The organism is Bradyrhizobium brasilense, assembly GCF_029714345.1.
Taxonomy (GTDB): Bacteria; Pseudomonadota; Alphaproteobacteria; order Rhizobiales; family Xanthobacteraceae; genus Bradyrhizobium; species Bradyrhizobium australafricanum.
Window position 1 is genome coordinate 1565780 of record NZ_CP121669.1, and the last position, 53998, is coordinate 1619777.

Sequence of the window (53998 nt, forward strand, 5' to 3'; positions counted from 1 at the left end):
CGCACGTCGCCCGACAGCATCCGCAGCAGGGTCGATTTGCCGGCGCCGTTGGGACCGACGATCGCGACCATCTCGCCGGCACCGATCTGCAGCGACACCGCATCGACCAGCGTCGCGCCGCCGACCGTCATCGATACAGACTGCGCTTCGAGCAGGGCCGTCACAGCGACACCAGTCCGCGCTGCCGCAGCAGCATGGCGAGGAAGAACGGCGCGCCGATCGCCGCCGTCAGGATGCCGATCGGCATTTCCGCGGGCGCCACGATGGTGCGCGCCACGGTGTCGGCGCCGACCAGGAGGATGGCGCCGAGCAGTGCGGACGCCGGCAGCAGCAGCCGGTGTGCGGGCCCGATCACCAGCCGCAACAGATGCGGCACCACGATGCCGACGAAGCCGACCACGCCGCAGACCGAGACCGCGACCCCGGTCATCGCCGACACCAGCACGATCGAAATCCGCTTCAGCCGTTCGACGTCGACGCCGCTGTGGAACGCCTCGGCCTCGCCGAGCACCAGCACGTCGAGCCCGCGCGCGATCGAGAGGCAGGCGACCAGCGCGACCGCCAGCACCGGCGCCAGCGCCGTGAGCTTGCTCCAGGTCGCACCGCTGAGCGAGCCGAGCAGCCAGAAGGTGATGTCGCGCAGCTGGCGATCGTCGGCGACGAACACCAGGAGGCCGATGCTGGCATTGGCGATCGCGGCGATCGCAAGCCCGGCCAGCAGGAAGATCGCGATCGACGTACGGCCGCCGCGACTGGCGATGCCGTAAAGCACGATGGTCGTGATCAGCGAGCCGGCAAAGGCCGCGATCGGCAGCAGCTGATGTTGCAGGAAGCGCAGGCTTTCGCCGAGATGGCTGTCGGTGAACACGATCGCGGCCGCCGCGGCAAACGCGCCGCCGGAGGAGACGCCGACCAGCGCGGGGTCGGCGAGGGGATTGCGGAACAGGCCCTGCATGATCGAGCCTGATACGGCAAGGAGTCCGCCGACCATCGCCGCCACTGCGATCCGCGGGATGCGGATCGACCACACCACGAGCTGGTCGCGTGCGAGCAGCGGGTTGGCGACACGATCAGCCCAAAGCCCAAGCGCTGCCGGAAGCCGCGCCATTGGAATGCCGGCGGCCCCGACCGTCAGGGCGACCAAGGCGGTGCCCGCGAGCGCCGCGAGCAGGCAGAGCAGGGTGAGTGTCGCGGCCGGCCGCAGCGACATGCCGGCGCGCCGTCGTTTCGCACGCAAGCGGCGTTCGGCCAGCACGCTCATTGCCGGCAATTCGCGTTCAGCGCTGCCGGCTTGAAGTTGTCGGCCTCCGGCGCCAGCGCCGGATAAAGCTTGACCGAGAGGTCGCGTGCCGCGGCCGCGGTGCGCGGTCCGAAGCCGAGCAGATAAAGGCCTTCCATCGAGATGAAGGCCTTGTTGGCCGCGACCGGCGTCAGCGCGAAGGCCGGATGCGCGAACACGGCATCCGACGTCAGCGAGTCCTTGCCGCGATCGATCGACAGCACGACATCCGGTTTCGCCGCCACGATGGCCTCGTCATTGACCGGCTTGTAGCCGTCGTAACCGTCGATGGCGTTGACGCCGCCTGCAAGCCGGATGATCTCGTCGGCCGCGGTCTTGTGGCCCGCCGCCATCGCCCGGCCATTCAACAGCGACATCACGAACATCACGCGCACCGGCTTGGTCACCCGAGCACGCAGCGCGCGCAGTTGCGCGAGATCGCTCTCCACCGCCGTGGTCAGGCAGGCGGCGCGCGGATCGGCGCCCATGGCGTGTCCGACCAACCTGATCTTCTCGACCAGCCCGGCCTCCGAGAACGTCTCCGGCACCAGCACCAGCGGCACCTTGGCCGCCTCGAGCACGTCCATAGTCTCCTTCGGCCCGGAGCCCTGCACTGCGAGCACCAGCGACGGGTGCAGGCCAAGCACGCCCTCCGGCGACAGCTGGCGCATGTAGCCGACGTCGGGCTTCTCGCGCAGCGCAGCCGGCGGGTAGAGGCTGGTCGCATCGACGCCGGCGATGCGGTCCTCGAAGCCGAGGGCGTAGAGGATCTCGGTGATCGCGCCGCCGATCGAGACGATGCGCGACGGATTGTCGATCATGACGTCGCGGTCGCGTGCGTCATGCACGGTGATGCCCTCGGCCGTCACGGCTTCGATCGGCAGCAGGCAGGAGAAGGCGAGCAAAGCGAGCGTGCGACAAATTGTCATCGGGGCCGTCACTTGGTCAGGATCAGCTTGTTCTGCGAGGTCAGCCGCAACCGGTAATGTTCTTCGCCGTGCATGATGATGATCTCGCGCTCCGCAGCGAACAGGTCGCGACTGTCGAGACGATTTCCGCGCATGATCAGCGTTTTGGCCGCGCCGGATGCAGGCTCGGTGTGGTTTCCGGCTGCGCCGATATTGTCTCCGGAAGCTGCGGACATATTGTGGTGCTGCGCCTGCGAAAATTTTCAAATGGTGTTTGCTTGTATAAGCGGGCGAAGGCGCATTCCAACGGCCGCACTTTACAATCGATATAAACAGCGCCGCCGCATTCTTGACCGTTTTGTTGCCGGCTCGTAACCAATCCTCACGCGATGCAAGCGGTGGCTTGATCGCGATGTAGCCAGCAAGCCGCTCGTCAGAGAGCGCACGCCAGCCAAACCAGAAAAGCGATGATCAGGCTGGGGCTAGAATGGCTGACGGGGCTAGGGTTTCGCGCGCCTTGATTTTGAGCGCGTCGGTGTTCTCATTTGCGGCAGCACTGCCGGAACGCGGCTTCGCGCAGACCGCCGATCCGTCGGCTCCACGTCCGGCGACCGAGCGGCCGAAGCAGGCCAAGCGGAAGCCGAAGCCGGCGGCCGAAGCTCAGGCGGCGCCGGCGGCGATGAACGCGCGGGCGCAGATCGGCGCGGTGCCGGTGCAATCGCTCGACACCATCACGGCGGTGGCGTCCAAGACCGAGGAGCGTGCGATCGATGCGCTGGCGCCGGTCAGCTCCGTCACGTTGGAGAAGATCCAGGGCCTGCAGCCGAACCGGCTCTCCGATATTTTCTACAATGTGCCCGGCGTCTCGGTCCAGGAGCGCGGCGACGATCCGGCGACTGTCATCAATATCCGCGGCTTGCAGGATTTCGGCCGGGTCGCTGTTGTCGTCGACGGCGCGCGGCAGAACTATCAGCGCACCGGCCACAACGCCAACGGCTCGTTCTTCCTCGATCCCGAATTGATCGGCGGCGTCGACGTCGTGCGCGGCCCGACCGCGAACATCTATGGCTCCGGCGCGATCGGCGGCGTGGTCTCATTCCGCACCAAGGACATCGACGACGTGGTGCGTCCCGGCGAGCGCTGGGGTGTCGACATGTCGGGCTCCTACGGCACCAACACGGACCGCGGCATGGGCTCCGTGTTCGGCGGCGTACGCGTCGATTCGAATGTCGATGTGTTCGGCGGCGCGGTCTATCGCACCCAGGGCAATTACAAGGACGGCGCGGGCGCCGAGATCGGCAACACCGGCAACGATATCGCGGCCGGCCTGATGAAGGTGACGTTCCGCCCGGCCGAAGGCCACGAATTCAAGATCGGCGGCATCTTCCAGGACTATCAGTACAATATCGGTCAGCCGAACCGCGGCCCGACCACGACGGCGGCGCCGCTCGCCGCCATCGCAGGCTCCTCGGTCTACGCCTCCGACGCGAAGAACTACACGGGCACCTTGAGCTGGCGATATTCCAAGCCAGACGACATGCTGTTCGACTGGAACATCTCGGTCTACGGCAACCGCACCGACAACGATCAGGTCAAGACCTACAACAACCGCATCACCACCGGCGGCGGGGTCTGCACGCTCGCCAATCCCGGCAACAACATTTCCGGCTGCGTCGGCGACAAGCGCGGCTATTTGCTGGATACGGTTGGTGTCGACGTCAACAACACCTCGCGCTTCAATTTCGGCGACTGGCGCAACGCCGTGACATACGGCTTCGACGCCTTCCGCGACGATGTCGAGACGTTCGATTCGCGCGGCAATTCCAACATCACGACGCCGGGCGGCCAGCGCACGGTGTCCGGCGGCTTCGTGCAGCTGAAGCAGAACTATTCGACCTGGCTCGAGCTGATCAGCGCTGTTCGCTACGACCATTACGAGCTCAATTCGATCAACACCACGACCAGCGGCGACCGGCTGTCGCCGAAGATCACGCTCGGCGTCACGCCGGTTGCCGGCTTCACGCCCTATGTCAGCTATGCCGAAGGCTATCGCGCGCCGTCCATCACCGAGACGCTGATCGCGGGCGGCCACGCCACCGGAGGCGGGCCGGCGCTGTTCAACTGCCCTGACGGCACCAGCGGCCTGTTCTGCTTCCTGCCCAATGCAGCGCTGCGGCCGGAGGTCGGCAAGAACAAGGAAGCCGGCATCAACCTGAAATATGACGGCATCTTCACCGCGAACGACTCGTTCCGCGGCAAGATCAACGTGTTCCGCAACGACGTCGACGGCTATATCGACCTCGTCGCCTCGACGCCGACCCTGACGCCGTTCGGACGGTTCAGCCAGTTCTATCAGTACCAGAACATCGCCCACGCCCGCATCGAGGGATTCGAGCTCGAGACGATGTACGATGCGGGCGACTGGTTCGTCGGCGTCGCCGGCCATCTGATGCGCGGCCGGAACACCCAGACCAATGTCGGGCTCGCCACTATCACGCCGCGCAAGGTGACGACGACGGGCGGCGTGCGGCTGCTCGACCGTTCGCTGATCATTGCCGCGCAATGGTCCTCGTTCGGCGCCAACAACGACCTGCCGGCGGGCTATCTGCCCTCGACCGGCTACGAACTCGTCAACCTCTATCTGACCTGGAACGCCACCAAGGACATCACCTTCACGGCGTCGGTCGACAACCTCTTGAACCAGTACTACCGGCCTTATGCGATCCCGGGCTCCTCGACCGACGGCACGACGCAGAACGACGTGCTGTTCTCGAGCCCCGGTCCGGGCACCGTCTACAAGGCCGGGCTCAGGATTCACCTAGGTGGAGCGTAACGCGAGACGCCGATCATTCCATCCAGGTTGCTCCGGCCGCGCTGGTGCCCCCAGCGCGGCCTTGGCGCATTCCTTGGCGCGTTCATGTTATTAACGAGATCAACCGGCAGGATCCGGGCATCCGCCGTCAAACAGGAGAGAGTTTTCATGTTCATCGCAATGAACCGGTTCCAGGTGATCAAGGGCAAGGAGCAGGCGTTCGAGACGGTCTGGAAGACGCGCGAATCCTATCTCGGCGATCTGCCTGGATTCATCGAATTTCATCTGGTGAAGGGCCCCGAGGCCGAGGACCACACGCTCTATGCGACCCATACCGTCTGGGCCAGCAAGGCGGCGTTCGAGGACTGGACCAAATCCGATGCGTTCCGCCGCGCCCATTCGCGCGCCGGCAACGAGACCGGCGGCAGCCTCTATCTCGGCCATCCCAAATTCGAGGGTTTTGAGGTGCTGATCACCGAGCGCGCGAAAAGCCCGGCGTGACGGAGGCGGCCGTGCAGAACGCGGAGCTCGCGGGATTGAAGGCCCATATGGCCGACAATCCCGGCGCTGTGATCGAGGACGTCGCGCGTGAGCGCAAGGTGACGCCGCGCGCGGTGCTCGAGGCGCTCCCCGAGAGCATGGTGCGGATCGGCGCCGGTGAATTTGCCGCCGCGATGCAGGACATCGCGGAGTGGGGCGAGGTGACGCTGATCGTGCACACCGATGACGCGATCTTCGAGTTCACCGGCGCCATTCCGAACGGCGAGGTCGGCCGCGGCTATTTCAACCTGATGCAGCCGAAGGGCCTGCACGGCCACCTGAGGCACGAGCGCTGCGCGGCGATCGCCTTCGTCGAGCGGCCCTTCATGGGCAAGGTGTCGGCCTTCATCGCCTTCATCAATCTCGATGGCGGCATCATGTTCAAGGTGTTCGTCGGCCGCGACGAGACGCGCGCGCTGCGCGGCGACCAGCTGGCGCGCTTTCACGCGCTGGCGGACCGCGTCGCGCCGCAGGCGGGCTGACACCAACGAAGGACGGGAGGCGATCATGTCGCAGCGTTGGCTTGGGCGAAGCATTGGGATGGCGGCGTCGGCCGGGCTCGGCATGCTGCCGGGCGCGAGCCTTGCCGCATCCGACGCCGCACTGCTGCCGCGCAACCTCTCGCCCTGGGGCATGTTCGAAAGCGCCGACATCGTCGTGAAGGCGGTGATGGTTGGGCTCGCCTTCGCCTCGCTCGTCACCTGGACGGTCTGGCTCGCCAAGACCGTCGAGATCTGCTGCAAGACAGCGCTCGCCCGGCAGCGGATCGGCCTCCTTGAGCGTGACACCCAGCTTGCTGAAGTCGAGCAGGCGAGCCGCGACGGCAACGATGCGGTAGCGCAGATCGTGCAATCGGCCTCGCGCGAGGCTGCGCTGTCCGGCGGGATGTTCGACGACGGCTTCAAGGAGCGCATCGCGCTGCGGCTCGAACGGGTCGAGGCGGCGACGTCGCGGCAGATCGCGCGCGGCACCGGTGTGCTGGCGACGATCGGCGCCACCGCGCCGTTCGTCGGCCTGTTCGGCACGGTGTGGGGCATCATGAATGCCTTCATCGGCATCTCCGAGGCCCACACCACCAATCTCGCGGTGGTCGCGCCCGGCATCGCCGAGGCGCTGCTTGCGACCGCGCTCGGCCTGGTCGCCGCGATTCCGGCGGTCGTGATCTACAATCACCTGACCCGTTCGATCGCGTCCTACCGCGCGTTGCTCGGCGACGCCTCCGTCATGGTGATGCTGCTGGTCAGCCGCGAGGGCGATCGCAGCCTGTTCCGGCTGGCACGCGCTGCGGAGTAGCAGATGGGCGTCAAGCTCGGATCCAGCGGCGCGTTCAGGCGTCGCGGCGATGACGATCTGGTCGAGGCGCACGAGATCAACGTCACGCCGTTCATCGACGTGATGCTGGTGCTGCTCATCATCTTCATGGTGGCGGCGCCGCTCGCGACCGTCGATCTCGGCGTCGATCTGCCGGCCTCGACCGCCGAGCCGCAGCCGCGCCCGGACAAGCCGGTATTCGTCACCGTGAAGCCCGATCTCTCCGTCGCGGTCGGCGAGGACGTGATCGCGCGCGAGACGCTGACGTCGACGCTCGATGGCGCCACGCAAGGCAGGAAGGACGAGCGCATCTTCCTGCGCGCCGACAAGGCGGTCAGCTATGGCGATCTGATGGAGGTGATGAACCTGCTGCGCAACGCCGGCTATCTCAAGATCGCGCTGGTCGGCCTCGACGGGCGTAGCTGATCCATGAATGCGTACGCGCTTCATGATGCGGGCGACGAGATCTGGCTGAAGCGCTGGGGCCTGTCGGTGGCTGCGATCCTGGCGGCGCATGCGGCAGTGCTCGCGGTTGGCATGAGCTGGGTCTCGGCGCCGCCGCCGGGCGTTGCGGTGCCGGCGGTGCTCGTTGACTTGACGCCGATCACCTCGGCGCCGGAGATTTCGGAGACCGAGCTGCCGCCGGGGCCGGCGGTGCAGGAGGCCGACGCGTCGCCGCCGGAGCCTGCCGCCGCGCAGACCGTGCCGCAGGAGATCGCGCCGACGCCGATGCAGGAGAAGCCCGACGTCGTCGCACCGCCGGAACAGAAGCAGCAGATCACGCCGCCGCAACCCGAGCCCGCGAAAGTCGTTCCAGAGAGGAAGGTCGAACCGGTCAAGCCGAAGGTGGTTCGTCGGGACGCAATGAAGCCGTCCGAGGCAACGCCGGCGCCGCGCACCAGCGCGCCGAGCCGCGCCGAACGGCAGGCGCCGGCTGCGTCCGCGATCAGCGCCGGCGCAGCCGCGTCAGCGATCGCGGCCTATAACGCCCGCGTCCGCGCGCATCTGCTGCGCTTCCATTCCTATCCCGCGGGCGGTAACGGCCAGCGCGGTGTGGTCCGCCTGGTGTTCACGCTCGGCCGCGGCGGGCAGGTGCTGTCGAGCCATCTCGGCGGCTCCTCCGGCAATCCGACCTTCGACGCGCGGGCGCTGGCGATGGTGCGCCAGGCCCAGCCGTTTCCGGCGTTTCCGTCCGAGATCACGCAGGGCTCGATGGGTTTTTCCGTGCCGGTCGCGTTCGCGCCGCGGTAGTGCGCGACCTCATTGAGAGAGGCCGCACATCTATTTCCGTCATCCTGAGGTGCGAGCCTTGCGGCGCACTTGCGCCGCTGGGCGAGCCTCGAAGGATGCACGGCCCGGCTGCTGGCCGTCGATCCTTCGAGACGCGCTTCGCGCTCCTCAGGATGACGGGGATAGATTGAGTTCGCTTCAATACGCCGGAAGCTCAGTTACTCCTTCACCGCGCCGGTCAGCGACGACACGTAGTAGTCGACGAACAGCGAGTAGAACAGCGCGACCGGCAGCGAGCCGAGCAGCGAGCCGGCCATCAGCGCGCCCCATTGGTAGACGTCGCCGGTCACGAGCTCGGTCAGGATCGCGACCGGCACCGTCTTGTTGGCGCCGCTCTGAATGAAGGCGAGTGCGTAGATGAACTCGTTCCACGACAGCGTGAAGGAGAAGATGCCGGCCGAGATCAGGCCGGGCACCGCGAGCGGCAACGTGATCCGCCACAGGATCTGCAACCGCGTCGCGCCGTCGACCAGCGCGCATTCCTCGAGCTCGTAGGGGATCGACTTGAAATAGCCGATCAACAGCCAGGTGCAGAACGGCACCAGGAAGGTCGGATAGACCAGGATCAGCGCCAGCGGTGAATCGAACAAGCCGAACTGCACGATCACGGTGGCGAGCGGAATGAACAGGATCGACGGCGGCACAAGATAGGCGAGGTAGATGCCGAGGCCGACATAGGGACTGCCGCGGAAGCGCAGCCGCTCGATCGCGTAGGCGGCGAGCGTCGAGGCGAACAGCGACAGGAAGGTCGAGCCGATCGCGACCAGCATGGTGGTCTTCAGCCAGCGCGGATACGCCGTGTCGAACAACAGATGCTTGATATGCGCGAGCGTCGGCGAGGTGATCCAGAACGGATTGTGCTCCTTGTAGTTCAGCAGCTCGGCGTTCGGTTTGAACGAGGTGACCGCCATCCAGTAGAACGGAAACAGCAGGATCAGGATGAAGCAGGCCAGCGGCAGATAGATCATCACCACGCGCCGGGCGCGGGAGTCCCACGCCATCGTATCGGGCGTGGCGCTGGCGACGTTGGAGGATTGGGCTGCAACGTCAGTCATTGGCTTCTCCCTGCTGCCATTTGCGGCGCGCGAGGCCGAAGTAGCTGAACAATGTTGCGAACACCAGGAACGGGATCATCGAGACGGCGATCGCGGCACCCTCGCCGAGCTCGCCGCCGGCGATGCCGCGCTGGAACGCCAGTGTCGCGAGCAGATGGGTCGAGTTGACCGGGCCGCCGCGGGTGATGGCGTAGACCAGCTGGAAGTCGGTGAAGGTGAAGATGATCGAGAACGTCATCACGATCGCCAGGATCGGCATCATCATCGGGAAGGTGATGTAGCGGAAGCGCTGCCAGGAGGTGGCGCCGTCGAGCATCGCCGCCTCGTAGAGCGAGGGCGAAATGGTCTGCAGCCCCGCCAGCAGCGAGATCGCGACGAACGGGATGCCGCGCCAGATATTGGCGGCGATCAGCGAGAACCGCGCCGGCCAGGGCGAACCGAGGAAGTCGACATTGCTGTCGCGCCAGTGCAGCACGTCGACCAGGAGATAGGAGATGATCGAGAACTGCGGATCGTAGATCCACCAGAACGCCAGCGCGGAGAGCACCGTCGGCACGATCCACGGCAGCAGCACGATGGCGCGGATCAGGCTCTTGAACGGGAAATGGTTGTTGAGCAGCAGCGCCAGCCAGAAACCGAGCGCGAACTTTCCGAAGGTCGCGACCGCGGTGTAGAAGATCGAATAGAACACCGCGTTCCACCACAAGGAATCCTTGAGCAGATACTGGAAGTTCTCAAGTCCGATGTAGATGCCGCGCTGGCCGATCGTGGTGTCGGTGAAGGCAAGCCAGATGCCGAGGCCCAGCGGATAGGTGAGGAACACCAGCAGCAGGCCGATCGCAGGCGCAAGGCACATCACGATCAGGAACGGCTTGTAGTCGAACAGGCGCGCGAGCCAGCCCGGCTGGTGCAGCGCCGCGCCGCGTGAGGGGAGAGTGGTGACAGACATCAGGTTCTTGTCTCGGTCCGACTTCCAGGGTCATTCCGGGCTGGTGCGTTAGCACCAGACCCGGAATCTCGAGATTCCGGGTTCGATGCTACGCATCGCCCCGGAATGACAGCGGCTTGAGGTCGATCTTACCGGCCTTGCCGCCGGAAGTACCGCTTGGCGCGCTGTTCGGCCTCCGCTGCGGCGGCCTCGGGCGTTGCGGCGTCGGTCGCGACCGAGGCGCACATCTGCACCAGCACATAGTCGGCGTTCACGGCACCGGTCGCGGTCGAGATCGGCCCCTTGTAGCCGTTGTAGTAGGGGCTCCGCATCGTGTCCTTGAAGATCGCGACCTTGGGATCGCTCGACCACACCGCCGCGTCGGCATAGGCCGCCAGCGGCTGCGACCAGTAGCCGGAGTTGGCGTTGAGCCACGGCTCGTACTGCTCGTGCTCGAGCATGAACTGCAGGAACGCCTTCGCCGCGTTCGGATACTTGCTGTGCTTGAACACCATTGCGTTCAAGGTCAGGCCGGACATCGGAGAGGTGGGGGCCAGGCCCTTGATCAGGAACTGATGCGCGGTGTCGTCGGCGATCGCCTTGGTCGCGGGATCGTTTTTCAGCGAGAAATACAGCGAGACGCCGTTTGCGGTCAGGCCGATTTCCTGCGACGAGTAGGCGCGGTTGTTGGAAACGTCGTTCCAGGACGGCGTGCCGGCAATGAAGGTCGGATAGAGCTCCTTCAGATATTTCAGCGCCGCGATCGTCTCCTTGCTGTTGATGATGATGTTGCCTTCCTCATCGAGCAGCGCGGCGTTGTGCGACCACAACAGCCAGTTGGCGAAGCCGTTGCCGTCGCCGACCGCGTTGCCGAGTGCGAAGCCCGCGGGCTTGCCGGCCGCCTTCAGCTTCTTGCAGAGTTCGAGGAAGCCGGCGTGGTCCTCCGGCACCTTGTCGAAGCCGGCGGCGTTGACCAGCGACTTGCGGTAGACCAGCGGGCCGCCCGAGGCGCCGAACGGCAGGCCGACCCAGCTCTTCGACTTCGAGCGCATGCCATATCGGCGCGCCAGCGTGAGCCATCCGCCATAGCGCTTGTCGAGATAGTCGGCGACATCGGTCAGCTCGATCAGCTTGTCGATATAGATGTGCGGCGCGTCGCCGAAGCCGATGATGATGTCGGGGCCGGCGCCGGAGTTCGAGGTCACGGCGGTCTGCTGGTTGATGTCCTCCCAGCCGACGAAGTCGACTTTGATCTCGACACCGGTCTTGTCGGTGAATTTCTTGGCATTGGCGCGGAACACGTCCTCGTCGGCCTGGACGAAGCGCACCGGCCGCAGCATGCGCAAGGTGGCGTCCTTTTCGATCGGCAGCGACGGCGCCGCCACGTCGGCTGCCTTCACCTTCGACGCCTCCTGCGCCGAAGCGCCGGTGACCGCCAGCGCCGCTGCGGAAGCCCCCAGCACCAGCGCGTCGCGACGCGTGATCTCGTACTTCATGTCGTTCGCACTCCCGTTCTTATTGTTTCGTTGTTGTTTTTCCTTCCCGGCGTTTGGCCGCCGGTGAAGGTGTTTTGGTCTCGGCGCCAGCCGCGCAAAGGGCCCGCAACAGACGGGCCCCGCACGAAAAGCGCATTCCCGCCCTAGCTGTTCGGACCGCGATCCATGCTGACGGGCTGCCAGCGGCGCAACGCGGTGTTTTGCAGCACCGACGGGTTGACGCAGCTTACCGGCCACATGCCTTGCAGCACTAGTGACAATTCGTAGCCCACCCGGCGCTTGCGCGCCTCGTCAAAACGTGCCGATGCCGAGGCGACATGGGCGGTCAAGGTAACATTGTCCATCCCGAGCATCGGATTGTTGTGCGACGGAGGCTCCTTTTCCAGCACGTCGAGCGCGGCGTGGGCGATCCAGCCCTCCTGCAGCGCCTTGATCAGCGATTCCTCGTCGACCGTGGCGCCGCGGCCGGTGTTGATGAAGATCGCCGACTTTTTCATCTGGCGAAAATGCTTCTCGGTCAGCATGTGGTGCACTTCGGGCCGCGCCGGGGCGTGCATCGAGACGAAATCCGACTGCGACAGCACCTCCGACAGCGTCGAGGGGATCACGCCGTGGTCGTACATCAGGGTTTCCTGGATGAAGGGATCGTAGGCCACCATCCTGAGGCCGAACGGCGCTGCGCGCTTGGCCACCGCACGCGCGACCCGGCCGAACGAGATGAAGCCGAGCGTCTGGCCCATCAGCCGCGGAATCTTTAAAAGCGCCGGACGGCCCTCGGCCCAGCGGCCGGTGCGCACCATCTTGTCCTGCTCGATCAGGCGGCGGAAGCCGGCGAGCAGCAGCATCATGGCGTGGTCGGCGACCTCCTCGATGAAGGTGTCGGGGATGTTGGTGACGGGGATGCCGCGGGCGGTCGCGGCCTTGACGTCGACCGAGTCGACGCCGACGCTGCCGAGCGTGATCACCTTGCAGTTCTCGAGCGCGTCGATCGCCGCCTTGGTGATCGGCATGCCCTTGGCGTAGATCGCATCCGCGGTGCGTGCCGCCGCGATGAATTCGGCCTCGTTGGCCGGCGCCTCGACGATCTCGGCGCCGATCGGATCGAGCGCCTCGCGCTCATAATCGTAGCCGCCGCCGGCGACCGTGAAGCTCGCGCCCTTCGGCGTGACCACCCTGAATTTCGACATTGTCTGCTCCCGATGTGAGTCTGCTGTTCTTGCTTCTTGCTGGTTTGCTTCTTGATCTTGATTCTTCTTGCTTCTTGGAGCGCGGCTGGGTCGCCGCCTTCCCATGCTTGTACGCGAGCTGTGCTGTTCTCTCCACAATTGCCGGTTGGTCCGCGGCCTGATTCTCCGGGCTTCTACGGGGAACCTCCGTAACCATCAGGTAAAGGGTCTCACATTACGGTGCGCGGAATCAATCCGCCAATCGCGTCGCGTTCCCCGCCTCTTCTGGAGACCCCCGTGAAGCTGTCAAATCTGAAGATCACCCCCAAGCTCGGCATTCTGGTGGGGGTGACCCTCCTTGGCCTGTGCACGGCCGGCATCCTCGCCGGTCACCTGATGCAGCGGGAGATGTTGAATGCGCGCATCGACCAGGCCAAGGCAATCGTCGAGATGGCGAAGAACATGGCGGCGGGCCTGAAGAAGGATGTCGATGCCGGCAAGCTGACCAAGGAAGCGGCACTGGCCGAGTTCGGCAAGCGTGCCAACACCCTGACCTACGACAACGGCGCCGGCTATCTGTTCGGCACCGACTACAGCGGCATCACGGTGCTGGCGCCCGATCCGAAGCAGGTCGGAACCAATCGCATGGACGTCGTGACCAATGGTCGCAAGCTCTCGCAGGAACTGATGGACGGCGTGAAGGCCAAGGGCGAGATCCTGCTGTTCTATGATTATGTGAAGCCCGGCCAGGAGACGCCGATCCGCAAGCTCGGCTACGCCGTCGCGGTCCCCGGCTTCGATATGTATCTCGGCACCGGCGCCTATCTCGACGATATCGATGCCAAGATGCGGCCGATTGCCTGGCTGCTCGGCCTCGCGATCCTCGGCATCGGCATCGTTTCCGGCTCGGTCGCCTGGCTGATCGGCCGCAGCATCTCCCGTCCGCTCAACCTGCTCGGCGCCCGCATGCGCGACATCGCCGACGGCAAGCTCGATGGTGACATCCCCGGCGTCGGCCGTAGTGACGAGGTCGGCGGAATGGCGGCTACGGTTCAGGTCTTCAAGGACAATGCGGTTCGCATCCGCGGTCTGGAACAGGCCGAGGCAGAGACCAAAGCACGCGCCGATGCCGAGCGCCGTGGTGCGATGGAGAATATTGCCAACGATTTCGAGCGCAGCGTGAACGGCATCGTCCGCACGGTGGCATCCGCTGCCGCCGGCATGCAAACCACGGCGCAGTCGATGACCGCGACCGCAAGCGACGCCAGCGCGCGGGCTGCGACCGTCGGCGCTGCGTCCGACAGCGCTTCCAACAATGTCGGCACCGTCGCCGCTGCCGCCGAGGAGCTCTCCAGCTCGGTTGCGGAAATCTCCCGCCAAGTGGCGCGCTCCAGCGAGGTCGCGAGCCAGGCGGTAGCCGATGCCGAGCGCACCAACGCCACCGTGCAGGCGCTCTCCACCGGCGCCGAGAAGATCGGCGAGGTGGTCAAGCTGATCCACTCGATCGCGGCCCAAACCAACCTGCTCGCGCTCAACGCCACCATCGAGGCGGCACGCGCCGGCGAATCCGGCCGCGGTTTCGCAGTGGTCGCCTCCGAGGTGAAGGCGCTGGCCAACCAGACTGCGAAGGCGACCGAGGAGATCTCGGCGCAGGTCGCGGCAATGCAGGCTTCCACCGGCGAGGCCGTGACCTCGATCGGCGGCATCACCGCGACCATCGCGCAGATGAGCGAGATCACCGCCTCGATCTCGACCGCGATCGACCAGCAGGGCGATGCGACGCGCGAGATCGCGCGCAACATCCAGCAGGTCGCGGCCGGCTCGAGCGAGATTTCCGCCCATATCGGCGGCGTCACGTCAGCGGCCGCCGCCACCGGCACCGCGGCCGGCGATGTGCTGTCGAATGCCCGCGAGCTCGACACGCAATCGGGCATGCTGCGCAACGCGGTCGACGAGTTCCTGCAGAAGGTTCGCGCGGCGTAAGCGAGCCGCGTAGGGTGGGGTAGCGATGCTACGCCACCCTACGATTCCGCATCCCCCGTCATCCTGAGGAGCGCGCTCTTGCGCGCGTCTCGAAGGATGCACGGCCACCAGTGGGGCCGTCGATCCTTCGAGACGGCCGCGCTGCGGTCTCCTCAGGATGACGGAGTTGGCAGACTTCGTCGCGTCGCTTCGCTCGCAATGACCGGGGCCTACTGCTTCTCGATCCCGGCGTCGGCGATCAGCTTTTCCCACAGCACGAGCTGCTCCTTGAGGAATGCCTCGAACTCCTCGGGCGTACCGGAGAATGCCTCCATGCCGCGCTCGGCGAGCTGGCTCTTGATATCCGGCCGCTCGATGATCTTGCGGATCTCCGCATTCAGCCTGACGACGACGTCCCTCGGCATGTTGGCGGGGCCGAGATAGCCCTGCCAGGAGGTGATATCGAAGCCCTTCACGGTGTCGTCCATCGTCGGCAGGTCCGGCAGCAGCGCCGACTTCCGCTTGGTGGTGACGGCGAGCGGCTTCAGCACCTTGGCGTTGACGTGCGGCAGCCCGGTTGGCACGTCGATGAACATCATCGAGATGCGGCCGGCGATGACGTCGGTCAGTGCCGGCGGTGAGCTCTTGTAGGGCACATGCAGCAGGTCGATGCCGGCGAGGCGCGCGAAGGTCGCGCCGGAGACGCTCGCCGACGACGAGCCGCTGGCGTAGCTGTACTTGCCCGGCTCCTTCTTGGCGAGCGCGATCAGCTCGGCGACCGAGTTCGCCGGGATGTCCGGATGGATCACCAGCATGAAGGGCAGGTCGCCGGTGCGCGCGATCGGCGTGAAATCCTTGATCGGATCGTAGTTCATGGTCTTGAGCAGATACGGATTGGCCGAGTGCGTCGTGTTCGTGGTGACGAACAGCGTGTAGCCGTCGGGGACGGAGCGGGCGACATAGTTCGCCGCGATCGAGCCGTTGGCGCCGGCCCGGTTGTCGATCACCATGCCGACGCCGAGCGCAACGCCGAGCTCCTTGGAGATCAGCCGCGTCGTGGTGTCGGTGCCGCTGCCGGCGGCAAACGGTAGCACCAGTGTGATGTTGCGGGTGGGATAGGTCTGGGCAAGTGCCGCCCCGGATATCGCCGCAAGCGCGGCGGCGGCTGCGGCCGCCAGGCAGCAGTATCGTCTCAATCCCATGACCATGTCGTCGTCCCCCCGCGCAGGCCCTGAACAGGCCCATTGCGGCCGAAGCTAGCCCGGCCGCCATGGCTGCGGAAGCCGTGCCGGGAGCAGCCTTTCGCCGCATGGCCACTCCCGGGCCGTCGCAGGGGCGCGCTGCCAAAAATATCGAAAACAACCCCATGCAAAGGAGCCGGTGGCGGCCCGCCCGACCAGACAACTTGACACGGCGGGCAAATCAGTGGCATTATTCCGATAGTCAGAAATCTGGCGTGGGGGCCGCTACGATCCCGCCGGGAAGACCTGCGCGACGTGAAACGCCTTGGTGGTGATGAGCCACCGGCCGTCGATCCGATGAAACACCAGATGATCGATGAAGCCGGTTTGGCCGGCCCTGACGCGCACCTTGGCGACGGCCAGGTCGGACGCGGTCTGGTCGATGCCGATGATGGCCTCCTCGCGCGGCGAGTTCATCGACGCCGGCGAGGGACGGCTGCGGATGAAGTCGCGGAATTCCGCGGCCGACCGCACCGTATGCTTGCCGTCCCGGATGCCGTGGACGATGCAGGCATCGGCGAAGACGTCGCGGAACCGGCTATCGTCGACGTCATACATCAGGTTGAAATATCCATCGATCGCGGATGCGATGGCCTGGATGTCGCTCATAGCAAAATCTCCTTTGCGGTTGATGTGGCGGTGGCCGCACCCGGATCGAACCGGTGATCTGCGCCGACAGTGGCCGATATGGTGGCGGAGTGCTACGACTGGGCGGTCATCTCTTGGATGACTGAGAGGCATCGGCATGGACGAAGTTGACGGTCGGCTGGTTGGCGGCCTGGTGGTCCTCGCGGCGCTGGCGGATGCGCGCAGTTTTGGCCGGGCCGCCGAACGGCTCGGCATGACGCAATCCGGGGTCAGCAAGGCGATCGCCAAGCTCGAGGCGCGCCTCGATGCCAGGCTGGTTCACCGCACCAGCCGCGCCGTCGAGCTCACCGAGGAAGGACGCGCGCTATACGAGCGGGTTGCCGCGCATCTCGCGGGGATCGGCGAGGCGGCGGCGGAGACCTCGAAATCGCGCGATGCGGTCCGTGGCAGGCTGCGGGTCAATGTCGACCCGTTGTTCTCCCGCATGGTGCTGTCGCCGAAGCTGAGCGAGTTCCTGCTGCAGAATCCAGGCATGGAGCTGCGTATCGAGACCCGCGACCGGATCGCGGATCTGGTTAGCGACGGTTTTGATCTGGCGGTGCGTTTCGGCGAGCCGACGCCGTCGGCGCTGATTGCGCGCCGCGTACTCGATACGCGCGTGCTCACCGTGGCCTCGCCGATCTATCTCGAACGACACGGCCGGCCGCTTGATCCGCGGGAGCTGGCAAGCCGCGACCATCAGTGCATCCATGCAATCGACGCGGCGACCGGGCGTCCCTTCGATTGGGAGTTTCGGCGCGGCGGCGAGGTCGTGCCGGTCGCGGTTAACGGGCGGCTCACCGTGACCGATTCGGGAACCAAGCTCGGCGCTTGCCTGGCCGGCTTCGGCATCGCGCAGGTGATCGATCTCGGCCTCGACGATCACCTGAGGAGCGGCGCGCTGATCGAGCTGTTTCCGGACTGGCCCGACGAGCGTTTTCCGCTCTACGTCTATTACGCCTCGCGTAACCACGTGCCGGCCAAGGTGAGGCGGTTTATCGACTTCATCACGGAAACCCTGGCGGCAAAGTCGCATTTGCCACGCAAATCCGCCGGCTTGCGCAAGGTTGGCTAGTCTAGTGCTTCGCCGACGTCTTGGCCGATCCTTGCCGCGAGGCGATGATGACGCCGGCGAGCACCAGCGCGTAGCCGATCAGATGGAACGGCGCGAGCGTCTCGCCGAGCAGCAGGATTGCCATCGCCGAGCCGAACACCGGCACCAGATGGAAGAACGGCGCGGCGCGGTTCGGGCCGATCAGCGCGACGCCGCGGTTGAAGAACAGATAGGCGAGCGTGGACGGGAAGATCAGCACATAGGCGAGCGTTGCGCCGGTCAGCAAGTCGAACTTCAGCGTCACGCCGTTGGCGAACTCCCAGGCCGCCACCGGCAGCAGCATCAGCGCACCGCCGCAGGTGGTGAACGAGATCAGCGAGAGCTGATGGATCTTCGGTCGCCGCGGGATCAGCGCCGAATAGAGCCCGAACGACACCAGCGAGGCGCCGAACATGATGTCGCCGCGGTTGAAGCTGATGCTGGCGAGCGCGGAGAAGTCGCCGCGCAGGATGATGGTCAGCACACCGGCCAGCGAGATCGCGATGCCGGCCAGCTGCGCCGGCGTCAGCCGCACGCCGAACAGGATCAGCGACCACAGCGCCACGAACAGCGGCCCCGCCGACTGGATCAAGAGCGCGTTGAGCGCCTCGGTGTACTGCATCGCCCAGTAGGAGATCGCGTTGTTGAAGGCGAAGCCGACCGCGGACAGCAGCAGCATCAGCGGCAGGGCGCTGCGCAGCTTCGGCCAGTCCTGCTTCAGATGCGGCCAGGCGAACGGCAACAGGATCAGGAAGACGCCGAACCAGCGGATCGTGGTCAGCGTGACCGGCGGCACATGGCTGCCGACATGGCGCGCCAGCACGATGTTGGCGGCCCAGAACAGCGACGTCAGGCTGAGCAGCAGATAGGGCTGGTTATTGAGCCAGTTGAGCGGTGAGCGGCGTGGCGTTGTGGCAGGTGCGGGCAAAGCGGTCATTATCGGGCGGATGTTGTGCCCGAATCCGGCACGGCGACAAGACGAAAGAGCGGATTGGAGCCATGCGTGGTCACACCGGTTGTTGTTCGCAGCGCTACGGCAGCTCAATTCCGTCATCCTGAGGTGCGAGCCTTGCGGCGCAATTGCGCCGCTGGGCGAGCCTCGAAGGATGTACGGCCCGGCTGTGGCCGATTCATCCTTCGAGGCTCGCTCCGCTCGCACCTCAGGATGACGGGGAAAGGTCTTGCGCGTGTCCCGGACGCCTAGCCTATTTCTGCGGCCCCGACAGCGAGATGTCGCGCTCGGCGCGGAACACGTTGCTGTAGAGATTGGCGATCCATTGCCGTCCGCTCGAGGTGATGTTGAGGTGGCGGATCGCCTTCTGCACATGCGGGGCGACGCTGTCCCAGTAGAACCGCGGATAGCGGTCGACGAGATCGGCCGGCGAATCGTAGCCGAGCTGGCGGTTCAGTCCGGCCTCCTCGAATTCGATGTACAGCGCATTGGCCTTGCGGATGTAGTGGGGATCGCCGAGCTGGCCGATCAAATCGGCGGCCCGCAGCAGGGTGGCCTCTTCGCCGAAATCCTCATCGTCATCAGGGGCGCTCAGCGGAAAGCGGGTGCCTTCGATGGCACGCACAATGCGCTCCTTGTCGAGCAGGGTGACGCCCTTGAGCCGCTCCATCACGAAGATCTTGGAGCGGTCGACGTGGTAGGACATCAGCGCCGCATCCGACGAGCCGCGCGGCAGGATGATCTTGCGGCCGTCGGCATCGACCAGATAGCCGTCCTGGCCGTCGGCCTCGAACAGCCCGCGCACATAGCCGATGTCATGGGTGAGGCAGGCGATGATGACATGGGCATAATCCTCGGCGCTCATGTGCGAGTGCAGCGCGCGGCCGCGCAGGATGTCGTGGCCGGCCAGCGTCACCAGCATGGTGTGCTCGACATTGTGATAGAGCGCGTCGCTGTTGCCGATGCATTCGAGCGCGATCCGGGCGATCGAGGGCACCATTTCCACCAGCTGGGTCTGCGAAGAGCCGAACCGGCGCTGCATGTACTCGCCGAGGAACTTGCCGAGCGCGTCGGCCGCTAGTTCTGGAAGGGTCATCACGGCCTTGACCTCCGAGAGCTGGCCTGAGTTTACGGCCCGGCGGTATTTCAGGCTAGTCCTGCGATGTGACATAATCGTTGCGGCCAACCGATGTGCCTTGGGCGGGAGCGGGTGATGGGTGTCGATCTCTTGAACGTCAAAGGCCTGAACGAGCTGGACCGCGAGGCGCCGGTCGTGATGGTCAATCTGATGCGGTTTCGCCCGCGGTCGCTCGACGGCGACGGCTCGGGCTGGGATGCCTATTTGCGCTACAGCGCGCTCACCGTCCCGATGATCAAGGCGCGCGGCGGCACGCTGCTGTGGACCGGCAGCGCCGAGACTGTCGCCCTCGGCGAGCCGGCCGGCCAGCGCTGGGATTATCTCGCGCTGGTCTACTACCCGAGCGTCGCCGCCTTCATCGACATGATGACCTCGGCCGACTACGAAGACCGCTGCGACCCGCATCGCCGCAACGGCTGCGAGGAGCACGTCATCATCGCTACGCGCGAGGCCTACAGCAAGTTCAAGGTGGGGTAGCCGAGCCGCTTGCCCAAGAGGTGGTCCGTCACCCTGAGGTGGCCGCTTCTTCAGCGGCCCTCGAAGGGCGACGGCCCGACTGCGGCCGATTCATCCTTCGAGGCTCGCCCAGCGGTGCAATTGCGCCGCAAGGTTCGCGCCTCAGGATGACGGGGTGAGAATTGTAGCGAGCGGCCTCCCCCCGCCGTCGTCCTGGCGAAAGCCAGGACCCATAACCACCGCATTCGATTGAGCGTGCGATCGTGGCCCCAGCCTCGCACAACAACAAGCGGTTGGGGTAATGGGTCCTGGCATTCGCCAGGACGACGCTGAATACATGCACATTCTCTCAGGATGACGGGTCTGAAAGCGGCGCGAGCGGCTTCAATGCCGCGTGGCAGGCGCCCTGCACGACACGGCAGACCTCATCCCCCGACCGCCCCGCGCTCAGTGACGCGAAGGTCGGATAGCTCGTCAGCGCGAAGATCAGGTCGACCGCGTCCTTGCGCGCCTGCGGCGATGCATGCTTGCCCGCGATGCGGTCGACCAATGCGGTGACGCCGCGGCGGCGGCGCTCGTTGCGCTCGCGCACGGCCTCGGCGAATTCGGGATCGGTCGCCATCGCGTCGTGCAGCCGGCCGACCGCGGAATCCCGGCTCCAGAATCCGCAGAAGATCTCCACCATCCGGTCGAGCGCGGCGCGCGGATCGGCCATTGTCATGGCGTCGGCGAGCCGGTGCAGCCCGCCATGGCGCGCGATCTCGTCGAACACGGCCTCGAGCAGCCCGCGCCGCGAGCCGAACTGGTTGTAGACGGTCAGCCGGGTCACGCCGGCCGCCTTGGCCACCGTATCCAGCGAGAAGCGCGCGATTCTTTCGTCGCGCAATGTGCGCGAGGCGGCCTCGATCACGCGCTCGCGGGTTTCAGCGGCGGCGGCGCTGCGCGCCGGGCTCACATAGCTGCGCGGCGGCATCGGTTTGCCTTGCTTTCGTCAGATTGACTATACATTATGTATATCTAATTTCCAATGCCCCATCCGGAGCGACATCATGCAGACCGCCCTCATCATAGCGCTGTCCCTTCACGTCCTGTCATCGGTGTTTTGGGCCGGCTCGAGCTTCACCCTGGCGCGCACCGGCGGCCTCGGCGGCGAAAAGCTGCTGTTTCCGCAAATCGGCGCCGCGACGGTCGCGATCGTGACCGGCGCCACGCTCTGGCGCCTGGTCCATGAAGGCTCGTTCGCCCTGTCGGAGCAGATCCTGGCCGGTGGTGCGATCGCAGCACTGGCTGCAATCGCCGTGCAGATCATCGTCGGCGGCGGCGCGGTCCGGCAGCTGCGCAGCAGCGTGGACGATACGTCAGCCGCACGCTCGCGGCTGGCGGTTGCCCAGCGCATCGCCGCCGGGCTGCTCGCGATCACCGCGCTGTGCATGGGCGCGGCGCGCTATGCGTGAGCCTGGAGCCTTTCCCGTTCCGATAGAATCGCAACGGGGCTCCAGACTCTTGTTGTGACGCGTTTTCTTCACGCGAACCGGTATCCACTTCGCTCGAAAACGCTCTAGAACTTCCGCACCAGGTCCGGAGTGATCTCCTTCAGGCTGCGGATGCCGAGCAGCGCGAGATCGCGGTCGATCTCGGCATGCAGCAGCGAGATCGCGCGCGCCACGCCGGCCTCGCCGGCGACCACGGCGGCATAGAGGAACGGACGGCCGACCCAGACGAAATCAGCACCGAGCGCCAGCGCCTTGATCACGTCGGTGCCGCGGCGGATCCCGCCGTCGACCATCACAGTCATGTTGCCCTTCTGCGCCGCGATCTCCGGCAGCGTGCGCAAGCCGGAGACGGTGTAGTCGAGCTGGCGGCCGCCATGGTTGGAGACCATGACGCCGTCGCAGCCATGCTCGCGCGCCAGCTGGGCGTCTTCCGGCGCGATCAGTCCCTTCACCACGAGCTTGCCGCGCCAGCGCTTGCGGATCAGCTCGACATGCTTCCAGGCCAGCTGGTCGCGGCTGCCGATGTTGCGCATCAGGTTCTTGGACAGCACCGGCGGGCCCTGCTTGGCGTCCATGTTCTCGAAATGCGGCATGCCGTGATTGAACACGGTGCGCGCCCAGGTGTTGAGCAGCCAGTCGGGATGGGTGATGGTGTCCCAGAACACCCGCGGCGTGATCTCGAGCGGCACCTGGAAGCCGTTGCGGATATTGTTCTCGCGGTTGGGCGGCACCGGCACGTCGGCGGTGACGACGAAGGTGTCGTAGCCGGCCGCTGCGACGCGGTCGACCAGCGGCTCGATCCGCTCGGGAAGGCCGGCGAGATAGGCCTGGTACCAGGCCGAAGGATTGGCGGCGCGAACGTCCTCCAGCGTGATCAGCGAGGAGGCCGACAGGATCATCGGGATGTTGGCGGCAGAAGCGGCGCGCGTCAGCACGATGTCGCCGCGATAGGCGCACAGCGCGGACGAGCCCATCGGCGGAATGCCGAACGGCGAGGCGTAGCTCTTGCCGAACAGCGTCGTGGTCTGGTCGCGGCCGGAGACGTCCTGCAGCACCCGCGGCACGAAGCCGTATTCCTCGAACGCCCGGCGATTGTCGGTGCGGGCCATATCGGTCTCGGCGCCGCCGGAGATGTAGCCGTAGAGGAATCTCGGCAGCAGCCGGCGCGCCTGCGGCTCGAAATCGTCGAGCGTGAGATAGCGCCGCAGATGCCGGGGTACGGCGGGTGCAGCGCGGTTGACGGTTACGGGAGGTGGAGAGGGGGCTGCGGTCCGGTCGTGCACGTTGAGCGTTTCCGTTGTTCTTGGTTCTTGGTCGGAAGGCCAGACTAGAGCATGATCCGGAAAAGTGGATACCGGTTTTCCGAAAAGATCATGCTCAAACAAAGAGATGAGATCATGATGCGATTCCATGGAAACGCATCATGATTTAGCGCCTGCCGGCGGGCCCGACAAATTTCTCGTTGAACTTGTTGACGGACTGGCTGACGTCGCTGAGCGTCTTGCGGGTCTCGGCGATCATGGCGCTGGATTTCTTGTCGAAGCTCTGGATCAGCTCGCGCAGCGAGATCACGGTCGGCAGCAGCTCGCCGCCATATTTGTCGCTGCCGAAGCTTTTCAGGAACTTGTCGGCCGAGTTCATCTTGGCGTCGACCGCGCCGATGCCGTCGTCGGCGGCGTCGATGAAGCCGGCGATCAGCTCGCCATTGCCGGACAGCGAATTGGTGAAGTTCTCGAGCCCGAGCAGCGAGTCCTTGATGTCGGCCTCGTTCTCGCTGATGACGCGGTCGACATTGCGCAGCGCGACCCGCAGCTTCTCCTGGATCCCCATCGTGCCTTCGGCGTCGGCCGTCAGCTCGGGAATGCCGTCGGCGCCGAGCGCAGGCGGCGGCGCGTCGTCGGCGCCGCCGGTGAAGGAGATCGAGGCGATCCCGGTCAGGCCCTGGAATTCGAGGCCGGCCTGGGTGTCCTTCTTGATCGGGGCGTTGCCTTCGATCCGCGTCATCGCCACCACGCGGTGCCGGTCGAGCCTGATCGAGACCACCTCGCCGATCCGCACGCCGGCGAAGTTGACGCTGCCGCCGCGGCGCAGGCCGGAGGCCGAGCCCTCGAAGATGACGCGGAACGGTACCATCCGCTTGATGCCGGCATAGCGCTGATAGCCCAGCCAGCCGCCGAGCGAGCCGGCGACCAGGGCCAGCGTCAGGGTGCCGATCAAGAGATTGCTGGCGCGCGCCATGCGTAAAACCCGTCTGCGAAGCAGACCCTAGTGTGCTGAATGCGAAGTTCGTGCGATTTCGCGGCAACCACTTTCACGAACTTCGCATTCATAAAGCACACTAGAATCATAAGTTTGCTAGTGTCCTCATCGAATCCGAAGTTCGATCCGAAGGTGCGGCAAATGATGCGAACTTCGGATTCGGAACACTAGCTGATAGCGGATTTGCCGCCGATAGTCACCGCGGGCTTTCCTTACCTCGCCCCGCTTGCGGGGTCGAGACGAGCGAAGCTCGCTCTTAGAGGTCGGATCGCATGCAGCGCAGCGGAATGCGGTCCGGGTGAGGGGGGTCTCCGCGCATTCGTCTCTCGCCGTCCTCGCGGAGCGAGCCCCTCACCCCAACCCTCTCCCCGTAAGAACGGGGAGAGGGAGAGGAGAATTACGCGCTCTGCTTCCGCGACGCCGCGAAGACGCCGGCCAGCACCAGCGCGAAGCCGATGAAGTGAAAGGCCTGCGGATGCTCGCCGATGAACACGATCGACATGATGGTGCCGAACACCGGAACCATGTGGAAGAACGGTGCGGCGCGGTTGGCGCCGATCAGCTGCACACCGCGGTTGAAGCACAGATAGGCCAGTGTCGAGGGGAACACCGCGACATAGAACAGCGACAGCAGATTGTTGATCGTGAGCTGCATCACCGGGCGCGCGCCGAGTTCCCAGATGTAGAGCGGGATCAGGACCAGCGCGCCGCAGCCGAAGGTGAAGGCGGCGACCGACAGGCCGTGGATTTTGGGCCGCTTCAGGGTCAGCACCGAATACAGCGCGAAGATCACCAATGCGACGATGAAGATCAGATCGCCCTTGTTGAACTCGATCTTCGACAGCGTCGTGAGATCGCCGTGCAGCAGGATCACCAGCACGCCGGCGAGCGACAGCAGCACGCCGAACAATTGCGCCAGCGTCAGCCGTGCGCCGAGCAGGATCAGCGACCACAGCGCGACCACCAGCGGTGCCGCGGATTGCAGCAGCAGCGTGTTGAGCGCCTGGGTGTGCTCGAGCGCCCAGTATTGCAGCGTGTTGAAGGCGCTGATGCCGGTGATCGACATCAGCACCATGATGCCGAGATTGTTGCGGATCACGGGCCAGTCGCGGACGAGGTGCTTCCAGGCAAACGGCAGGATGATCAGGAATGCCGCCGACCAGCGCAGGAACGACAGCGTCACCGGCGGAATGTGGCCGGCGGCGAGGCGGCCGACGATCGCATTGCCGGCCCAGCACGTCGCGGTGATGCAGAGCAGCAGATAGGGCTGGTTGGCGATCCAGGAGCCGGCCGCAGGCGTTGATGTGGTGGAATCGGAGGCAGACATGAAGAGGGCCCGGGTTCACGACGCCGCGGCCTGCCCGGCTGGCACCGCCGGGCCGGTATGGATCTCCCCGGCTCGGATCACAGACACGGATTTCGTCATTCCATCAATGGGGATAGACGCATCGCGACCATGCGCGAAGACCCCTTCACCAAGGCAGCATGGCGGCGCCTGGCCGGGCCAGCCCCGCGCCGGTCGCGCAGGGGATCGAACGCCTGGTCCTAGTGTGCTGAATGCGAAGTTCGTGCGATTTCGCGGCAGCCACTTTCACGAACTTCGCATTCATAAAGCACACTAGAATCATAAGTTTGCTAGTGTCCTTATCGAATCCGAAGTTCGCTCCGAAGGTGCGGCAAATGATGCGAACTTCGGATTCGGGACACTAGCCGGTCTCCGGCGGCGTGGTCTGGCGCTTGACGATCTGCTCGGCGAGCTCGATCAGGATCCGCTTGGTGTCGGGGTCCTGCACGTCGCGAAACACCCGCAGCATGCGCAGTTCGAGCAGGGACTGCAGCGATTCCGCCGTCTGCCCGGCTTGCGTCGGCGCTGCCGTGACCGGCCGGCGATTGAGGATGTCGGCGGCGATTCCGAGCATCTCGGCAACGGTCGCCAGGCGACCGGTATCGATTTTCACCGTGCCGTCGACGCCGTTCTTTTGCAGGGAGGCGCCGGCGCACAGGATCGCGGCGAGATCCGCCTGCGACAGCCCGATGGCGCGCCAGCGCGCCTGCACCAATTGGTCGATCTGGTCGTCCTGTGATGTGCTCATGATGCGTTCAGACCATCTCCAGCTAGGTCCGTGGACAGCATTTGCGCTACGAAAGTTGGTAGCAAATGAACCGGCGGTTCGTCGCGATGGGACTTCTACGGATCATGCGGCTGGACAACGGGTCCTGCCGTACCGGGCAACGTGCAGGATGATCCGCGCCTCTACGCCAGCCAGGCAGTCGCGCCGGACGGGCACCGGAGTGCGCACCCTGGTCTGGGATGCTCGCATCAGCGTCATCCGGCCACAGCCCTTATTATCAAGACCGTGCGCGAATGCAATCAGGGGGCGACCGGGGAGATGAACCCAACCCGGATGAGTGACCGCGCCACAGATCGCGGTGCTTGGTCCTGGCAGGGCGATGCGGTCGGCATGGCGGTAACTCCGGGAGCGCCGCCATGGCTGCGCGGCGCCGCTCACAAATCGATGATCCCGAGCGCGATGCTCTTGGCCACCCCATGGGTCTTGTTGGATGCCTCGAGCTTGCGCAGCGCCTGCTTGATGAAGCCTTCCACCGTCTCCGGCGAAATGCCGAGAATCTGCGCGGTGTCGGCCACGGTCTTGCCGCGCGCCGCCCAGGCGATCACTTCCTTCTCCCGCCCGGTGAGCTTGATGGTTTCGGCGGCGTCCGCGGGCTTGAGGATGGTCGGCGCGTTGCGCTGGTCGCGGTTGACGATGTCCATCGCCCGCTGCACCCAGTAAATCATCAACAGATGCAGTTCATGGCGATGGCAGACGAACAGCTTGTCGAAGTCGCGCGGCTCGTCTTCCCAGAAGAACACCGTCGAGCTCGAATGCACCGCGCCGAGCCGGTCGCGATAGTGGAAGGGAACGACGAAGCCGTCCTTGAATCCGAACTCCCGGGCGGCATCCATCGTCTTGACCTCGGGCGGTCGCTTGCGTCCGCTTCGCTCCGGCAGCTTCAGGCTGCTCCAGCTGAACGGCGTGTTGGTGCGTCGTGACCGCGTCAGCGCCGGATCGGCATGAACGAACTCGTTCTGCACATACGCCCGCTTCCAGGCGTCGGGAAATGTGCCGATATGATAGGGCAGATCAAGGTCGGGCCGGCCGGCATCGACAAAGGCAAAGCCCGAGAAGCCGTAATTCTGGACAACGCGATGCAATGACGAGCTGAGCTCGTCGATGGTATCCGACGCCTCGATGGTCGAAATCGCGTCTACCAGGCCCATTGACGAAAACCCCCGGTTTTAGGGGGTACCACAGTTAACCCCTTTTGTTCCAGATGTTCCCGCATTTGGAGGAAGGGACAAATGCTTCATTCATTGGACGGCTACCACGCCCTCATTACCAGGGAAGAGCTTGATCCGGCGCATGTCGGGGCGATGTTGCGGCTGCGCAAGCGCCTGTTTGTCGACCATTGCGGCTGGCTCCTGACCACGGTCGGAGATATCGAACGCGATCAGTTCGATTGCTGGTATACCGAGCACTGCCTGTTGTTCTCCGGCGTCGAGCTCGTCGGCGGCTTTCGCGCGATCCGCACCGATTATCCCTATCTCACCAAGTCGGTCTTCCCGCAGCTTGCGCTGCGTCGCTTTCCGAGCAGCCGCGACGCCTGGGAGATCAGCCGTTTCGGCGTGCTGCCGAATGTTGCGAGGTCGCAGGCCGCACGCGTGACCTACGCGCTGATGTTCCGCTTCGCCGAGCTGCGCGGAGCCAAGGCGCTGGTGGCGTTGGCCGACCTCTCCTATGAGCGTTTTCTCACCCGCATGGACATCCGCACCCGCCGCTACGGCCCGCCGCAGGTGATCGGCAATGATCGCATGGGCCGCCCGCTGACGGCGCTCGCCGGAGAAATCCCGCTCGGTCTCGCCGCCAATCCTGGCCTGACCAAATTCCTCGACCTTGGACGGCAATTGGAGATCCACGATGCTTCACATGTTCTCGGACGTTCGAGCATTCCAGCGTGATCCGCTGCGTCTGCTGCTGACGCGCGGCAACGAGTCCGCGCTGGGGCTGGTGCCGTTGCAGCTCGGTCCCGCGCCGGTCTTCCTGGTGAACGATCCCGATCTGCTGCGCCCGATCCTCAAGGCGCCGGAGACCGACATCGGAAAGGGCAAGCTGATCAAGAAGCTGACGCCGGTGCTCGGCCGCAGCTCGCTGATGCTGAGCGGCGAGGAGCACAAGCGGCGCCGAGCGGTGCTGCAGAAGCACATGGCCAAGGGCAGCGTCGAGAAATTCCTGCCGCATATGTGCGCCGAGATCCGCGCGGTCGGCGCCAGCCTGGCGCGGCTCGGATCGTTCGATCCGCACCATGTCACCGCGATGCTGGCGCTGCGGACGATCTGCGTCGCGATCTTCGGCTCCCAGGTGATGTCGTCCGGCGACGAGGAAGCCCTGGTTCAGGCGGTGGGCGCGATCGAGGACGATCTGGCGGAAGAGATGTTCCGCGCGTTGCCGTTCGGTCCGGTGGCCTGGTATCGGCGGCGCAAGAACCGGGTCTGTGCCAAGCTTGCGATGTCGACGGTGGTGCAACGTCTGCGCCGCAAGGCCGGCTCGAGCAGTGCGCTGCGCGATCTCGAGGCGCTCGGCCTGACCGATCGCGATCTCGAGGACGAGATCCTGACATTGCTGCTGGCCGGCCATCACACCACAGGTTCGACTGCGGCGTGGATGTTCTACCAGATGGCCGCCGATCCCGCCCTGATGGACGAGATTGCCGACGAGGCGGCGGAGTGCCTCGGCGACGACGGCGAGCTGCGACTCGACGCGGTGAAGCGCGCCAATCTGAGCGCGACGCTGGTCAAGGAGGTCTGCCGGCTCTATCCCAGCGCCTGGTGGTTCTCGCGCGAGGTGATGCAGCCGGTGACGATCGGCGGGCGCGACCTCAAGGTCGGCACCTCGCTGTTGATCTGCCCCTGGCAGCTGCAGCGCGACCCCCGGCATTTCGAGGATCCGGACCGCTTCCTGATGACGCGGCGCTACAACACCGATGCCTACATCCCGTTCGGTGCCGGTCCGCGCGCCTGCGCCGGGATGGGGGTTGCGATGCTCGAGCTGCAACTGCTCGCGCTCGAGATCGCCGCGGCCTATCGCTTCACCGGCGTCGCTCCGAATCCCGCGCCATGGCCGAAAGCCTCGGTGACGCTGATTCCCCCGCCGATGACCATTGACATCGAAATCCGCGAGACGCGCTCGCGCATCCCGCATCTCGGCGACGAAGCCGAGCATCTGCCGTACATCCCGACCGTGGGTGCGGCGTCCATCAGCACACTACAATCGGTATCCCAATGACAACTCAGCTAACAACGGCCAGCGCCGGGCAAAGGGCCATGGATCAAGTGCAAGTGCGCAGTTTGCGCGACGTCATCGCTGTCTTGATCGAGCAACGCAGCATCGTGAGGGCGGCCGGCGCAAGCTTTGCCGCGCATCTGCTCGACCTCGCGATCATGCAGCTGCGGCTCAACGTCAACGATATTACGGCAGAGGAATTATCCGGTCTGTCCGACTTCGTCGGCGCGGAGTTCATGAGGGACAAATCCTCGCACTGATCGCGGCGACCGGTCTTCGGATCGGTCTCGCACAGGATCAGTCTCGCGCAGGTTCAGTCTTGCGTAGGCTCAGTCCTGCGTCGCCACCAGCGCCTTCATCGTGGCGCCGGCGGCAAGCGCGGCATCGTTCGGATCGATCTCGATCTGCAGACCGCGCTGGCCGCCATTGACGAAGACCGTGACGTGGGTGAGGGCGGTCTCGTCGATCGCGGTCGGCACCTTCTTCTTCTGGCCGAACGGGCTGATGCCGCCGACATGATAGCCGGTCAGCCGCTCGGCATCGGCCGGGCGCATCATCTTGGCCGACTTGCCGCCGAGGGCGGCGGCAAGCTTCTTCATGCTGACCTCGCAGTCGGACGGCACCACGGCGCAGACCGGCTTGCCGTCGACCTCCGCCATCAGCGTCTTGAGCATGCGATTCGGGTCGACGCCGAGCGCCTCGGCCGCCTGCAGCCCGATGCTCTCGGCGCTGGAATCGTAGACATAGGTGTGAAGCTTGAAGGCAATGCCGAGCTTGCGCAGCGCCATCGTCGCTTGGGTGGAATTGGGCATGGACCCTGCCGGTTAATCTAGGTGAATGATCGCCGTAATAGGAGCTGCGATCAATCCACAGCACGTCCGGCGTCACGTTGCCGTAACATTAAATTCCCGCCAGCCCGGCGAAGCCGGGCGCAGCATGGAATTTAATGGGGATATCAAAGGGTTGTAGGTCGTCTAAAAGGCGTAAACGAGCCCCTTCTTGCTTGCGCAGCCGAGCCGCTTCCTTTATCCGATAGGCGCCTTGCGTGCGCGCGGCCGGGCGCCGCGATTTAGGCTGGGCATATCAATGCAGGTCGCTGTGGGCGGACGCGTTTTCGCCGCGATCATGGTCTGAAACACCTGAAGGGAACATCTTCGCAATGGCCAATGTTGTCGTCGTCGGCGCCCAATGGGGTGACGAAGGGAAGGGCAAGATCGTCGACTGGCTGTCGGAACAGGCCGACATCGTCGTGCGCTTCCAGGGCGGCCACAATGCCGGCCATACGCTCGTGATCAATGGCGAGACCTACAAGCTGGCGCTGCTGCCCTCCGGCGTGCTGCGCCCGAACAAGCTCGCGGTGATCGGCAATGGCGTGGTGTTCGATCCGCAGGCCTTCCTCGACGAAGTCGCCAAGCTGAAGGGGCAGGGCGTCGCGGTCGGACCGGACAATCTGCGGATCGCCGAGAACGTCACGCTGATCCTGCCGCTGCATCGCGAGCTCGACGCCTTGCGCGAATCCGGTAACGCCATCACCTCGATCGGCACCACCCGCCGCGGCATCGGCCCGGCCTATGAGGACAAGGTCGGCCGCCGCGCCATCCGCCTGATGGACCTCGCCGACCTCGACACCCTGCCGCACAAGATCGAACGCCTGCTGGCGCATCACAATGCGCTGCGCCGCGGCCTCAACCTCGCGGAGATCGACGGCAAGAGCATTTTGAGCGAGCTGTCGGCCATGGCGCCGAAGCTGTTGCCCTATGCCGAGACGGTGTGGCGGCTCCTGGACCTCAAGCGCCGCGAGGGCAAGCGCATCCTGTTCGAGGGCGCGCAGGGCGCGCTGCTCGACGTCGACCACGGCACCTATCCCTATGTGACGTCGTCCAACACGGTGGCGGCGCAGGCCGCGACCGGCACCGGCCTCGGTCCGGGCGCGGTCGGCTATGTGCTCGGCATCTGCAAGGCCTACACCACCCGGGTCGGCCAGGGTCCGTTCCCGACCGAGCTGAACGACGAGATCGGCGAGGAAATCGGCCGTCGCGGCAAGGAATTCGGCGTCAATACCGGGCGCAAGCGCCGGGTCGGCTGGTTCGATGCCATGCTGGTGCGACAGACTGTCCGCACCTGCGGAATTGCCGGGCTGGCGCTGACCAAGCTCGATATTCTGGACGGGTTCGACAGCATCAAGGTCTGCATCGGCTACAAGCTCGACGGCAAGGAGATCGACCATCTGCCGGCGGGCGAGGGCGCGCAGGCCCGGGTCGAGCCGATCTATGAGATCATCGAGGGCTGGAAACAGCCGACCGCCAATGCGCGGTCCTGGGCGGACCTGCCGGCCCAGGCCATCAAGTACGTTCGCCGGGTCGAGGAACTGGTGGGGTGTCCGATCGCCCTGCTGTCCACCAGCCCGGAGCGTGAAGATACTATTCTGGTACAGAATCCGTTCGAGGCTTAACGGGATATTACCTATATCCCTCCAATTGTGTGGAAATGGCTGACTACTACCCGCTGATCGCCCGTGCCATCGCCGGATTGGACCCCAACGCCCCCGGCGAAGCCCGCCGTGCGCTGTACGCGCGGGCGCGAACGGCGTTGATCCAGCAGCTCCGCGGCGTGCAGCCGCCGCTCTCCGAGTCCGAGATCACCCGCGAACGGCTGTCGCTGGAAGAGGCGGTTCGCAAGGTCGAGTCCGAGGCCGCGCAGCGCGCCCGCGAGGCCTCGCGCCCCGGCGGTGCTGCCGCCGCTGCCCGCGGCAGCCGCGCCAATGCCCGGCCGCCCGAGGCCAGTCCCGCCGACACTGCCGCGCGCCCGCGGCCCCCGGCCGAACCCCGTCCGCCGCGCAATCTGCGCCCCGACGCGCCGCCGCCGGCCCCGCCGCGGCCGCAGAATCCGCCGGTCCCACCCGAGACCCAGGCGCCGCCGACCCGGCCGGGCCCGCCCCGCCGCGGTCCGGAAGGCGCGCCGCCGCCGGTGCCGCCGGCCGCGCCGGGCGTGCGCGGCTTCCGCGACATCACCGCCGATGCCGACGATCTCGGCCGTGCCGCGGCGCAAGCCAGCCGCAACGCGCGCAAGACCTACGCCAACGTGCCGTCGCCCTCGCCGGAATTCGACCGGCTCGAGCCGAGCCTGGAGAATCGCGGCGGCGATCCCGAGGCGCCGTATTCCTACGACGAGTCGATCGAGGAGGCCGAGCGCTACACCCCGCAGCCGCCTCAAGGTCCGCCGCCGCAGCGGTCGCGGGCCGGCAATGGCGAGCGCGAGCCAAAGAAGCCGCCGCGCGTCGGGTCGATGTTCCCGTTCAAGACCGCGATCGTGATCGGCATCCTGCTGATCCTGGTCGGCACCGGCATCCTGTTCCGGCAGCAGGCCATGACCCTCGTCAGCAGCCTGTTCAAATCGTCGGCCCCGGTCGAGGCGCCGAAGGATGCCGCGTCGACGCCTGCGAGCAAGAAGATCACCGACCGCGTCGGCCAGCCCTCGTCGTCGGGCGAGACGGTCGCCCCGGTGGCGCAGCGCGTGGTGCTGTATGACGAGGACCCGTCGGATCCGAAGGGCAAGCAGTATGTCGGTTCGGTGGTCTGGCGCACCGAGCAGGTCAAGGGATCGGGCAACCAGAAGCCCGACATCGCCGTGCGCGCCGACATCGACATCCCCGATCGCAAGTTCAAGATGACGATGTCGTTCCGCCGCAACACCGATTCATCGCTGCCGGCGAGCCATACCGCGGAATTGACCTTCATCCTTCCGCAGGACTTCGCCAATGGCGGCGTCGGCAACGTGCCGGGCATCCTGATGAAGTCCAACGAGCAGGCGCGCGGCACGCCGCTGGCCGGGCTCGCGGTCAAGGTCACCGACGGCTTCTTCCTGGTCGGCCTCTCCAATGTCGACGCCGACCGCTCGCGCAACCTGCAGCTCTTGAAGGAGCGCTCGTGGTTCGACGTGCCGCTGGTCTACACCAACCAGCGCCGCGCCATCATCGCGATCGAAAAGGGCGCCCCCGGCGAGCGAGCCTTCAACGAGGCCTTCGCGGCGTGGGGTGAGTAGCGGCCTTCTCTCGCCCCGGTTGCCAGCAATGTCGTCGCCCGGCTTCGTCCGGGCGATTCCGTATCGCAGCAAGATCAGCGGCTGTTGCAGCGCATCGACGTGCAGAGCTCCGGAACATCGCCGCGGCTTTCGATTTTTCCCTAGAACCGTCGCGCGACCGCGTTACACTTGGCCGACGTCGGGCAAGGGCACACCATGAAACGCTATCTGATCTTCGCAGCCATCGGGCCGTTCATCGGCGGCTTCCTGCTGCTGCTCATGACCACCTATCAGTCCGGCTACTGGACCGAGACCAATGGCGGCGAGGTGACCAAGCTGCTCGTCGTGTTCGTGAAGTCGCTGCAATACAATTATCTGTTCGGCATCGTGCCGTCGCTGATGTTCGGTGCGATCGACGACATCCTGATGCATGTGAAGCGGATCGCGCCGGTGGTGCGGATGCTGCTCGTCGGCGCGGTGGCGTTCGTTGGCGCGGCGCTGACCTACGCCTCGCACGGCTCCGAGAGCGGCGCGGTGCAGTTCATCCTGTACGGAATGGTCGGCTTTATCCCGGGCGTGATCACGTCCTGGCTGGCGCACAAATATGCCGAAGAGCTGCACGCGCCGGCGCAGCCGGCTTCGCAGCACTAGGGCAGGCGCCGAGGGAAAAGCAGAAATCGCGATCGGCGACTTCTGACCCAACCGCGAAATGAGCACGTTGCGATCGGACACGGGCCGCGGTCAACGCTGTGCGGCCACTTTGAAAACGACTCGATTTCCCTTTTAGAGCGACTCGGTTTCGTTTTGAAAACGACTTCGATCTCACATCCCGCCGACACAACTAGAGCATCTTCGGTTCTGATTGAATCAGAACCGAAGCTCTAGATTCTTGTTTTGACGCGTTTTCTTCACGCGAACCGGTTTCCACTTCGCTCGAAAACGCTCTAACGAAGTTGGCCTCGATTTTTTCGCTGATTTTTGCGCGCGAAAAAACCGAGGGGTCTTTGGCAATCGAGACATCCGAAAAAGACGAGGATTCCAATACCGCCGCTCGCGGCAGTTGAACTTGAGGTCTATCGCACGGATAGTCGCGCAAACTCGACTGAGGCCATCGAGCGGCGACTTCGGCGACGCCAAGCTGATCCGGAAGTTCGGCGAAATGCCGGACGATCTCAGCGCGCTGTAGGGCTTCTGCGCGCATCGCGGCGTTGGCATTGAAGCATTCCATCGCTTCGCCAGGCGCGATCCCGTCGTCGCTCGGTACGAATGGCTGCGCGACGTAAAAAAGCTGGGCTTAGAGACTCAGTGGTGCGAGGGCGTTCCGCAGTGGCATACCGGAGATTTGCATCAATCCCGCAAACGGCTGACCTAGCTCAAGGATCAAGTAAATCGCTCCGGCGGCCGACAGCGCAAAGATGAGCAGAGAGCCGATGATGATAGCATTTGGTTGGGCAAACAGACTGAAACTTGCAAAGATGATAGTCAGCCAGAAAATCAGCACCACTAGAAAAGGCATGGGGATTGAATTGTCCGCCTGCGAGAACAGCAGCAGGCGTGTTTGTGCGATATCGGTGCTGATCTGTATTGCCCGGGCTTGCAACGAGCGTTGGGCATCGTTCGTTGGCGAAAGTTCCTGGAGCTTCGAATAGAACGCTTCGGTTGCAGCGCTTGCCTCGAAAGGTGTCGTCTTGGCAGTATCGGACCTTTTCTCACGCCACATACGGTCGGCTAGAATGACGACGCCACGCCGCATTAGATTGCGGGTTGCGCCTGTCTCCGGCCCGTACTGCGCCAGGAGTTGGTCGAGCAGGACAATGCTTGCCGTCATCTGCGTGACCTGAGAACTCTGCGTGTCGTACGAACTCTTCGCCGAGGCGATGAGCAGGCCGAGCACAAGTGCCGCTATCGTCCCGATGAGACCCGTACCCAGCCTGACCACGTCCTTTGCATCCGCACTCAGGTGATGGTCCGGCAACTTGCTGCGAAGGAACATACCAAGCAAGGCGCCGCCTGAAATGCACACGAACGTGATGGCCGATATTGCTATTGCGTTCATGATCTATCACTCATGCCTAGCTCAGTTAGAGCGCAACTGGATGATCCTCGCCGTAGCTTCGCGTCCTTTGACGACTTGGGGCTATGTCGCTTAGGCCGCGGAAGCAACTGACGGTTTGTTCGCAAGCAGCGCTCGCCGATCGTGAATCAGGTTCTCCAGCCGGTGTGCCGCCACGTTCAACGTAACGGCATCCACCGCGCTCTCGTCGCCACTGGCGGCTTTGGCACGTTCTGCTTTGAGAATGTTGTCGATCTCCTCTTCGATCGCCGACAGCTCTGCCTCTGTGTCGACGTTCCGGACCCGTCGGGCCAAGGCATAGAGAGTATCCAAAGGACCCTGCGGCGTGGCGGGCCCGCCGATCCCGAGGAATTTCCAGGCTGCGGCAAGAACGGTGGCGGCACCTCCCAGTACCATCGGCGTTAAATAGAACCAGTTGCCGTATTCATCCATGAAGCTCTGCGTGGTGCTGTTGTAGACGGCTGCCGCGCCAGGGTGCAGCGGAAGGTAGGCATCCTGGTCGGTGCTGGGCGCGGTGATCTGCGCAAAAATCGGCTGCTCGCGGAGAAGGTTCCTGCGCGCGCTCATGATCGCCTCCGTGAGGCTGGTTACCAGATCAGTGCCGAGCTTCTTTTGCGCAACCAGGTACAGCGAGGTCCTCAGGGTCGTCAGGTCATCTTCCGGGACCGGCGGCGATCCCCGCAGCGTGCCTTTCGGGACGTCGAAGCTTTCAAAGGCGCGTTCATTCTCTGCAATTGCTCCCGCGGACTCGATTGGGATCAGTATCGGGACCTTTTTATGGTCGAGCTGAAAAAATCCGCGAACGAGCGAGAGGTACTTTTCGGCGAGCGGGATCACGACAAGCAGGGCGCTGACCTGTTTTGACTGAATGGCTTGCCGGACATCCGTCAAAGCAAGGTTCTTGAATGCAACTTTCGCCCTCGCCAGATCGTATTCCTTGGTCAACACATCGACAATTTTGGCGTTCGCTACGCCGCCGACCACGCCGACCGCGCGTCCCTTCAGGCTGTCAATGCTGTCGATGGGCGATCCCGGCGGCGCGATGATCAGCACGACCATATGGCTGACGACGACGACGGCTTGCGCCTGCGACAAGTCGCCGACATCGCCGCGAACCACAGCGAGATCGACCTTACCCGCGGAGAAAGCGGCCGCGGCCTCAAGCGCGGTGCCGCTGTCGATGACCTTGAGCCGGACCGGCGCGTTCGTTGAAACGAGCTCGCCTGCTATCGCTGACATTGCCTTGGCTGCCTCGCCGTCGATCGAGCCGACCGCCACGGTCAGCGTTACCGGGCGACTGTAGTACCGATAGCCAAGGAGACCTGCGCCTGCCGCAAAGACGACGACGCCGACAAGCAGGACAAAGCGAAGCCACAGCGGCAATTTTATCGACATCATGCTCGTCACTCCAAATCCTCGGGCCGATTACCGCCGCTCCGCCACCAGAGGCCACGATCGCGAAAGGCAGCGCAGCTCGTGTCTCCCATTCTCGACGAGCAAGGCCTTGATCTTTCTGGTCTCCTACTTCAGATCGGCAATAAACTTCAAAGCGGTAATGCTGGGCAGGAAGCAGTAGGCGACTGCCCGCGTGGTGACAAAGCCGCTGCCTCATGGAGCTTCGGTAGACGCCAATGCATCCCTGGTGCGGGAGACGACTCCCGCACTCCGGCGAACCAATGATCAATCGTGCGCGGTGGCAAGCGCCCGCTTCATTCGCTCGCGGTCCTCCGCCGCCAACTGCTGCGGTCCTGTCTTGATGGTCAGCTTGTCGATGGCGCCGGTGAACCGGAAGGGCAGCGTATAGCTGTCATCCACGGGTGAGCGGGAATCGAGCCCAATGTCGAAGGGTTCAGCGATCGACATGAGGAATGGAATCGTGTGCTCCATCGTCTGGCGCGCCAATACCCTGCCGTCGACCGACATCACGCCGGTACCGCCCTTACCGGGACCTGGCCCGTCGTACTTGAAATCGAACACGATGGTGTGCTTGCCCGGATCCAGCGACCGCCCAAGCCAGTCCTCCGCTTCAACGCCGCCCTCCCAGCGATAGCGCTTCAGATTCACCAGATTGTAGACGAACACCGGCTTGCCCTTGAGCAGGTAAAGGCCGTAGCCGCCGAACCGTCCACCCATCGTAGCGATCATGCCTTCTGCGCCGGCGCCGGCGCCGGCGCTGGCGATGCGATCGAGCGTCGGCGTCGGGATCACGCCGCCGAAGGTGCTTGGCACGCCGTAACCGGAGTCGTCGGTCATGATCAGCAGCACGTTCGGCGCCCCCTTCGGCGGCACGACCGTCGGCGGCCACCAGGGCTTCGAGCTCTTGGCATCCTCCGTGATGGTGCCGCCGAATTTCGGCGGCGGCGGAGGCAGCTGGTCGCCAGGAATGGTGGTCGTCGCAGCCGGTGAGCCAATTGGGGGTGTGCCTTGCTGCGTCTGTTGGGCGAAGGCCGGCGCGGAGATGGCAGTGGCGGAGATCAGCGCAATAAAGGTCTTGCGAAAAACAGTCATTTCAAAATCCTCCCTCATCCGCGCGGGGGAAGACATTGCAGATCGCATCTAGCCGTTGCGGCTTGACATAGATCAAAAAAGCCGATGGTGCAGAGGTCGAACTCGGCCTGTTGTGCGCGCAAAATCAGCGTCGATTCCCGCAGTATTTTTAATGGCTTGCAGGATCGAGTCGTTTTCAAAGCGAAAAACGGGGATCGAGTCGTTCTCAAAGTCAAAACCGAGTCGTTCTCAAAGTGCGGGGTCGTGGAAAATCAAAGGGATAGCCGAGCCGTTTTCAAAGTGGCCCCACTAACGCACGGCGCGGAATAGATCACCCATTGCGGTAGTCTTATCAGCGCATGAGGCGCTGGAGGTCTGGCCGCCTTCACACAGCTGTCATATCACCGTCATGCAAACGTAGTCCCAATGTCACATCCGCGCCCGTCCTTGCGACCCGCGGCCGTCCGGGGCAGCGGCGATGCCGATCCCGGGCCTGCTCTATTCTGTGTTCGCGCATTTATTTCAGCCGTCGCTGCAGACGACCGGGACGTACGGGATCTGCGTCCGGATTCGGGGAAAGGAATTTCGAGTGGCAGATGCAAGCTTCAGCCTTCTGACGGGCAACAGTATCGAAACGCGCCTGGTCCGAGCCGGCGGCATTATCTTTCGCGAGGGCGAGCAGGCCAACGAGCTCTTCGTGATCAAGAGCGGCTATGTGCGCATTCAGGTCGGCAACAAGACCATGGCGGACCTCGCGCCTGACACGATCTTTGGCGAGATGGCGTTGATCGACAATGAGCCAAGGAGCGCGACCGCCACGGCGCTCACGGATGTCGAGCTCGTCCCGGTTTCGGAAAAGCAGTTTCTCTTCCTCGTGAGCCAGACGCCGCATTTTGCCCTGAAGGTCATGAGGACGCTGGCGCAGCGGCTCAGAACCATGAACAAGGGCGTCTACTGAAGCGAGCAGGGCGGAGCCTCAAGGTAACAGGCCTTGAAGGTGACACAGTGGTAATGTGACGCAACTTGAACCGCCTACCTGCGTTACCATGTGATGGCCATGACCGAGGACGACATCTTCACGCCCCACGCCGCGCGATCGCGGCCGCCTTTTGGCGGCGCGCAGGCGCGCAGCAAGGTCATCGACCAGGACGGGCGCGAACTCGCCGATGGCCCGCTGCATCCGCGGTTCCAAGGCTTTCAAGAAGGCTTCCAGTTCGACTTCCGCAACTCCACCGCTAATCCGTTCGGCAATCTCACGCGCGAGGAGCGGCTGGCGCGGCTGGAGATGATCGCAAGGCTGCTCGACGTCGCCTTCATCGTGCCGGGCACCAATGTGCGCTACGGCATCGACGGGCTGATCGGCCTGATGCCCGTGGTTGGCGATATCATCACCACCGCGATCTCGTTGTGGCTGGTGCGCGAGGCCCGCTTGCTGGGCGCGCCCTGGCACATCACCGCGCGGATGCTCGCCAACGTCGCCGTCGACGGCGTGATCGGCATGGTGCCGGTGGCGGGCGATGCCTTCGACGTCATGTTCCGCGCCAATATCCGCAATGTGCGGATGCTGCGGCGCTGGCTCGACAAGCAGCCGAGATTTTAACTCTCAAAACAAAAGCCCCCGGATCGATCCGAGGGCTTTTCGTTGAGCGAAGAGCAGAAAGCTTATGCGGCGTCAGCGTCGGTCTGGCTGGCGGCCGGGCGCGGGCGACGCGGCAGCGGGAAGGCCTCGCTCTCGTAGAGCGAGCGGATGCCGTTCTGGTCGAAACGGGCTTCCTCGACCTGGAGATAGGCGCCGTTCAGCGAGTCCGCCGGCAGCTGCTCCATCGCGAACTGCACGGCCTCGGCAGCGGTGCCGAAACGGCGGTAGGCGAAACCCGCCCGCTTCTTCTTGCGGATCGCGGCGGGGAACAGTTCGGCGGATGTGTTATAGTTGAACGGACGCAGGGGACGCATGGTCGACGACCTCTTGTGTTCTTTTCAGTTGGCGTTGCGAAAGGGATTTTGGGGGACGGCGGCCTATTATCGGCGGCGCGCCGTACATGTCATTTCGACCCCTAATATAGGCCTCTTTGACAAAAATGCGACCCCAGAAGAGCCCCTGACAGGGCACATGCTGAATCCGCGCATAGCACGGGGGCCGGCCAGATAAATTCTTTTATTTCAATGGTTTATGGTGCTCAAATCTTGTCGAGCCAGGCCAGGATCGCGACCACGATCAAAATCACCCCGAAAAGGCCCATTCCGGAGTGGCCGAGGCCATAGCCATAGCCGCGAATTCGGCCGCTATAGCCGCCCAGCAGGATAATCAGCAGAAGGATGATGAGGATCAGTCCAAGCGACATGGCGCCCTCCTCAGAACAGGCGGCAGCCGCTCGGCGAGACGCCTACGGCCCCGCGAATACCGAGCAAAGCACATTCCGGCCTGCGAGTCGTTAAGGCCGTTTGCCGATCACGAGGATGTTGCCGGGGGCCGGAGCCAAAACAAAGCCCCACGCGACCGGCCTGTTGGTCGCGTGGGGCGGAGAAATCGTTCGATGGGAAATCGTGATATTTGCCAGTCCCGCCATTGTCATTGCCGGGCTTGACCCGGCAATCCATCACGGAGAAACGCTCTCTTTCGATGGATGCGCGGGTCAAGCCCGCGCATGACAAAAATCGCAGCCGTTACTTCTTCTCGTCGAGCTTCAGCGCCGCCGAGTTGATGCAGTAGCGCAGGCCGGTCGGGCCGGGGCCGTCGTTGAAGACGTGGCCGAGATGGCCGTCGCATTTCGAGCACAGCACCTCGGTGCGGATCATGCCGTGGCTCATGTCGCGCTCCTCGTCGACATGGCTCTCGACCGAGGGCTTGGAGAAGCTCGGCCAGCCGCAGCCGGAATCGAACTTCTGGTCGGATTCGAACAGCGCCTGCCCGCAGCCGGCGCAGACGTAAGTGCCCTTGCGCGGATCATGCTCATATTCGCCGGTGAAGGGCCGCTCGGTCGCTTTCTCGCGCAGCACGGCGTACTGCATCGGCGTCAATTCCTTGCGCCACTCGGCCTCGCTCTTGCGGACCTTGCCGTCGGTCTTGGTATCGGACATTCAACCTCCTTTGCGAGATGCTCAGTTGGTGACCTTGGTGCTGCCCACCAGCGTCGGCTTCTCGATATAGTTCTCCGCGAAGATCTTCTTCAGGTTCTCGACCTTCGGGATGTCGTTATACGCAATATAGGGTTGGTTCGGGTGCAGCGTCAGATAGTCCTGGTGGTAGCCCTCCGCCGGATAGAACGCCTCCAGCGCGCCGACCTTGGTGACGATCGGCTTCTTGTAGACCTTGGCGGCGTTGAGCTGGGCGATATAGGCGTCCGCCATCTTCTTCTGCTCGTCGCTGGTGGTGAAGATCGCCGAGCGATATTGCGTGCCGGAATCCGGGCCCTGCCGGTTCAGCTGGGTCGGGTCGTGCACGACGGAGAAGAAGATCTGCAGGATCTTGCCGTAAGAGATCTTCTGCGGGTCGTACTTGATTTCGACGGACTCGGCGTGGCCGGTGGTGCCGGTCGAGACTTTCTCGTAATCGGCGTTCGCCTTGCTGCCGCCGGAGTAGCCGGACACCGCGCTGACGATGCCGGCGGTGTGCTGGAACACGCCCTGCACACCCCAGAAGCAGCCGCCGGCCAGCACCGCGGTCTTGATGCCGGATTCCGGCGCGCTCGCGGCAGGCGCCGGGATGATCACGGCGTCCTCGGCGGCAAGCGAGGGCGCAACGGCAAAAGCTGTGACGGCCAGCGCGCCGATCGCGGCGGCGCACAGCGAGAGGCGGCTGAGGGAGCTTTTGGGCATGGGTTCCTCGTGGGATCGCAATTGGGGTCAGTCTAGAGCGGGAGCCGGCATTGGCCAATCAGGCCGAGCGGCTCCGACGCTTCAAAATACGGGCGAGGAGGCGTTTTGTTACGGCGCCGGCCACACGGTTTCGTGAGGGAAAACAGCGAGGTTCAGGGATGAAGGTGATGGATTTTTGCCCGCGGCCTCTCCACGCCCGTCGTCCTGGCGAAAGCCAGGACCCATAACCACCAAATGTAACTTCAGGCGGGATCGTGGCCCCAGCGTCCCGCAACAACAAGCAGCCGGGGTAATGGGTCCTGGCTTTCGCCAGGACGACGCTGAAGGTTGGCGCCGCCTGCGAGTCATACACTCACCTGCTGTCAGGATGACGTCGGCGCCTGCGGGACGATCACACCACCACGCTGAGCCGTTTCGCCGCCCGCGTGATCCCCGTGTACAGCCACCGCGCGCGGGAGTCCTGGAACGCAAAGCTCTCGTCGAACAGCACGACGTCGTCCCATTGCGAGCCCTGCGACTTGTGCACAGTCAGTACATAGCCGTAGTCGAACTCGTCATAGGGCTTGCGCTGCTCCCACGGCACGCCCTCGACGCCGCCGTCGAAGCACTCGCCGCGCACCGAGACCTTGGTGACCTTGTAGCCGAAGTCCTCGTCCGGCATCACGCGCATGGTGATGATCTTGGATTTCGACTGCGCGCGCGCCTTGACCCGCCACAGGCCGCCGTTGAACAGGCCCTTCTTGCGGTTGTTGCGCAGGCAGACCAGCTTGTCGCCGGCGACCGGCAGCGGATCCTCGATGTTCTGCCGCTGCCGCACCCGCATGTTGTAGGCGCGGCGGGTGTTGTTGCGGCCGACCAGCACCTGGTCGGCGCTCATCACGCGGTCGGGATCGAGCTCCTTGCGCGACACCACCTCGCTCTCGCCATGGCGGCCGATCTCGAGCTCGCGACCCTCGCGGATATCCATCGACATCCGCACGATCGGATCGTCCTGCGCCTGGCGGTGCACCTCGGTCAGCATCGCGTCGGGCTCGGCATCGGTGAAGAAGCCGCCGCCCTGGATCGGCGGCAATTGCGCGGGATCGCCGAGCACCAGCAGCGGGCAGTCGAACGACATCAAATCGCGGCCGAGTTCGGCGTCGACCATCGAGCACTCGTCGATCACGATCAGCTTCGCCTTCGATGCCGGCGCATCGTCCCAGAGCTCGAAACTCGGCTGCTCGACGCCGGACTCGCGGGCGCGGTAGATCAGCGAGTGGATCGTGGAGGCGCTGTCGCAGCCCTTGTTGCGCATCACGAGCGCCGCCTTGCCGGTGAAGGCCGCGAACTTCACCTCGCCATCGACGCCTTCGGCGATGTGGCGGGCGAGCGTGGTCTTGCCGGTTCCGGCATAGCCGAACAGGCGGAACACCGGCGGCGTGCCATTCTGGCCGGGCTTGGCCTTCAGCCAGTCGGCGACGGCTTTCAGCGCAGTGTCCTGATGCGGCGTGAAGGTGGTCATGGGCTTTCGGAAGAGTGAGCGCGCGACCGATAGTGCCGCGACTCAGGCCAGCACAAGCTAAACATTCATGCGTTCCGATCAAGCCGTCTCCCGCTGCGCGGAATTGGGGTTTCGCCCCCGAGGCTAGACTTGATCCGGGGCGCCACTAGACTGCCCCAAAACAACAAGCGGTCGGGACCACGATAAGTGGTCGAGCAAGCGACCTTGGGAGTGACTCCATGAAATTCGGCATCTTTTACGAGCTGCAACTGCCGCGCCCCTGGAACGACGGCGACGAGCTCAGGCTCTACCAGAACGCGCTGACACAGTTGGAAACCGCCGACCGGCTCGCTTACGACTACGCCTGGGTCGTGGAGCACCACTTCCTCGAGGAATATTCGCACTCGCCGGCGCCGGAATCCTTCCTTGCCGCCGCGAGCCAGCGCACCAAAGACATCCGGCTCGGCCACGGCATCTTCCAGCTCACCACCAATCATCCCGCCCGCGTCGCCGAGCGGGTCGCGGTGCTCGATCTCTTGAGCAACGGCCGCTGCGAGTTCGGCATGGGCGAGAGCGCCTCGATCACCGAGCTGACGCCGTTCGCCCGCGACATGGAGACCAAGCGCGAGGTGTTCGAGGAAGCCGTGCAAGCGATCTTCCCGATGTTCAGCAAGGTCGGCACCGAGCATCACGGCAAGTATTTCGATATCCCGCTGCGCAATGTCGTACCGAAGCCGGTGCAGAAGCCGCATCCGCCGCTCTGGATGGCGTGCTCGCAACTGCCGACCATCGAACGCGCCGGGCAGAACGGCTTTGGCGCGCTTGGCTTTCAGTTCGTCAGCGCCGAGGCGGCGCATGCCTGGGTGCACGCCTATTACAACGCGATCACCAAGCGGCTGAAGAAGCTCGCGGACTACGAGATCAATCCGAACATGGCGCTGGTGTCGTTCTTCATGTGCGCGAAGACGGACGAGGAGGCGCGCCGCCGCGCCGACGGCGCGACCTTCTTCCAGTTCGCGCTGCGCTATTACGGCCAGGCGCAGAACCGGCAGCGGCCGGCGCCCGGCACCGTCAACATGTGGGACGAGTACAACAAGTGGAAGCGCGACAATCCGGAGGCGCAGGAGGCCGCGCTGCGCGGCGGCCTGATCGGCTCGCCCGAGACCCTGCGCAAGAAGCTGCGGCGCTTCCGCTCGTCGCATATCGATCAGGTGATCCTGCTCAACCAGGCCGGCAAGAACACCCATGAGCACATCTGCGAGTCGCTCGAGCTGTTCGCGAAGGAAGTGATGCCGGAGTTCCAGCACGATCCCGAGCACGAGGCCTGGAAGAAGGGCGTGCTCGACGGCTCGATTAAGCTCGAGGAGATCGACACCCAGGCGTTCACGGACCGCTATGGCAAGCTCGCGGTCAATGTCGGATCGAAAGCCGCCGCTGCGGGCTGATCAATTAATGCGCAGCCACCTCGCGATCGCGTGAAGAAAATAATTCGCTACACGCGATCCGCGCCTTAAAAGAAACGGCACGCGCGATGCCAGCACCGAAGTGCTGGCATCGCTATTTTTGTGCGGTGCTCGACAGCTTCATTCGCGCGCCCCATCATCCTGACATCGCATGATCGCGTGTTGAAAAGCGCGCTTGATCGTCAGGAGAGTCTTGGAATGAAGCGTCGTGAGTTCCTCCAGCTGTCGCTCGTCACGGCCGCCGCCGCTGCGCTGTCACGGGGCGCGCAGGCGCAGGCGGACGCGAAGGAAATTCGTATCGGCTACCAGAAGAACGGCGTGCTCGTCATCACGCGGCAGCGCGAGGCCTTGGAAAATCATTTCAAGCCGCAGGGCATCAGCGTGAAATGGGTCGAGTTCTCCTCGGGCCCGCCGATGATGGAAGCGATGAATGTCGGCAGCGTCGATTACGGCGCGGTCGGCGATTCCCCGCCGATCTTCGCCCAGGCCGCCGGCGCGGCCATCGTCTATGCCGCGGCACAGCCCATCATCAACGGGTCCGGCATCCTGGTGCCGCAGAATTCGGCGATCGCGTCAATCGCCGATCTCAAGGGCAAGCGCGTCGGCTTCACCAAAGGATCGAGCGCCCACAACGTCGTGATCCAGACGCTGGAGAAGGCCGGGCTCACCTATGACGACATCACGCCGGTCTATCTGACGCCGCCGGACGCCGGTCCCGCCTTCGCCAATGGCGGCATCGATGCCTGGGCGATCTGGGATCCGTATTTCGCGATCGCCGAGACCAAGCAGAACGGCCGCATTCTGGTCAAGACGCGCGACATCACCAAGACCAACTCGTTCTACATCGCCAACCGCGACTTCGCCCGCAATCGCGGCGCGGTCCTGCAGCAGATCGTCGATGTCACGACGTCGAGCGCGTCATGGGCGCAGGCGCATCCCGATGAGGTCGCCAAATCGCTCGCCGCCGTCACCGGCGTGCCGCTCGATATCCAGACCATCGCGGCGAAGCGGGCGGGCTTCTCGGTCGGACCCGTGACCGATGACATCATCGCGACCCAGCAGGGCGTCGCCGACCGCTTCTTCAAGCTCGGCCTGATCCCGAAGCAGATCGCGATCCGCGACATCGTCTGGCGCAATCCCCAGACCTGATCGGCGCGCGTTTGGTCATTTCAATGCAGAGGATAGTCCCATGACGCGTTTATTCCGACGCTGGATCGCCCGCGCGGTGCTGTCGCTCAGCATCGTCGCCGCAACCGTCAGCGCCTCCTACGGCCAGGAGAAGGTGGTCCGCATCGGTTACCAGAAATACGGCAAGCTGGTGCTGCTCAAGAGCAAGGGCTCGCTCGAGGAAAAGCTGAAGGCGGCCGGCACCAAGGTGGTGTGGACCGAGTTTCCGTCGGGGCCGCCGCTGCTCGAGGCGCTCAATGTCGGCGCGATCGATTTCGGCAACACCGGCGAGGCGCCGCCGATCTTCGCGCAGGCCGCCGGCGCGCCGATCCAGTATGTCGCCTACGAGCCGCCGGCGCCGAAGGGCGAGGCGATCCTGGTGCCGAAGGACAGCGCGATCAAGTCGGTCGCTGACCTGAAGGGCAAGAAGGTCGCGCTGAACAAGGGCTCCAACGTCCACTACCTCTTGGTGAAGGCGCTGGAGAAGGCCGGCGTCAAATATTCCGAGATCGAGCCGGTGTTCCTGGCGCCGGCCGATGCGCGCGCGGCGTTCGAGCGCGGCGCGGTCGATGCCTGGGTGATCTGGGATCCGTTCCAGGCCGCCGCGGAGGCTGCGACCGGCGCCCGCACTGTCGCCGACGGCACCGGCATCGTCGCGAACTATCAGTTCTACTTCGCCTCGAAGAAATTCCTGCAGGCCGATCCGAAGATCGTCGAGCTCGTGCTGGCGCAGCTGAGCGAGGTCGATGACTGGGCCAAGGGCGATATCCACGCCGTTGCCGAGCAGCTGGCGCCGAGCATCGGCCTGTCGGTGCCGGTGGTCGAGGTCGCGCTGAAGCGGCAGGCCTACGGCATCAAACCGGTCACCGATGCCGTGGTCGCGGACCAGCAGCAGGTCGCCGACACGTTCTTCGCGCTCGGCCTGATCCCGAAACAAATCAAGATTTCCGACGTCGCATGGAGGCCGGGCACGTGAGCACCCCAACCAACGCCAACATCCTCTGGTTCCTGCCGACCCACGGCGACAGCCGCTATCTCGGCACGTCGATCGGCGGCCGCGAGGTGAACTTCAATTATCTGCGCCAGATCGCGCAGGCCGCGGACCAGCTCGGCTATTACGGCGTGCTGCTGCCGACCGGGCGGAGCTGCGAGGATTCCTGGGTGGTGGCCTCGGCCGTCGCGCCCTGGACCGAACGCCTGCGCTATCTCGTGGCGGTGAGGCCCGGCCTGCAGTCGCCGAGCGTCGCCGCACGCATGACCGCGACGCTGGACCGGCTGTCGAACGGCCGTTTGCTGATCAACGTCGTCACCGGCGGCGATCCGATCGAGAACAAGGGCGACGGCATTTTCTTAGATCACGACGAGCGCTACGCGGTGACCCGCGAGTTCCTCAGCGTCTACAGCGATCTCCTGGCGGGCAAGACCGTCAATGTCGAAGGCAAGCACATAAGGATCGAGGACGGCCGCCTGCTGTTCAATCCGGTGCAGTCGCCACGGCCGCCGCTGTATTTCGGCGGCTCCTCGGATGCCGGCATCGACGTCGCAGTCGATACCGTTGACAAATACCTGACCTGGGGCGAGCCGCCGGCGCAGGTCGCCGAGAAGATCGCCAAGGTGAAGGCGGTGGCGGCCCAGCGCGGCCGCAAGCTCTCGTTCGGCATCCGCCTGCATGTGATCGTGCGCGAGACCAATGCGGAGGCGTGGCGCGCCGCCGACGAGCTGATCCAGTACGTCACCGACGACACGGTGGCCGCCGCGCAGAAGATCTTTGCGCGGATGGATTCGGTCGGCCAGCAGCGCATGGCGCAGCTGCATGGCGGCCGCCGCGACAAGCTCGAGATCAGCCCGAACCTGTGGGCCGGCGTCGGCCTGGTGCGCGGCGGGGCCGGCACCGCGCTGGTCGGCGATCCCGAGACCGTCGCCGCGCGGATCAAGGAGTATCAGGAGATCGGCGTCGATACCTTCATCATGTCGGGCTACCCGCATCTCGAGGAAGCCTATCGCTTCGCCGAATTGGTGTTCCCGCTGTTGTCGCTGGCGCAGGGCGGCAACGTGACGCCGATCCGCGTCAACACCGGGCCGTTCGGTGAGACCATCGGCAACGACTACCGTCCGCAGAAGCAGGCATCGCAATCATGAGCTTGATCGATTCACTACCACGCCGCAAAGCGTTTTCGAGCGAAGTGGATGCCGGTTCGCGTGAAGAAAACGCGTCAAAACAAAAATCTGGAGCTCCGTTCCGATCCCATCGGAACGGAAACAGCTCCAGCGCGCCGAAACTCCCGAAGGTCGACGGGCTGATCCCCTGGATCGTGCCGCTGGCGATCGTGCTGGTGTGGCAGCTTGCCTGCGTCACCGGCTACGTGCCCTCGCGGGTGTTGCCGGCGCCGACTGACGTCGCGGTGGCGGGATGGAAGCTGCTGCTGTCCGGCGAACTGGTCCGCAATATCTGGGTCAGCTTCTGGCGCGCCTCGATCGGCTTCTTGATCGGCGGCGGCATCGGCTTTGCGTTCGGCCTCGCCAACGGGCTGTCGCAGCTGTCGGCAAAACTCACCGACACCACCTTGCAGATGGTGCGCAACATTCCGCACCTGGCGCTGATCCCGCTCGTCATCCTGTGGTTCGGCATCGACGAGTCGGCGAAGCTGTTTTTGGTGGCGCTCGGCGTGTTCTTCCCGATCTATCTCAACACGCTGCACGGCATTCGCACCGTCGACCCGCAGCTGATCGAGATGGGCCGCATCTACGGCATGACCGACGGCGAGCTGTTCCGCCGGGTGATCTTCCCCGGCGCGCTGCCCTCGATCTTCGTCGGCCTGCGCTTTGCGCTCGGCATCATGTGGCTGACCCTGATCGTCGCCGAGACCATCGCGGCCTCGTCGGGCCTCGGCTACATGGCGATGCAGGCGCGCGAGTTCATGCTGATCGACGTCGTCGTGCTCTCGATCCTGATCTACGCCTTGCTCGGCAAGCTCGCCGACAGCGCCTCGCGGGGGCTGGAGCGGCTGACCCTGTCGTGGCATCCCGCCTTCCAGAAGAAGTGAGAATGAGAATGCAAGAAGCGCTTCGTTTCGAAACCGCTGAAGCCGAGCCGGTCGACCGCACCGAGATCGTCGTGAAGGCGCGGCAGTTGCGGCGCGTGCCGGAAGGCGCGGCCCGCGGCCTGTCGCTGACCATCCGCGGCCTGCGCAAGGCGTTCGGCGACAATGAGGTGCTACGTGGCATCGACCTGCACATCCCGGCCGGCCAGTTCGTCGCGATCGTCGGTCGCAGCGGCTGCGGCAAGAGCACGTTGCTGCGTCTGATCGCCGGCCTCGACGCGCCGACGGCGGGAAGCATCGCGTTCGGCGAACAGCCGCGGGCGCAGGACGTCCGCGTCATGTTCCAGGAGCCGCGGCTGCTGCCCTGGGCGCGGGTGCTGTCCAATGTCGAGGTCGGGCTGGGGCGCGAGCGCGCGTCTGCTGATGCGCAAGCGCGCGCCGAGCGCGCGCTGGTCGAGGTCGGACTTGGTGACAAGCGCACGCAGTGGCCGTCGGTGCTGTCGGGTGGGCAGAAGCAGCGCGTGGCCCTGGCGCGGGCGCTGGTCAGCCAGCCCCGCGTGCTGGCGTTCGACGAACCGCTCGGCGCGCTCGACGCGCTGACGCGGATCTCGATGCAGCAATTGCTGGAGCGGGTCTGGCGCGACCAGGGCTTCACCGCGATCCTGGTGACGCATGACGTCGCCGAGGCGGTCGCGCTCGCCGACCGCGTGCTGGTCATCGAGGACGGCCGCATCGCCGAGGATGTCGCGATCGACCTGCCGCGGCCGCGCCGGCGCGGTTCGGCCGAACTCGCCGCACTGGAGGGCGAGATCCTGAAGCATCTGCTCGAAGGCAGCGAAGACAGTCTGTGAGGTCGCCATGAATTCCGTCGTCCGCAATGTTTCGATCGTATCAGCGGTTGCGGCCGCCGAATTCCGCGGCGCGATGCGTCACCTCACCGGCGGCGTCAGCGTGATCACGGCCGGTCGGGGCAAGGATATCTCGGGAATGACGGTGACCGCGGTGTCGTCGCTCTCGGTCGAGCCGCCGTCCTTGATCGTCAGCATCAACCGCGCGGCCTCGTCGTGGCCGCTGATCGCGCGCCGCGGCGTGTTCGGCGTCAACATCCTGGCCGCGGATCAGCGCGACATCGCCGAGCGCTTCACCGGCAAGGGCGGCCTGAAGGGCGCGGACCGTTTCACCGGAGCCGAGTGGACGACGCGCGCGTCAGGCGTCCCGCTGCTGGTTGGCGCGTTGGCCGCGGTTGATTGCGAGGTCGAGGAGACCATCGAACGGCATTCGCACGTGATCGTCATTGGTCGCGTGCTCGACGTGATTGCCTCCGAGCGAACCGCCGCGCTGGCATATTGGCACGGCGAGTATGTCGCGATCGACCATCAGGAAGACGCCGCACGGCTGGCTGAGGTCAGCCTGCCGTCGCGTCATGTTCATGTGCGAGGGCCGCGCTAGACTAGCGCGCCGTGCTTATCCGGGTCGGACTTTAGAAAACTGCGCTGAGCGATGCCGGGCTGTCGATGATCACATTGCTGCCGCGGACACCAGCCCATACAGCCTGGACGGTCTGAGTTGCATTGGCCAGCGGAATGCCAACGACGAGCGTGGTCGGGATACGGCCAAAGCTCGACGGGGTCTCGTTATAGGTGAAGCTTGCGACGACCGGCGAGACCGTGCCATTGACGGTGACGCCGAACACGCCGCCCGGAATATCGTTGCCCGTGGCGTAGGGATTCGGAACGTTAAGGGTGATGATCGCGGTGGTGCCGACGCCCTCCGGAATCGTCAGGCTGAGGCCTTGCATCGGCGTTAATGTCGCGGAGGTCGTGGACAGGGTGCCGCTGGTCTGCGCGTAGAGGGCCATATCACTCTCCAGTTGTCAATGGACGTAAAAACAATAGGAGATTGTGTAAGGCAACTGTTCCCCGGATTCAAGGGATGAACGGCGCCGAGGCCGGCGCGGCATGTTGGCCGTGGCGCTTTCCCGGCGCGCGCATTAAAAGCGCCCGAGATTTCGGAGACGTGACGGTTCGATGAAGCGCGTGGGAACCTGGCTGTTCTACATCGTCGGTGCGATCGCCGTCGCTTATCTTGCGCTCTATGCCTATGTGACGTTCACCGGTCGCGACATCACGCCGGGCGATCCGATCCGGATCTTCCGCAAGCCCGACGCGCCCAGTTATTCGTGAGGCGAGGCAAACGGCGGGACTTAATCCGTCGCTTCCCGTGCTCAGCCGGCGTTCGCCATGCGCTGATAGTCGGGCGCGCCATTGCCGGCCGGGGTGATCGGAATGCCGCCGTCGGCATATTCGTTCAGCTTGTTGCGCAGCGTGCGGATCGAGATGCCGAGGATGTTGGCGGCATGGGTGCGATTGCCGAGGCAGTGCTTCAGCGTCTCCAGGATCAGGTCGCGCTCGACATCGGCGACCGTGCGGCCCACCAGCGCGCGGGTGACCTGCTCGGCGGCCAGCGTGGCGTGCGCGACCGCGGGTGCGGTCTTGGCGAGGTCGAGGCGGTCGCCGTCGGGGGTCAGGATCGCCTCAGAACCGATCTCGTCGCCCTGCGCCATCAGGACCGCGCGATGGATGGTGTTCTCGAGCTCGCGGACGTTGCCCTGCCAGCGGTTCGCGGTCAGGACGCGGCGGGCATCAGTCGAGATCGGACGCACCGGCATGCCGTTGGCCTCGGCATATTTCCTGGCGAAATGCTGCGCCAGCTCGAGGATGTCGGCCGGGCGGTCGCGCAACGGCGGAATCTTCAGGTTGACGACGTTGAGGCGGAACAGCAGGTCCTCGCGGAAGGTGCCTTCGCGCACCGCCTCCGACAGGTTGCGGTTCGAGGTCGCGATGATGCGGATGTCGACCGGGACCGGCTTGGTGCCGCCGACGCGGTCGATCACGCGCTCCTGGATCGCGCGCAGCAGCTTGGACTGCAGCCGCACGTCCATCTCGGAGATTTCGTCGAGCAGCAGCGTGCCGCCGGTCGCTTCCTCGAACTTGCCGATGCGGCGCGCGACCGCGCCGGTGAAGGCGCCCTTCTCATGGCCGAACAGCTCGGATTCCAGCAGGTGCTCGGGGATCGCGGCGCAGTTGATCGAGATGAACGGCCGCTTGGCGCGGGCCGAACGGGAATGGACGTAGCGCGCCAGCACTTCCTTGCCGGTGCCGGACTCGCCGGTGATCATGACGGAGGCGTCCGAGCCTGCGATCTGCTGCGCCAGCTTGATCACCCGGCCCATCGCCTCGTCGCGGTAGATCAGATCGCGCGCGTCGTTGGCGACCGCGGCCAGCACCGCTGCGATCAGCTCGGGGTCCGGCGGCAGCGGGATGTATTCCTTGGCGCCGGCATGGATCGCGGCGACCGCGGCGCGGGCGTCGTTGGAGATGCCGCAGGCGACGATCGGCACGTGGATGTGCTCGGCGTCGAGCCGCATCACGAGGTCGCGGATGTCGAGACCGACATCGACCAGCAGGAGGTCGGCTCCCTTGCCGCCGCGCAGCACGTTCATCGCCTGTTCGGCGGCCTCGGCGTGGGTCACCGAGGCGCCGTTGTCCATCGCGATCTTGGTCGCGGTCGTGAGCTGGCCCTTCAGGGTGCCAACGATGAGAAGCCGCATGATGATCTCCTGTTCGTCTGGTCGCGCAGGTCCCGCGCGTTACCGCCTGAGTTATTAAGAGCGTTCTGCCTTGATGATTTCGGTCATGGTCACGCCGAGCTTGTCTTCCACCAGCACCACTTCGCCGCGCGCCACCAGGCGGTTGTTGACGTAGATGTCGATCGCCTCGCCGACGCGCCGGTCGAGTTCGAGCACGGTGCCCGGTCCGAGTTTCAAGAGGTCGCCGACGTCCATCTTGGAGCGGCCGAGTACCGCCGAGACCTGCACCGGCACGTCGAACACGGCCTCCAGATCGGCCGCAATGCGCGCGGCATGTTCGTCTTCGTTGTAGCCGATGTCGTCGATGGTGGGCGCGTCGGCGGAGTTGAGATCGGGAAGCGGGACTTGGGTGTCGGTGTCGGTCATGGTTCAGCCCTCAATCGCCTTCAGCCGGCCTGGCCGCGGGACGCCAGATAGCGCCCGACGAGTTCGTTGATCTTGCCTTCGATCGCAGCGCGTTCCAGCACGACGCCGCCATCGGCCCATTCGATCCGGCAGTCGCCGGTCGCAATCGTCGGCTCGGCCAGGATCACCAGCCGGCCTTGAAAGCCGGAATGCGCCGCCATCCGCTCGATATTGTCGTGCGCCGCCTCGTAGAGCGCGTCATTGATGCGGACCACGAGATGCGGTGTCGCCACCAGATGCGAGAAGCAGTCGGAGACCAGCGCGGTGATCTCGCCGAGCGGCTCGCGCGCGATCAGCTCGGAGCAGAGCTTGCGGGCGACCGCCACCGCGACGTCCACCGCCTCGGTCTCCATCCGCGTCTCGATGCCGGCGAAGCGCGCCGCGATGCCCTTGATCGCGGTGCCGATCTCCTCCAGCGCCTGCGCGGCGCGGCGGTCGCTCTCGACCTTGGCCTCGCGCAGCGCGGCCTCATAGCCGGCGCGATAGGCCCGTGCCTCGGCGTCGGCGACCTTCTGCGCGACCTCGGCCGGCGTCGGCGCGCGTTCGCGCGCGCGGTCCGGCGCCGAGAAATCCGTGTCGAACAGGAATTTTGCGGGCGCGGCCATCAATACACCAGCTCGTCGTCGGCGCGGTTCTTGGTCAGCGTGATCTCGCCGCGGGCGGCGAGGTCCTTGGCGAGGTTGACCAAGAGCGCCTGCGCCTCGTCGACGTCGCGCAGCCGCACCGGGCCCATCGCGGCCATGTCGTCCATCAGCATCTTGCCGGCGCGCGAGGACATGTTGCCGAGGAAGAAGCTGCGCACCTCCTCGTTGGCGCTCTTCAGCGCGACGCCGAGCTTGTCCTTGTCGATGTTGCGCATCAGCGTCTGGGCCGAGGCGGTATCGAGCTTGATCAAATCGTCGAAGGTGAACATCAGCGCCTTGATGCGCTCGGCGGATTCGCGGTTTTCCTCTTCCAGCGAGGTGATGAAGCGGGTCTCGGTCTGGCGGTCGAAATTGTTGAAGATCTCGGCCATCACCTCATGGGCGTCGCGGCGGCGGGTCTGCGACAG

General features: G+C 64.8%; 58 protein-coding genes and 2 pseudogenes (2 of these 60 cut by a window edge). 26 read left to right on the forward strand and 34 right to left on the reverse strand.

Annotated elements, in window-relative coordinates:
• The 4 genes in view from QA635_RS07100 to hemP are tightly spaced (at most 8 nt apart) and all read right to left on the reverse strand, a layout consistent with a single transcriptional unit that may run on beyond the window.
• Nucleotides 1–164, reverse strand: the start of a protein-coding gene (locus tag QA635_RS07100) for a heme ABC transporter ATP-binding protein (RefSeq protein WP_283068109.1). 640 nt of this gene lie to the left of the window's left edge; 164 of the gene's 804 nt are visible here — the first part of the coding sequence; it begins with the start codon at nt 162–164; its stop codon lies off the left edge, out of view.
• A complete protein-coding gene (locus QA635_RS07105; RefSeq protein ID WP_283068110.1) occupies nt 161–1261 on the reverse strand; it encodes a FecCD family ABC transporter permease in 1101 nt (366 codons plus the stop codon). The genes QA635_RS07100 and QA635_RS07105 overlap by 4 nt, the downstream gene beginning before the upstream one ends.
• Nucleotides 1258–2208 carry a heme/hemin ABC transporter substrate-binding protein gene (locus QA635_RS07110; RefSeq protein WP_283068111.1) on the reverse strand — a complete coding sequence of 317 codons (951 nt, stop codon included), beginning with the start codon at nt 2206–2208 and terminating at the stop codon, nt 1258–1260. Before QA635_RS07110 ends, QA635_RS07105 begins: the two co-directional genes overlap by 4 nt.
• Before the next feature lie 8 nt (nt 2209–2216).
• On the reverse strand, nt 2217–2423 hold the full coding sequence (hemP, locus tag QA635_RS07115) for a hemin uptake protein HemP (RefSeq protein ID WP_283068112.1): 207 nt from the start codon (nt 2421–2423) through the stop codon (nt 2217–2219).
• 251 nt (nt 2424–2674) lie between these two features.
• On the opposite strand from hemP, the gene QA635_RS07120 reads away from it, so the two are divergent.
• The 6 genes from QA635_RS07120 (at nt 2675) to QA635_RS07145 (ending at nt 8101) form a co-directional block, all read left to right on the forward strand.
• Nucleotides 2675–5020 (forward strand): TonB-dependent hemoglobin/transferrin/lactoferrin family receptor, encoded by a 2346-nt coding sequence (locus QA635_RS07120; protein ID WP_283068113.1) that lies wholly within the window; start codon nt 2675–2677, stop codon nt 5018–5020.
• Nucleotides 5021–5167: 147 nt separating this feature from the next.
• Nucleotides 5168–5500, forward strand: a complete 333-nt coding sequence (hmuQ, locus tag QA635_RS07125) for a heme-degrading protein HmuQ (protein ID WP_021080657.1) — start codon at nt 5168–5170, stop codon at nt 5498–5500.
• Nucleotides 5501–5547: 47 nt separating this feature from the next.
• Nucleotides 5548–6021 carry a heme utilization cystosolic carrier protein HutX gene (gene hutX, locus QA635_RS07130; RefSeq protein ID WP_425249174.1) on the forward strand — a complete coding sequence of 158 codons (474 nt, stop codon included), beginning with the start codon at nt 5548–5550 and terminating at the stop codon, nt 6019–6021.
• A 58-nt stretch (nt 6022–6079) separates the two neighbouring features.
• Nucleotides 6080–6832, forward strand: coding sequence for a tonB-system energizer ExbB (gene exbB / locus QA635_RS07135; protein WP_283071492.1), 753 nt, complete (start codon nt 6080–6082; stop codon nt 6830–6832).
• A 3-nt stretch (nt 6833–6835) separates the two neighbouring features.
• On the forward strand, nt 6836–7276 hold the full coding sequence (gene exbD, locus QA635_RS07140) for a TonB system transport protein ExbD (protein WP_283068115.1): 441 nt from the start codon (nt 6836–6838) through the stop codon (nt 7274–7276).
• A 3-nt stretch (nt 7277–7279) separates the two neighbouring features.
• On the forward strand, nt 7280–8101 hold the full coding sequence (locus tag QA635_RS07145) for an energy transducer TonB family protein (RefSeq protein ID WP_283068116.1): 822 nt from the start codon (nt 7280–7282) through the stop codon (nt 8099–8101).
• Between the two features lie 197 nt (nt 8102–8298).
• Here QA635_RS07145 and QA635_RS07150 read toward each other — a convergent pair whose 3' ends face one another.
• From QA635_RS07150 to QA635_RS07165, 4 genes are all read right to left on the reverse strand, one after another.
• A complete protein-coding gene (locus tag QA635_RS07150) occupies nt 8299–9141 on the reverse strand; it encodes a carbohydrate ABC transporter permease (RefSeq protein ID WP_016840579.1) in 843 nt (280 codons plus the stop codon).
• Nucleotides 9142–9187: 46 nt separating this feature from the next.
• Nucleotides 9188–10144 (reverse strand): carbohydrate ABC transporter permease, encoded by a 957-nt coding sequence (locus QA635_RS07155; protein WP_283068117.1) that lies wholly within the window; start codon nt 10142–10144, stop codon nt 9188–9190.
• A gap of 128 nt (nt 10145–10272) precedes the next feature.
• Nucleotides 10273–11619: an ABC transporter substrate-binding protein gene (locus QA635_RS07160; RefSeq protein WP_069276553.1), complete on the reverse strand. Its 1347-nt coding sequence runs from the start codon at nt 11617–11619 to the stop codon at nt 10273–10275.
• A gap of 143 nt (nt 11620–11762) precedes the next feature.
• Nucleotides 11763–12806: a C-terminal binding protein gene (locus QA635_RS07165; protein WP_283068118.1), complete on the reverse strand. Its 1044-nt coding sequence runs from the start codon at nt 12804–12806 to the stop codon at nt 11763–11765.
• A gap of 276 nt (nt 12807–13082) precedes the next feature.
• Between QA635_RS07165 and QA635_RS07170 the strand changes: the two genes are divergently transcribed.
• Nucleotides 13083–14768, forward strand: coding sequence for a methyl-accepting chemotaxis protein (locus tag QA635_RS07170; RefSeq protein WP_283068119.1), 1686 nt, complete (start codon nt 13083–13085; stop codon nt 14766–14768).
• Nucleotides 14769–14977: 209 nt separating this feature from the next.
• On the opposite strand, the gene QA635_RS07175 is transcribed toward QA635_RS07170, so the two are convergent.
• Both QA635_RS07175 and QA635_RS07180 read right to left on the reverse strand, forming a co-directional pair.
• A complete protein-coding gene (locus tag QA635_RS07175; RefSeq protein ID WP_425249137.1) occupies nt 14978–15955 on the reverse strand; it encodes a Bug family tripartite tricarboxylate transporter substrate binding protein in 978 nt (325 codons plus the stop codon).
• Between the two features lie 258 nt (nt 15956–16213).
• Nucleotides 16214–16597, reverse strand: a complete 384-nt coding sequence (locus tag QA635_RS07180; RefSeq protein ID WP_283068121.1) for a nuclear transport factor 2 family protein — start codon at nt 16595–16597, stop codon at nt 16214–16216.
• A gap of 136 nt (nt 16598–16733) precedes the next feature.
• Between QA635_RS07180 and QA635_RS07185 the strand changes: the two genes are divergently transcribed.
• Entirely contained in the window at nt 16734–17690 is a 957-nt protein-coding gene (locus QA635_RS07185; protein ID WP_283068122.1) for a LysR family transcriptional regulator, read from the forward strand.
• 1 nt (nt 17691) lies between these two features.
• Here the strand turns inward: QA635_RS07185 and QA635_RS07190 are convergent, their stop codons facing one another.
• Nucleotides 17692–18645, reverse strand: a complete 954-nt coding sequence (locus tag QA635_RS07190) for a DMT family transporter (protein ID WP_283068123.1) — start codon at nt 18643–18645, stop codon at nt 17692–17694.
• Nucleotides 18646–18913: 268 nt separating this feature from the next.
• Complete coding sequence (locus QA635_RS07195; RefSeq protein WP_283068124.1) at nt 18914–19759, reverse strand: metal-dependent phosphohydrolase; 846 nt, start codon at nt 19757–19759, stop codon at nt 18914–18916.
• Between the two features lie 114 nt (nt 19760–19873).
• Here QA635_RS07195 and QA635_RS07200 point away from each other — a divergent pair, with 114 nt between their 5' ends.
• A complete protein-coding gene (locus tag QA635_RS07200; RefSeq protein ID WP_283068125.1) occupies nt 19874–20275 on the forward strand; it encodes a DUF1330 domain-containing protein in 402 nt (133 codons plus the stop codon).
• Nucleotides 20276–20603: 328 nt separating this feature from the next.
• On the opposite strand, the gene QA635_RS07205 is transcribed toward QA635_RS07200, so the two are convergent.
• A complete protein-coding gene (locus QA635_RS07205; protein WP_283068126.1) occupies nt 20604–21227 on the reverse strand; it encodes a TetR/AcrR family transcriptional regulator in 624 nt (207 codons plus the stop codon).
• A gap of 76 nt (nt 21228–21303) precedes the next feature.
• Here QA635_RS07205 and QA635_RS07210 point away from each other — a divergent pair, with 76 nt between their 5' ends.
• Nucleotides 21304–21708, forward strand: coding sequence for a hypothetical protein (locus tag QA635_RS07210; protein ID WP_283068127.1), 405 nt, complete (start codon nt 21304–21306; stop codon nt 21706–21708).
• Between the two features lie 104 nt (nt 21709–21812).
• Here QA635_RS07210 and QA635_RS07215 read toward each other — a convergent pair whose 3' ends face one another.
• The 5 genes from QA635_RS07215 to QA635_RS07235 all read right to left on the reverse strand — a co-directional run bounded on the left by QA635_RS07215 (nt 21813) and on the right by QA635_RS07235 (nt 27286).
• Nucleotides 21813–23030 carry an alpha-hydroxy acid oxidase gene (locus QA635_RS07215; protein WP_341850417.1) on the reverse strand — a complete coding sequence of 406 codons (1218 nt, stop codon included), beginning with the start codon at nt 23028–23030 and terminating at the stop codon, nt 21813–21815.
• A gap of 145 nt (nt 23031–23175) precedes the next feature.
• Entirely contained in the window at nt 23176–23985 is an 810-nt protein-coding gene (locus QA635_RS07220) for an MlaD family protein (protein ID WP_283068128.1), read from the reverse strand.
• A gap of 418 nt (nt 23986–24403) precedes the next feature.
• On the reverse strand, nt 24404–25333 hold the full coding sequence (locus QA635_RS07225; RefSeq protein ID WP_028343500.1) for a DMT family transporter: 930 nt from the start codon (nt 25331–25333) through the stop codon (nt 24404–24406).
• Nucleotides 25334–25712: 379 nt separating this feature from the next.
• Nucleotides 25713–26099, reverse strand: a complete 387-nt coding sequence (locus tag QA635_RS07230) for a hypothetical protein (RefSeq protein ID WP_283068129.1) — start codon at nt 26097–26099, stop codon at nt 25713–25715.
• Nucleotides 26100–26512: 413 nt separating this feature from the next.
• Nucleotides 26513–27286, reverse strand: coding sequence for a helix-turn-helix transcriptional regulator (locus QA635_RS07235; RefSeq protein ID WP_283068130.1), 774 nt, complete (start codon nt 27284–27286; stop codon nt 26513–26515).
• An 81-nt stretch (nt 27287–27367) separates the two neighbouring features.
• Between QA635_RS07235 and QA635_RS07240 the strand changes: the two genes are divergently transcribed.
• From QA635_RS07240 to QA635_RS07250, 3 genes are read left to right on the forward strand one after another with little or no spacing between them, the layout of a single operon-like run.
• Nucleotides 27368–28024 (forward strand): acyl-homoserine-lactone synthase, encoded by a 657-nt coding sequence (locus QA635_RS07240; RefSeq protein ID WP_283068131.1) that lies wholly within the window; start codon nt 27368–27370, stop codon nt 28022–28024.
• Complete coding sequence (locus QA635_RS07245; protein ID WP_283068132.1) at nt 27984–29348, forward strand: cytochrome P450; 1365 nt, start codon at nt 27984–27986, stop codon at nt 29346–29348. Before QA635_RS07240 ends, QA635_RS07245 begins: the two co-directional genes overlap by 41 nt.
• Nucleotides 29349–29386: 38 nt before the next feature.
• A complete protein-coding gene (locus QA635_RS07250) occupies nt 29387–29605 on the forward strand; it encodes a hypothetical protein (protein WP_016842680.1) in 219 nt (72 codons plus the stop codon).
• A gap of 69 nt (nt 29606–29674) precedes the next feature.
• Here QA635_RS07250 and ybaK read toward each other — a convergent pair whose 3' ends face one another.
• Nucleotides 29675–30157 (reverse strand): Cys-tRNA(Pro) deacylase, encoded by a 483-nt coding sequence (gene ybaK, locus QA635_RS07255; RefSeq protein ID WP_283068133.1) that lies wholly within the window; start codon nt 30155–30157, stop codon nt 29675–29677.
• 347 nt (nt 30158–30504) lie between these two features.
• Here ybaK and QA635_RS07260 point away from each other — a divergent pair, with 347 nt between their 5' ends.
• The 3 genes from QA635_RS07260 to QA635_RS07270 all read left to right on the forward strand — a co-directional run bounded on the left by QA635_RS07260 (nt 30505) and on the right by QA635_RS07270 (nt 34016).
• Nucleotides 30505–31797: an adenylosuccinate synthase gene (locus tag QA635_RS07260; protein WP_253590922.1), complete on the forward strand. Its 1293-nt coding sequence runs from the start codon at nt 30505–30507 to the stop codon at nt 31795–31797.
• A 35-nt stretch (nt 31798–31832) separates the two neighbouring features.
• A complete protein-coding gene (locus QA635_RS07265; protein ID WP_283068134.1) occupies nt 31833–33386 on the forward strand; it encodes a hypothetical protein in 1554 nt (517 codons plus the stop codon).
• 195 nt (nt 33387–33581) lie between these two features.
• The gene (locus QA635_RS07270; protein ID WP_028333472.1) at nt 33582–34016 is read left to right on the forward strand and encodes a DUF5413 family protein; all 435 of its coding nucleotides are present in this window, start codon (nt 33582–33584) and stop codon (nt 34014–34016) included.
• Between the two features lie 190 nt (nt 34017–34206).
• Here the strand turns inward: QA635_RS07270 and QA635_RS07275 are convergent, their stop codons facing one another.
• From QA635_RS07275 to QA635_RS41700, 5 genes and pseudogenes are all read right to left on the reverse strand, one after another.
• Nucleotides 34207–34593, reverse strand: coding sequence for a hypothetical protein (locus QA635_RS07275; RefSeq protein WP_283072201.1), 387 nt, complete (start codon nt 34591–34593; stop codon nt 34207–34209).
• A 66-nt stretch (nt 34594–34659) separates the two neighbouring features.
• Entirely contained in the window at nt 34660–35421 is a 762-nt protein-coding gene (locus tag QA635_RS07280) for a bestrophin-like domain (protein ID WP_283068135.1), read from the reverse strand.
• A 90-nt stretch (nt 35422–35511) separates the two neighbouring features.
• A complete protein-coding gene (locus tag QA635_RS07285) occupies nt 35512–36837 on the reverse strand; it encodes a TAXI family TRAP transporter solute-binding subunit (protein WP_283068136.1) in 1326 nt (441 codons plus the stop codon).
• A gap of 282 nt (nt 36838–37119) precedes the next feature.
• Nucleotides 37120–37596: pseudogene (locus QA635_RS07290) on the reverse strand (arylsulfatase); the annotation flags it as partial.
• A gap of 9 nt (nt 37597–37605) precedes the next feature.
• Nucleotides 37606–37947, reverse strand: a pseudogene (locus QA635_RS41700) (arylsulfatase); the annotation flags it as partial.
• Between the two features lie 457 nt (nt 37948–38404).
• Here QA635_RS41700 and QA635_RS07295 point away from each other — a divergent pair.
• A complete protein-coding gene (locus QA635_RS07295) occupies nt 38405–38884 on the forward strand; it encodes a Crp/Fnr family transcriptional regulator (RefSeq protein ID WP_253606909.1) in 480 nt (159 codons plus the stop codon).
• A gap of 93 nt (nt 38885–38977) precedes the next feature.
• On the forward strand, nt 38978–39526 hold the full coding sequence (locus QA635_RS07300) for a DUF4112 domain-containing protein (protein ID WP_283068137.1): 549 nt from the start codon (nt 38978–38980) through the stop codon (nt 39524–39526).
• A 62-nt stretch (nt 39527–39588) separates the two neighbouring features.
• On the opposite strand, the gene QA635_RS07305 is transcribed toward QA635_RS07300, so the two are convergent.
• The 5 genes from QA635_RS07305 to QA635_RS07325 form a co-directional block, all read right to left on the reverse strand.
• Nucleotides 39589–39879 carry a hypothetical protein gene (locus QA635_RS07305; protein WP_016844322.1) on the reverse strand — a complete coding sequence of 97 codons (291 nt, stop codon included), beginning with the start codon at nt 39877–39879 and terminating at the stop codon, nt 39589–39591.
• 224 nt (nt 39880–40103) lie between these two features.
• Nucleotides 40104–40268: a DUF3309 family protein gene (locus QA635_RS07310; protein WP_016844323.1), complete on the reverse strand. Its 165-nt coding sequence runs from the start codon at nt 40266–40268 to the stop codon at nt 40104–40106.
• A 322-nt stretch (nt 40269–40590) separates the two neighbouring features.
• Nucleotides 40591–41004, reverse strand: a complete 414-nt coding sequence (gene msrB, locus QA635_RS07315) for a peptide-methionine (R)-S-oxide reductase MsrB (protein ID WP_283068138.1) — start codon at nt 41002–41004, stop codon at nt 40591–40593.
• 21 nt (nt 41005–41025) lie between these two features.
• On the reverse strand, nt 41026–41742 hold the full coding sequence (gene msrA, locus QA635_RS07320; protein ID WP_283068139.1) for a peptide-methionine (S)-S-oxide reductase MsrA: 717 nt from the start codon (nt 41740–41742) through the stop codon (nt 41026–41028).
• A 391-nt stretch (nt 41743–42133) separates the two neighbouring features.
• Nucleotides 42134–43243: an ATP-dependent DNA helicase gene (locus QA635_RS07325; RefSeq protein WP_028343487.1), complete on the reverse strand. Its 1110-nt coding sequence runs from the start codon at nt 43241–43243 to the stop codon at nt 42134–42136.
• A gap of 218 nt (nt 43244–43461) precedes the next feature.
• Here QA635_RS07325 and QA635_RS07330 point away from each other — a divergent pair, with 218 nt between their 5' ends.
• The 7 genes from QA635_RS07330 (at nt 43462) to QA635_RS07360 (ending at nt 50342) form a co-directional block, all read left to right on the forward strand.
• A complete protein-coding gene (locus QA635_RS07330) occupies nt 43462–44667 on the forward strand; it encodes an LLM class flavin-dependent oxidoreductase (protein WP_283068140.1) in 1206 nt (401 codons plus the stop codon).
• 216 nt (nt 44668–44883) lie between these two features.
• On the forward strand, nt 44884–45834 hold the full coding sequence (locus QA635_RS07335; protein ID WP_283068141.1) for a sulfonate ABC transporter substrate-binding protein: 951 nt from the start codon (nt 44884–44886) through the stop codon (nt 45832–45834).
• Between the two features lie 40 nt (nt 45835–45874).
• Nucleotides 45875–46828: a sulfonate ABC transporter substrate-binding protein gene (locus QA635_RS07340; RefSeq protein WP_283068142.1), complete on the forward strand. Its 954-nt coding sequence runs from the start codon at nt 45875–45877 to the stop codon at nt 46826–46828.
• Entirely contained in the window at nt 46810–47991 is a 1182-nt protein-coding gene (gene ssuD / locus QA635_RS07345) for an FMNH2-dependent alkanesulfonate monooxygenase (protein ID WP_283068143.1), read from the forward strand. Before QA635_RS07340 ends, ssuD begins: the two co-directional genes overlap by 19 nt.
• A 158-nt stretch (nt 47992–48149) precedes the next feature.
• Nucleotides 48150–48896: an ABC transporter permease subunit gene (locus QA635_RS07350; RefSeq protein WP_283071497.1), complete on the forward strand. Its 747-nt coding sequence runs from the start codon at nt 48150–48152 to the stop codon at nt 48894–48896.
• Between the two features lie 8 nt (nt 48897–48904).
• Complete coding sequence (locus QA635_RS07355; protein ID WP_092089209.1) at nt 48905–49744, forward strand: ATP-binding cassette domain-containing protein; 840 nt, start codon at nt 48905–48907, stop codon at nt 49742–49744.
• 7 nt (nt 49745–49751) lie between these two features.
• Entirely contained in the window at nt 49752–50342 is a 591-nt protein-coding gene (locus tag QA635_RS07360) for a flavin reductase family protein (RefSeq protein WP_283068144.1), read from the forward strand.
• Between the two features lie 31 nt (nt 50343–50373).
• On the opposite strand, the gene QA635_RS07365 is transcribed toward QA635_RS07360, so the two are convergent.
• Nucleotides 50374–50676: a hypothetical protein gene (locus QA635_RS07365; RefSeq protein WP_425249175.1), complete on the reverse strand. Its 303-nt coding sequence runs from the start codon at nt 50674–50676 to the stop codon at nt 50374–50376.
• A gap of 244 nt (nt 50677–50920) precedes the next feature.
• Between QA635_RS07365 and QA635_RS07370 the strand changes: the two genes are divergently transcribed.
• Nucleotides 50921–51076 carry a hypothetical protein gene (locus QA635_RS07370; protein WP_028333460.1) on the forward strand — a complete coding sequence of 52 codons (156 nt, stop codon included), beginning with the start codon at nt 50921–50923 and terminating at the stop codon, nt 51074–51076.
• A 41-nt stretch (nt 51077–51117) separates the two neighbouring features.
• Here the strand turns inward: QA635_RS07370 and flbD are convergent, their stop codons facing one another.
• The 4 genes in view from flbD to fliG are tightly spaced (at most 54 nt apart) and all read right to left on the reverse strand, a layout consistent with a single transcriptional unit that may run on beyond the window.
• Nucleotides 51118–52503 carry a sigma-54-dependent transcriptional regulator FlbD gene (flbD, locus tag QA635_RS07375; protein ID WP_283068146.1) on the reverse strand — a complete coding sequence of 462 codons (1386 nt, stop codon included), beginning with the start codon at nt 52501–52503 and terminating at the stop codon, nt 51118–51120.
• Nucleotides 52504–52557: 54 nt separating this feature from the next.
• Entirely contained in the window at nt 52558–52908 is a 351-nt protein-coding gene (gene fliN, locus QA635_RS07380) for a flagellar motor switch protein FliN (RefSeq protein WP_028333458.1), read from the reverse strand.
• A gap of 20 nt (nt 52909–52928) precedes the next feature.
• A complete protein-coding gene (locus QA635_RS07385) occupies nt 52929–53552 on the reverse strand; it encodes a FliH/SctL family protein (protein ID WP_018273553.1) in 624 nt (207 codons plus the stop codon).
• A protein-coding gene (gene fliG / locus QA635_RS07390; RefSeq protein WP_018273552.1) for a flagellar motor switch protein FliG crosses the window boundary here: on the reverse strand, nt 53552–53998 show its end. Its footprint extends 639 nt past the window's final position; only the last 447 of its 1086 coding nucleotides appear in the window; its start codon lies beyond the right edge, outside the window — the gene reads right to left on this strand; the stop codon is at nt 53552–53554. The genes QA635_RS07385 and fliG overlap by 1 nt, the downstream gene beginning before the upstream one ends.

Excerpts from the sequence above, each read along its gene's own strand:
- QA635_RS07105 (WP_283068110.1), bottom strand. The coding sequence starts at position 1,261 with ATGAGCGTGCTGGCCGAACGCCGCTTGCGTGCGAAACGACGGCGCGCC.
- QA635_RS07110 (WP_283068111.1), bottom strand. The coding sequence starts at position 2,208 with ATGACAATTTGTCGCACGCTCGCTTTGCTCGCCTTCTCCTGCCTGCTG.
- hemP (WP_283068112.1), bottom strand. The coding sequence starts at position 2,423 with ATGTCCGCAGCTTCCGGAGACAATATCGGCGCAGCCGGAAACCACACC.
- QA635_RS07120 (WP_283068113.1), top strand. The coding sequence starts at position 2,675 with ATGGCTGACGGGGCTAGGGTTTCGCGCGCCTTGATTTTGAGCGCGTCG.
- hmuQ (WP_021080657.1), top strand. The coding sequence starts at position 5,168 with ATGTTCATCGCAATGAACCGGTTCCAGGTGATCAAGGGCAAGGAGCAG.
- hutX (WP_425249174.1), top strand. The coding sequence starts at position 5,548 with ATGGCCGACAATCCCGGCGCTGTGATCGAGGACGTCGCGCGTGAGCGC.
- exbB (WP_283071492.1), top strand. The coding sequence starts at position 6,080 with ATGGCGGCGTCGGCCGGGCTCGGCATGCTGCCGGGCGCGAGCCTTGCC.
- exbD (WP_283068115.1), top strand. The coding sequence starts at position 6,836 with ATGGGCGTCAAGCTCGGATCCAGCGGCGCGTTCAGGCGTCGCGGCGAT.
- QA635_RS07145 (WP_283068116.1), top strand. The coding sequence starts at position 7,280 with ATGAATGCGTACGCGCTTCATGATGCGGGCGACGAGATCTGGCTGAAG.
- QA635_RS07150 (WP_016840579.1), bottom strand. The coding sequence starts at position 9,141 with ATGGCGTGGGACTCCCGCGCCCGGCGCGTGGTGATGATCTATCTGCCG.
- QA635_RS07155 (WP_283068117.1), bottom strand. The coding sequence starts at position 10,144 with ATGTCTGTCACCACTCTCCCCTCACGCGGCGCGGCGCTGCACCAGCCG.
- QA635_RS07160 (WP_069276553.1), bottom strand. The coding sequence starts at position 11,619 with ATGAAGTACGAGATCACGCGTCGCGACGCGCTGGTGCTGGGGGCTTCC.
- QA635_RS07165 (WP_283068118.1), bottom strand. The coding sequence starts at position 12,806 with ATGTCGAAATTCAGGGTGGTCACGCCGAAGGGCGCGAGCTTCACGGTC.
- QA635_RS07175 (WP_425249137.1), bottom strand. The coding sequence starts at position 15,955 with ATGGTCATGGGATTGAGACGATACTGCTGCCTGGCGGCCGCAGCCGCC.
- QA635_RS07180 (WP_283068121.1), bottom strand. The coding sequence starts at position 16,597 with ATGAGCGACATCCAGGCCATCGCATCCGCGATCGATGGATATTTCAAC.
- QA635_RS07185 (WP_283068122.1), top strand. The coding sequence starts at position 16,734 with ATGGACGAAGTTGACGGTCGGCTGGTTGGCGGCCTGGTGGTCCTCGCG.
- QA635_RS07190 (WP_283068123.1), bottom strand. The coding sequence starts at position 18,645 with ATGACCGCTTTGCCCGCACCTGCCACAACGCCACGCCGCTCACCGCTC.
- QA635_RS07200 (WP_283068125.1), top strand. The coding sequence starts at position 19,874 with ATGGGTGTCGATCTCTTGAACGTCAAAGGCCTGAACGAGCTGGACCGC.
- QA635_RS07205 (WP_283068126.1), bottom strand. The coding sequence starts at position 21,227 with ATGCCGCCGCGCAGCTATGTGAGCCCGGCGCGCAGCGCCGCCGCCGCT.
- QA635_RS07210 (WP_283068127.1), top strand. The coding sequence starts at position 21,304 with ATGCAGACCGCCCTCATCATAGCGCTGTCCCTTCACGTCCTGTCATCG.
- QA635_RS07220 (WP_283068128.1), bottom strand. The coding sequence starts at position 23,985 with ATGGCGCGCGCCAGCAATCTCTTGATCGGCACCCTGACGCTGGCCCTG.
- QA635_RS07225 (WP_028343500.1), bottom strand. The coding sequence starts at position 25,333 with ATGTCTGCCTCCGATTCCACCACATCAACGCCTGCGGCCGGCTCCTGG.
- QA635_RS07230 (WP_283068129.1), bottom strand. The coding sequence starts at position 26,099 with ATGAGCACATCACAGGACGACCAGATCGACCAATTGGTGCAGGCGCGC.
- QA635_RS07235 (WP_283068130.1), bottom strand. The coding sequence starts at position 27,286 with ATGGGCCTGGTAGACGCGATTTCGACCATCGAGGCGTCGGATACCATC.
- QA635_RS07240 (WP_283068131.1), top strand. The coding sequence starts at position 27,368 with ATGCTTCATTCATTGGACGGCTACCACGCCCTCATTACCAGGGAAGAG.
- QA635_RS07245 (WP_283068132.1), top strand. The coding sequence starts at position 27,984 with ATGCTTCACATGTTCTCGGACGTTCGAGCATTCCAGCGTGATCCGCTG.
- QA635_RS07250 (WP_016842680.1), top strand. The coding sequence starts at position 29,387 with ATGGATCAAGTGCAAGTGCGCAGTTTGCGCGACGTCATCGCTGTCTTG.
- ybaK (WP_283068133.1), bottom strand. The coding sequence starts at position 30,157 with ATGCCCAATTCCACCCAAGCGACGATGGCGCTGCGCAAGCTCGGCATT.
- QA635_RS07260 (WP_253590922.1), top strand. The coding sequence starts at position 30,505 with ATGGCCAATGTTGTCGTCGTCGGCGCCCAATGGGGTGACGAAGGGAAG.
- QA635_RS07265 (WP_283068134.1), top strand. The coding sequence starts at position 31,833 with ATGGCTGACTACTACCCGCTGATCGCCCGTGCCATCGCCGGATTGGAC.
- QA635_RS07270 (WP_028333472.1), top strand. The coding sequence starts at position 33,582 with ATGAAACGCTATCTGATCTTCGCAGCCATCGGGCCGTTCATCGGCGGC.
- QA635_RS07275 (WP_283072201.1), bottom strand. The coding sequence starts at position 34,593 with ATGGAATGCTTCAATGCCAACGCCGCGATGCGCGCAGAAGCCCTACAG.
- QA635_RS07280 (WP_283068135.1), bottom strand. The coding sequence starts at position 35,421 with ATGAACGCAATAGCAATATCGGCCATCACGTTCGTGTGCATTTCAGGC.
- QA635_RS07285 (WP_283068136.1), bottom strand. The coding sequence starts at position 36,837 with ATGATGTCGATAAAATTGCCGCTGTGGCTTCGCTTTGTCCTGCTTGTC.
- QA635_RS07295 (WP_253606909.1), top strand. The coding sequence starts at position 38,405 with ATGCCGATCCCGGGCCTGCTCTATTCTGTGTTCGCGCATTTATTTCAG.
- QA635_RS07300 (WP_283068137.1), top strand. The coding sequence starts at position 38,978 with ATGGCCATGACCGAGGACGACATCTTCACGCCCCACGCCGCGCGATCG.
- QA635_RS07305 (WP_016844322.1), bottom strand. The coding sequence starts at position 39,879 with ATGCGTCCCCTGCGTCCGTTCAACTATAACACATCCGCCGAACTGTTC.
- QA635_RS07310 (WP_016844323.1), bottom strand. The coding sequence starts at position 40,268 with ATGTCGCTTGGACTGATCCTCATCATCCTTCTGCTGATTATCCTGCTG.
- msrB (WP_283068138.1), bottom strand. The coding sequence starts at position 41,004 with ATGTCCGATACCAAGACCGACGGCAAGGTCCGCAAGAGCGAGGCCGAG.
- msrA (WP_283068139.1), bottom strand. The coding sequence starts at position 41,742 with ATGCCCAAAAGCTCCCTCAGCCGCCTCTCGCTGTGCGCCGCCGCGATC.
- QA635_RS07325 (WP_028343487.1), bottom strand. The coding sequence starts at position 43,243 with ATGACCACCTTCACGCCGCATCAGGACACTGCGCTGAAAGCCGTCGCC.
- QA635_RS07330 (WP_283068140.1), top strand. The coding sequence starts at position 43,462 with ATGAAATTCGGCATCTTTTACGAGCTGCAACTGCCGCGCCCCTGGAAC.
- QA635_RS07335 (WP_283068141.1), top strand. The coding sequence starts at position 44,884 with ATGAAGCGTCGTGAGTTCCTCCAGCTGTCGCTCGTCACGGCCGCCGCC.
- QA635_RS07340 (WP_283068142.1), top strand. The coding sequence starts at position 45,875 with ATGACGCGTTTATTCCGACGCTGGATCGCCCGCGCGGTGCTGTCGCTC.
- ssuD (WP_283068143.1), top strand. The coding sequence starts at position 46,810 with ATGGAGGCCGGGCACGTGAGCACCCCAACCAACGCCAACATCCTCTGG.
- QA635_RS07355 (WP_092089209.1), top strand. The coding sequence starts at position 48,905 with ATGCAAGAAGCGCTTCGTTTCGAAACCGCTGAAGCCGAGCCGGTCGAC.
- QA635_RS07360 (WP_283068144.1), top strand. The coding sequence starts at position 49,752 with ATGAATTCCGTCGTCCGCAATGTTTCGATCGTATCAGCGGTTGCGGCC.
- QA635_RS07370 (WP_028333460.1), top strand. The coding sequence starts at position 50,921 with ATGAAGCGCGTGGGAACCTGGCTGTTCTACATCGTCGGTGCGATCGCC.
- flbD (WP_283068146.1), bottom strand. The coding sequence starts at position 52,503 with ATGCGGCTTCTCATCGTTGGCACCCTGAAGGGCCAGCTCACGACCGCG.
- fliN (WP_028333458.1), bottom strand. The coding sequence starts at position 52,908 with ATGACCGACACCGACACCCAAGTCCCGCTTCCCGATCTCAACTCCGCC.
- QA635_RS07385 (WP_018273553.1), bottom strand. The coding sequence starts at position 53,552 with ATGGCCGCGCCCGCAAAATTCCTGTTCGACACGGATTTCTCGGCGCCG.